Genomic DNA, 50,819 nt, shown 5'->3' with positions numbered 1-50,819 from the left:
AGAATCTTGTAGGGCTATCGCCAAGCGGTAAGGCAGCGGCTTTTGATGCCGCCATTCCCTGGTTCGAATCCAGGTAGCCCTGCCATATTTTGTTTTTAGTCTCGCCAGACTGAAAACCGCTGAACTTACTCCTTGTTTGATAAGTTGAGCACTATAATTCGCGGAAGTGGCGGAATTGGTAGACGCACCAGATTTAGGTTCTGGCGCCGCAAGGTGTGAGAGTTCAAGTCTCTCCTTCCGCACCATCATTCGATAGCATCGCTATCACCTGCAGGTCTATCGCCAAGCGGTAAGGCAGCGGCTTTTGATGCCGCCATTCCCTGGTTCGAATCCAGGTAGACCTGCCATTATTTCTTGTGATGAGTTTTCTCATTACAAGCGTCTAGAAAGACCTTCTAGGCACAATTAAGTATGCGGAAGTGGCGGAATTGGTAGACGCACCTGATTTAGGTTCTGGCGCCGAAAGGTGTGAGAGTTCAAGTATCACCTTCCGCACCATACTTAATTCAGGTTTGGCTACGTAGCTCAGCTGGTTAGAGCACATCACTCATAATGATGGGGTCACAGGTTCGAATCCCGTCGTAGCCACCATTACAATTCATAGCTGATTTTTACCCATAGTTCGGTTATGATATAAACAAAGCGGAAGTGGCGGAATTGGTAGACGCACCAGATTTAGGTTCTGGCGCCGCAAGGTGTGAGAGTTCAAGTCTCTCCTTCCGCACCATTATTTGATAGCATCGCTATCACCCTGCAGGTCTATCGCCAAGTGGTAAGGCAGCGGCTTTTGATGCCGCCATTCCCTGGTTCGAATCCAGGTAGACCTGCCATATTAAAACCCAGCCTTTGGCTGGGTTTTCTCGTTTCAGCCCAGTTGCCTTTTTCGCATCTCTTCTGCACAAAAAATCCAGCCCTTGGGCTGGATTTAACATTAAGTCATGACTTTTTAGATGCTAGAAATCACTTTCTTAGCCTAAAAGCCCCAACGCTGAGTTGGGCGCTTGCTTTGCCTGAGCAAGTACAGAGCTTGACGCTTGAGACAAGATCTGAGACTTAGTCAATGCGGTGGTTTCTTTGGCGAAGTCCGTATCTTTGATGCGGCTCTTCGACGCGTTAACATTCTCATTGATGTTGTCTAAGTTATTGATCGCGTGATTGAATCGGTTTTGGAATGCACCCAATTCCGCTCGGTGACTATCAACAAACTTAAGCGCAGCATCGACGATGGCAACAGACTCTTGAGCGCCACCGACGGTGCGAACGTCAATGGTATCAACGGTGACCGCTTTAGCTGGGCCAATGCTCAGTTCACCGGCTAGACTGCCTCCAAAGGTCGCCGTGCCTTCTACTGTGTTGTTATCGGTGAACAACTGAAGTTGACCATCTTCGTTAACCGACGCTTTCACCATGTCCGTTTGACCGTTGATGTAAGTGGCCAGCTGCTCAATATCATCCCCCTCTTTTGCGGTGATGGTGATGTCTTGCACGCCGCCAAACTTATCCGTGACGTTGATGGTCAAGTCATTGGCCCCCGCTTGCACTGCCCAGTCTTTATCTTGACCGTTGGCTGCAACGTAGCTGTTACCGCCCATCAGAGCATTGTCGCTGCGCATGTTGTTCATCGTCAACATAACCGCTTCACCATTGTCCGCACCGATCTGGAACGATTTGGTGGCGAACGTACCGTTAAGTAGCTTGTTGCCACCAAACGAGGTGGTCTCAGCGATACGATTCAATTCATCGTTCAACGCGGTGATCTCTTCTTGAATCGCCACACGCTCAGACTTAGAGTTCGAGCCGTTCGCCGATTGTAGCGAGAGGTCACGCATACGTTGCAGGATATTGGTGGTTTCATTCATCGCGCCTTCCGCTGTTTGCGCCATCGAAATGCCGTCGTTCGCATTTCGTACCGCGACGTCTAGGCCACGACTTTGGACATTCAAACGGTTCGAGATTTGCAGACCTGCTGCATCATCTTTCGCACTATTGATTTTGAAACCAGACGACAATTTTTCCATTGATGCTTGCTGCGCTGATGTTGCTGAGTTCAAGTAGCGCTGAGCTGTCATTGCCGAAACGTTGGTATTTACATTAACCGCCATAATGGTGTCTCCTATTGATTTCCGTAGAGCGGAGGTCCAAAGGTTTCCGACGTCTCGGTAAACCAATTAGTTCTCTCAAAGTATCCTTATAGCGACGCCAACTTGATTATCTTTAGAGCATTTTGATAAATCCTCCTCGTTGCATAGCAAAAATCGATAGAATTTGAGCAAGCTCAGAGTTCGAGAAAATATCATTAAAGTTTTGTGACTATTGACCGATCGGGTGCACTTAAGACATCAGTGCGAAAGAAATGAGATTGATTGAAGAAAGAGAAATCTGGAGATAAAAGAAAAGCCCCTTTTCCTTTGAGAGAACCGGGGCTATAGAGGTCACCAGTGCCTTTGGAGATCGAGAGAAATGATTCCGGGCTGGTAACCAAGACACAGGTAAAGCGGTTAAGCAGAGCAGGTTTGAGAGAGAACTCTGCTTATCCAATCACCCATGTTTGCCTGAATGCCTTCAAAAGCCCCACGTCTGGGTCTGCGCTAATGAAGATATTCGCAACTACTGCAATAGTGACATCGCAGAGTTTGGCAACTGTTTTGCTTGAGCGAGAATCGATGTCCCCGCCTGCTGCAGAATTTGCGCTTTGGTCATTGCCGTCGTCTCTTTGGCAAAATCCGTATCGCGGATTCGGCTGTTCGACGCTTCAACGTTTTCTTGGATGTTGGCCAAGTTATTAATACTGTGGCTGAGTCGGTTCTGCTTCGCACCCAGATCGGCACGCTGAGAATCTACGTAGCGTAACGCCGCATCCAAGATACCGACCGCGTTTTGTGCGCCACCCACAGTATTCACATCAATACTCTGTACTGTGGTCTGAACACCAGGACCACCGTTGAGGCCTATCTCGGTCGCTAAGCCACCAGAGATATTCATATTGCCTTCCAAGTTAGGCTCAGCGGCAAAGATTTGCAGTCTGCCATCTTGATCGACCGAAGCTTTCAGTTTGTCGGTTTGACCGTTGATGTACGTCGCTAGCTCTTCGATGTCATCCCCTTCTTTCGCGAGGATATCGAGCGTTACCGCTTCGCCATCTTTAGTGGTGAATTCAAATTTTAGATCTCGTGCGGTGGCAGGTACGCCCCAGTCTTTGTCTTTACCCTTCTCGGCATCCGAGATGAACGACTGGCCTCCCATACGGAAATCATCGGCACGAATGCTGGTCAATCCCATGATAATCGCTTCACCCGAGCTGGCACCGATCTGGAATGACGCTTCACCAAATGATCCGTTGAGCAACTTACGACCACCAAAAGAGGTGGTTTCTGCAATACGGTTAAGCTCATCTTGCAGCGCAGACACTTCTTCGTTCAGGGCTTGACGCTCTGAAGCGGAGTTGGTGCCGTTCGCAGATTGTAGTGATAGATCACGCATACGTTGCAGAATCGAGGTCGACTCGTTCATCGCCCCCTCTGCGGTTTGTGCAATCGAGATACCGTCGTTGGCGTTACGCATCGCGACATCTAAACCACGAGACTGAGCGGTCAGACGGTTTGAGATTTGCAGACCCGCTGCATCGTCTTTCGCACTGTTGATTTTTTGACCTGAAGATAGACGTTCCATCGACGTATTCAAATCGCCAGTCGCTTTATTCAGGTAACGCTGAGCGGTCATTGCTGACACGTTAGTGTTGACTGTAATGGTCATAGTTTGCTCTCCTAGTGAGTCGCAAGTTCTTGCGAAGCGGCCAGCTTAATCTCATTTGGAAGCACTGACCGTGTATGACTTGCTAAGCAGGCGGTAGCCGGCTTAAAATTTTTACTCTGATTTTACTAATTCAAGTTGTATGCCAACTTAACAAAAAATAGCCAAATCAATTTATTTAAATTAACTATCAATATGTTAGATACATCATTGCTATCGAACTGCGCTTAGTCACTCTGTACTTGCTAGTGAGCGGCACTCGATGATTGCCGCTCGGTGGCAAGGTTTGCCGATACACGAACTATTAGGTTTTGCTCGGCGCTTAAGGCGTAGCACATAAGGCATGGAGCGAACCCATCGGTTATCCTCATCTTGTGTCAGACAACCTAATCACCAAGAGTGTTAAGCATCGACTTAGGCGATAAAGATCCATTTAGAGATAGTTAAACAGGGTTAAGTCTTTTGTTTTTCCGAACGCTTGCTGCGATGCCTGCAACGCACGCGTGTTTTCGTTAAATTCGATGATCGCTTCCGAGTAATCCAAATCTTCAAAGTTGCTTTTCGATTTGGCGAGCGTCATCTTAAAATCTTCATGCTGCTCTTCTTGAATATCGAGCGTGCTCAACCTTGCCCCCACATCCGTGCGCGCTTTATTGAGATGAATAAACGCCGAATGGAATTCTTGAGTCATTCGATGCAAACGTGCGGTATTGGACGTATCTGACACAGACCCTTGTGACAAGGCCATTGCTTCTTGAAAGGTATCGAAAATGCTGTAGCTTTTGCGCGGTTCAAGCGTGATTTCATCGCCCTTCTCGATTTGGCCTTTGACCTGAATCGTCAACTCCTCGTACTTGATCCCTTTCGCCGGATCAAAGGTATCAGCCTGAACCACACTGCCGTCGCGCTCGAGTTGATAGCCATATTTACCACCCGGCATATCAACAAACGTGACCTTATAGCTAGAGTCATCATCAGGATTAAAGTTGGTCGCGCGCTCAAGCAGCAACTCAGAGGTATCACCCAGGTTGTAGTCCGGAGCATAATCACCAAAGGGGTTATCTATTTCCATAAACAGCTTGCTACCTGGATCGTTGATCGGCATTTCAAGCGTGTTGGAGATTTTCATCTTGCGTTGGTAGTCATCCCCTGCGTACACCACAGCGCCATCTTTATCTCGAAAGAAGGGTTGGTTTTTCGGCTTAGTCCCGGCAAAAATGTAGTTGCCTGATTCATCTTGTACATTCACCAAGTTAAGGAAGTTATTGCTGATTTCCTCAAGCTCTCGACGCTTCGCGATGCGGTCTTCAGGGGACAACGCACCGTTGATCATTTCCATCACGGTTCGCTTTGCTTCATCGGCGTACTCTTCTGCGTTAGAAATAATCACTTCGTGATGCTCAAGGCGATTACGCGTCAGCACGATGGCATCGGTGTATTGGCGCAATTGCTCTTTCTGCTGACCGATATTCTGGATGTAGTGCGTGGCCAAGGGATCATCACTGGCGCGCATCAACTTCTTACCTGAAGCGAGCTGCGCTTGGTTATGATGGACTTTTGCTTCTTGACGACGCAGATCGTTTTGCACCGACTGATAATTATGGAAGCTGGAAATACGGTTGATCATTTACGCCCCCTATCGCAATGCCAAAATCGTGTTAAAGGTGTCGTTTGCAGCTTGCATGATGCGTGAAGAAGCCATGTACGCTTGCTGAAACTTCATCATGTTGGCGGCTTCCTCATCCAAGTTCACTCCGGAGATAGACGCCACACGTTCTTGTGCCGCCTCTTTCTCTAATCTTGAAACATCGGTTAAGCGTGACGCGGTCGACATCTGTAACCCGACGTTGGTGTTGAGGTTGTGATAGATATCGAGAATGGTCGACTCACCATCATTGAGCTTTTTCTCGGTTTGGATGTTTTGCATTTTGAGCAAGTTGCCGTTGTCCCCCTCGGAAGGGACAAGGTTTGCCGTAAATTTATCGTTCGGCAATGCCCCATCGGTCAGTTCAAAAATCGTACCTTGAACCTCGACAGGACCAAACGGTGGGTAATCTTGGGGCGGCAAGAGAATTTTGCCTTTTGTGTCCGTGACGGCAAACTGCTTCCCATCCGGCGATACCACCACTTCAAACTCGCGTAAATCCCCTACTTCTTCGATATTGAATTTCGCTTTACCTTGCGCGAATGTGGTCGAAGCTTCATAACTCTGCGCGGCGATCGCGGTCGGATCATTGGTGGCCATTTTCATTTGCGCAGCGCCACTGCGGGTCGGACGAATCAACACGCGTTCGCCCTGTGCTAAATCTTGATTGATTTCAATACGTAAGCCATCAATTTGCAGTGCATTACCTACTTGAGGTACGGAAAACTGCTCACCGGATGGGCGAGTAATGATGTAATCACCGTCGTGATACTGGAGCGAATACTCGCCACCTTCAAGCCGAGTGGTATCTTCAATATACACGGCTAAGTCCGCATTAGAATTTGAGGCTGTCACCACACGTGACTTGGCTATGATGTCTGAATTGACATCAGTAAAAATCAGACCACCAATTTCCCCCCTAAGATCGAGACCTTGAGATTGCAATCTATTCACTTCATAAGAAAACGACGTAGCGAGTTTGCCAAGCTCATCCATAAGCTGGGGGATCTTATCATCACGCATAGTGAGCATAGCGCCCATTTTGCCATCAATATCTTTAGTGGTAATCGCTTTGATGCCTTTACCCTCAATCATGGCTAAGCGGCGCTGATGAACATCTGGGTAACCATCGATCATGGTTAAGCGACTCGCTTCCGTTCCTGACACTAAGGTATGCCCGTTACCGATATGGATGTTGAACCCTTCCGCATTCTTGCGCGGAGTCACGGTCACTTTGGTGTACTCAGACAGCTCAGCCACCAGCTTTTCGTGTTGGTCCATCAAATCGTTGTGCGGCCCAGGTGTTCTCATCATCAAACGATGTAAATCACGTATTTCAAGCGCCAGTTGATTCATTCGCTCGACACCAAGATCGAGTTTTTTGTTGGTCACATCCGACTGACGGCGAATGGTCTCATGGAAATCATTGAGGTTTTGGGTGATCAAATTGGCTTTTTCGAGCACCACTTTACGTGCCCCGACATCGTTGGGGCTGTCGGCAAGCGACTTCACCGAATCAAACCACTCATTGAGATTTTCTGGGATTTTTTTCGAGGCAACTGAGGAGAGCATGTTCGACAGCATTTCTAAGTTCGCTTCATCGTCGACTTTGTGCGCGTAATTGGTGGTCGAGACATTGAGTTCATTAACGGCAAATTGATCCCACGAGCGGCGAACTTTTTCCACATGCACGCCCATACCGTAGGTTTCCCCGCCATATTGACGCGGCATGTTTGTGCCTTGTATCACCGACTGACGGCTATAACCCTCGGTATTCACGTTCGAGATGTTGTGCCCTGTGGTGTTCAATTGTCTCTGAGCCGTCAGTACGCTTTGCGAACCAAGATTCAGAAGATCAGACGCCATATTGCCCCCAAGAAACCTTTATTTATCAGTGTTTACTGATTGCCTATGGACTTAAAAAGCAATATGTGTGCCAGGGTTAGTTTTCGAGAGTGTATGGGATAAGATTGATTGGATTAGGGGTGGTGGGTGGTGGGTGGTGGGTGGTGGGTGGTGATAGGGTCTGCTGAGAGACCCTATCGGTCAAGCCATTACATGCTATCAATACGTCGTTTGACACTCAGCACTTTATCCGCGTAATCGGGGTCTGTGGCATAACCGGCATCATGAATGCCGCGAATAAACGCCTCATCATCGCCATTGTGCTTGAGCGCTGTGGTATAGCGAGGGTTTTGATTGAGGAAGCGCACATAGTCGTTAAAACTCTCTTCAAAGTTAGCGTAAGAACGAAATGCTGCTCGCTCTTGTACTGGCACCCCCTGATGATATTCAAGAGTTTGAGTGGACATCTTATTGCCTGCCCAGCTGCGGTCCGCTTTGATATTGAAGAGGTTGTTACTGCTACCACGCGAATTGTTGATGACTTTTTGGCCCCAGCCGGTTTCGAGCGCCGCTTGGGCAAGTAGCAATGATGAGTCCACGCCGAGTGCCTGAGCGGCCTTTTCCGCATAAGGCGACATCGACGCTACAAACGATTCTGGAGAGTCGAATGTGCTCGCTTGTTCCTCTCCAATAGCACGCATTTCAGTAGGCGCATTGGCACGCTCTTCACGAATACGAGAGACTTTGTCCATCATGGCTTCAAAATCAGGGTTGCGGTTGTTCGCGGTTTCATTATCCACTTGGCCTGTGGAAAGCTGCGCCACAATCATGTCGGCTAGGCCGAGTGAGCCAGAGGCACTCAATTCACTCGCCATCTGATCATCCATCATCTGACGATAGAACTGTTGATTCTGGCTGTCCATCAAGCCGGATTCAAAGGTTGAATTGGCATCACGCATCGATTTGAACAGCATAGAGGTAAAAATCGCTTCAAACTGTTTGGCGGCGGCGTTGAGCGCTTCTTGCTCTGCCCCTTCCTCACCATTGACCGCTTTACGGCGCAGTGAGTCTAGGTTGGCGATATCATGAATAAAACCGATGTCATTTCCGTTATTGATCATATCGCCCCCGTTAAATGATGATCAGCTGACCTTCAATCGCGCCCGCTTGTTTCAGCGCTTGCAAGATTGCCATCAGATCAGACGGTGCCGCGCCGACTTCATTCACCGCACGAACCAGATCGTCTAGAGTTAATCCAGGCTCAAACTTAAACATCTTGCCTTGTTCTTCGGTGACTTCGATATCGCTGTCGGGGACAACAACCGTCTCACCACCACCAAACGCATTCGGTTGACTCACGTTAAGACTTTCTTTGATTGCCACTGTCATGCCACCATGAGTCACGGCCGCCGGCTTCAAGCGCACGTGCTGGCCGACAACGATAGTTCCTGTACGTGAGTTAACAATGATCTTCGCTGCACCATCGGCGGGGTTAAATTCGAGGTTTTCAATGGCTGATAAGAAGGCCACACGCTGAGTGACATCGCGAGGCGCACGCACTTTCACCGATGTGGCATCCACCGCTGAGGCCATCTGAGGACCCAGGAAGTTGTTAACGGCATCCGCCATACGCTGAGCAGTAGTGAAATCAGATTCAAGCAAGTTAAATGTGATGTAATCACCACGACTAAACGGCGATGGGATTTCTCTCTCAACGATGGCTCCGCTGGAAATCATACCTGCTGTCGGGTTGTTGCCGACAATTTTAGAGCCATCGGCGCCAGTCGCACTAAAACCACTCACCACTAAATTGCCTTGCGCCACCGCATACACTTGCCCATCTAGACCTTTGAGCATGGTCTGCATCAGTGTACCGCCACGCAAGCTTTTCGCCGAGCCTATTGAGGAAACGGTGACATCAACCGTCTGACCTTGCTTAGAAAAAGGCGGCAACTCAGCCGTCACAATCACAGCGGCAACGTTTTTGGTCTTTGGCTTAGTGCCGGGTGGCAATTGAATGCCAAAGTTTTGCAGCATGGCGTTAAAGCTTTGATCGGTAAAGGGGGTCGATTCTCCTGTGCCCGGCAAACCTGTGACCAATCCGTAACCGACAAGTTGGTTACTACGAACACCGGCAATTTGAGCCACGTCTTTAATACGCGCGGCCTGAGCTTGTGTCACAACAAGCAGCGAGCTAATTAGGAAGACAAACAACGTTTTCATGGAGACACCTTTTTCTCTAACGCAATGCCAAAACATCGACATCAAACGGGATTAAAGAGCGACATTAAAAAATCGTGCCAAGAATCCAGGTTCTTGCATATCTTGTTGCGTTCCCGTACCAGAGTACTGGATTCGGGCATTTGAAATGCGCGTTGACGCGATGGTATTGTCGTAGTCGATGTCATCCGGACGGATGGTGCCGCTTAAGCGGATGTATTCGTCCCCCGTGTTGAGGGTCAACCACTTTTCACCGCGAATCACCAAATTGCCGTTCGCCAGAACTTCAATCACTTCGACCGAAATCGAGCCTGAAATGCTGTTACTTTGGTTCGCCGCCGCGCTGCCACTGAACGAATTATCATTGCTTAAGTTATATGAAAAATTGTAGTCACCAATGGTCAACTGCTGACCACCCACTTCCAGCGGATCCATCGACGCATCATTATTTTTTGACAGATCAGCGTCTGAGCTTTTCGCCGCTTTGGTACTTTCATCCAAAGTGACGGTGATGATGTCACCGATGCCTCTCGGTTTAGAGTCGTCGTACAAACTGACGGTCATTTTACCGGTATTAAACAACGAACCGGTTGCCGCCGCGTAGTGCTCCGGCTCATGCTTAGGATGAATGGGGGCCCAAGCAGGATCGCCAGCGACAGGGTCGGTGCGTCCTCGCAGAGTATCAACAATCCCAGAGCTATCATCGGAAGATTTATCTCCTTCTACAGCATCAACGGTAGTTGTACCTTGAACCACATCCGGTGTCTCGATGGGCATATCCAGCATGGTACAGCCTGAGAGCAGTGCTATCAGTGTTACACTAATGACTCGCATCATCACAATCCCCTTACTCATTCAGTTATAGCTGTTGGTTTACGAAGCTCATCATCTTATCGACGGCAGAGATAACTTTTGAGTTCATTTCATACACGCGCTGCGCTTCAATCATGTTGACTAGCTCTTCCGTCACGTTCACGTTTGAGGTCTCTAGCATCGATTGACGCACTTCACCAAACCCGTCAAAACCCGGTACGCCTTCTTGAGGGTCACCACTGGCACCGGTTGGCAAGTAGAGGTTTTGACCAATAGGCTCAAGACCACCAGGGTTGATAAAATCAACCGTAGTAATTTGCCCCAGGACTTGGTTATCTTGCTGACCTCTCACGCGTACAGAGACTTCCCCATCCGTACCAACGGTAATGCTGATGGCGTCGTCTGGAATCGTAATTTCAGGCTCTAAGGAATACCCCGCACCAGACGTAACAATCACACCTTCACTGTTGACGGTGAACTGACCATTGCGCGTGTAACCGATGTTGCCATCCGGCATCAATATTTGGAAAAAACCGTCGCCTTCGATCATCATGTCGAGGCTGTTGTTGGTCGTTTGCGTATTCCCTTGGGTATGCACTTTCTGCGTTGCCACGACCTTAGAGCCCGCGCCGAGCATTAAGCCACTTGGCAATTCGGTATTTTGCGAAGATTGGCCACCCGGCTGGTTGATATTTTGATAGAACAAATCTTCAAACACAGGACGGCTTTTCTTAAAACCCACCGTCGAGGCGTTAGCCAAGTTGTTGGAAATGGTCGAAATATTGGTTTGCTGAGCATCTAAGCCCGTCTTACTTACCCATAATGCCGGTTGCATAATTCTCTCCTAGAAACTGTCTTAGCTCATACGAAGCAGAGAATCAGACGCTTTGTCCATGTCTTCTGCTGTGCTCATCATCTTGACCTGCATTTCGAATTGTCGTTGAAGATCAATCAAGCTGGTCATCTCACCGATGGCATTCACGTTGCTGCCCTCTAACGCGCCTTTGAGCAGTTTTACGCCGGCATCCGCCTCGTAAGCTGCATTGGGATCTTTAGCGCGGAAGAGGCCATTGACATCTTTGTACAGTGATTGGTTGTCGTTGCGTGTCAGTTTGATGCGATCAACGATTTCGATCGCATCCGCTGGGGCGCCTTGTGGCACAACAGAAATCGTCCCATCAGTACCGATTTCCACTTTGCTCAACGGAATCGGTAGGGTGATCGGTGCGCCTGTCTCGCCCAAAACCAAGTTGCCATTACCATTGGTAAGCAAGCCATTGACGTCAATGTTGAGGTTACCGTTTCGAGTCAGGCCTTCTTTGCCCGTCTTGTCCATAACGGCAATCCAACCTTGACCTTCAATAGTGACATCGAGATCTCGCCCAGTGGTAATCACACTGCCTTGCTGAAAATTATGGCCTGGTCGCTCTGTCATGCTAAATACGCGGCTTGGCAAACCGTCGCCGTATGCTTGCATTGAGCGGGCTTGCGCCAAATCAGCACGGAACCCCGTGGTACTGACGTTTGCCAAGTTATTCGCTCTTAGCTGCATCGCTTGCATATTTTGCTTTGCTCCGCTCATAGCGAGAAACAGTGCACGATCCATAATTTGCTCCAACAATCACAATTTAGATCATTTAAAGCAATTGGCGTGCCAATAAAAATAAGCAAATATTATCAATCAGTTGCAAAGAGAAATGGCAATATAGAATAAGATTGGAGCGGCAATTGCCGCTAGAGGCAACAATAGCAAACCAACGATTGCCGTTAGTTTGCTATTCAGAAGATTGCGTGTGATTCGATTAACGAATCTGAAGGATATTTTGTTGAGTTTGGTTGTGCACTTCAAGTGAACGTGAGTTCGCTTGGAAGTTGCGCTGGGCTGAAATCAGATCCACCAGCTCTTGAGTCATATCAATATTGGACTGTTCAAGCACACCACTATTGATTGTACCAAATGAGCCTTTGTTCGATTCACCCCACACTTTGGCGCCAGAGTTTTGAGTGGCATCCCATTGAGTTCCCCCCTTCTTATCTAGGCCTTGTTCATTGGCTACTCGAACCAACGCCACACGTCCCAAGGTGATATTCTCACCGTTAGAGTATGTGCCAAGGACACTACCGTTTTCATCAAAGTCAACCTTCGTCAAGAAGCCAGTAGTTGCGCCATCTTCGTCAAACTTGGTCAATTCAAATGGAGCCGCAAACTGAGTGGCACTATCAAGGCCAAACGACAATGTTTGGTTGATATCTGCACCGTTCAAGTCAATCGGGTTAGTACCCGCCCCCAAAGGCTCGGAGACGATATTCTGCCCATTGTTTAAACTGGCTAGCGTACCATCATTATTGAAACGCATAGTGTGACCGACATGCCCCGTAGGACTCGTTGCATCACCACCAACGATGTTCAGTGGCTTCTCACCAGCACTGTCCGTCACCGTGTAGTATGTCTGCCACGTATTCGCCTGATTTTGATCTTTTAGGTAGTAGGTCGTCAGTTTGTACGACTGGCCCATCGAATCATAAATCGTCGAGGACGTTGAGCGGTTGTACGTCTCCGGGATCGGAATAATCAAACAAGGTTGGGTCCTTCAAATCCCCACCCGCAGGTAAGTTCACCCCTACTTCAATGTTTGCTGTTTGCTTTGGCTTACCAAACTCTTTTGGAATGTTAAGTGGCGAAGGCTCATAAGAGAGAACATCACCGGTATCTGGATTGACTTGGTAACCGAGTAAGAACTCGTCATTAGCGGTCACCATGTAGTTGTTTTTATCCAAATGAAACGCGCCGTTACGAGTCAGTTCATTGGATGTTGGGGTTAATCTGTCTTTTGCGACGGCAAAGAACCCCGTACCAGATACACGCAAATCCATCGGGTTATTGGTATAAATACTGGAACCTTCATGGAACTGCTGAGCAACCTGTGCTGCCTGCACACCTTGCCCTGGCGTTGTTTTCGCATGGGTAAAGAGTGAATTTGAGTACACATCGCCAAACTCTGCACGCGACTCTTTAAAGCCGAACGTGTTTGCGTTCGCAATGTTGTTACTGGTAGTGTTCAGATCTAACTGAGCTGCGGATAACCCGCTAAGTGCAACATATGACATTCCAAAATCTCCTATCTAGCTAGCGTCGTTTATCACTAACACGTTACGCTTTGCCAACTTCTAGTACTTCAGCAAGTCGAACTGGCGACTCGAAGCCAGCCAGATTGAGTAGTACGTTACCATCGCCTTTACCTAAGAGAACACTATTGACGTTTGCATAGGTTGATACCTCAAACTCTTTCGATTCTCCATCCAGCAAACCCGCGGCTCTCACCTTGTATTTGCCAGCCGGCAATGGATTACCGTTTTGATCCTTGCCGTCCCATTCGACTCGGTTGTCGCCCGCAGGCTTAGCACCGGCATCGAAGGTTCGAACAAGCTGGCCCATTTGGTCTTCAATACGCACCATCATATTGTCTACGGATTGCGGAAGTTTGACCATCGCAGCCATGCTGCCAGTGTCCTTCTTCACACCCGAAGCGCCTGGGACTAATACATCACGTCCTACTAATGATGAGGCTTGAAGCGCTTGGTTCGACGTCATAGAGGTATTGAGCGTTTCGAACTGAGTGTTCATTTTGCCAATCCCGTCTACCGTCGCAAATGACGCCATTTGCGCAATCATCTGGTCATTACTGACCGGCTTAAACGGATCTTGCTGAGCAAGCTGCTTAGTGAGTAGTGATAAGAAGTCTTCTTGTTTAAGATCTTGCTTACCTGTGGTCTCATTAGGCTTATTCTTGTCTTGAAGCTGTTTAAGCTGGTCGATATAGGACAAGCCGTTTTGACCAACATTATTTATGCCATCGGCCATACGTTACCTCCTATCCTTATTGACCCATCTGCAGCGTACGCAGCAGCATTTGTTTGCTTGCATCTGCCACTTGAACATTCGTTTGGTATGAACGAGAAGCAGAAATCATGTTGGCCATTTCTTCCATCACATTGACGTTAGGTTTGTAAATATACCCTTCATCATTGGCAAGTGGGTGGTCAGGGTTGTACTCCGCGGTGAGCGGTTTATCACTTTCAACGATGCCCATTACCTTCACTGGCACCATATGGTCGCGGCCATACTTTGCCTTACTTAACTCAGCACCAAATACTGCATGGCGAGCCTTATAGGTATCTTTCGCAGAGCTTGAGATACTGTCCGCGTTCGCCAAGTTGCTCGAGGTGGTATTTAGACGAACAGATTCAGCGCTCATCGCAGAACCAGTGACATTGAAAACGTTAAATAAGCTCATCTATTAATCCCCTTTGATTGCCTTGGTTAAGTTCTTGAACTTACTGCCTAGGAAGTCCAGTGACGCTTGGTGTCTAATTTGGTTTTGCATAAACAAGTTACGCTCTAAATCCACATCCACCGTGTTGCCGTCACCCGTGTCAGGTTGGGTTGGAAGACGATACATGACTTCCCCTGTCACCTGAGTAGAGGCAGGAATATGCCGACCATCCGTACGGCTAAGACTAATGCTTGCCCCCGACGTTGCCGCCTGTAATGCCTTTTGAAAGTCCATCCCTTTCGATTTATACCCAGGCGTATTGGCTTGCGCGATGTTGGTGGAAATCACCTCAGCATTACGCTCACGTACACCCACCGTATGTTGGTGGATACCTAGTGCATTGTCGAAAGAAATAGCCATGTTGACCTCTACTCAAAGAACTGACCGATACTATTAAATGATTTAGCAATTAGCGTACCAACTTTTAGGATTGCCATTATTTAGCCATTTAATCGAGTGTACGAGACACTCACGTTTTGTTTAGCAATTACCGAGCCAATTTCTGGTCAGTTAGGAACCCGTCTTTGTCGATGTCATCATTGCTACACATAGGCATTGTAGCTGCGGATAGGTATTCACAGTATGGCAGAAAAAAAATCCCAGCCACAAGGCTGGGATTTGAGTGAGAGTGAGAGTGAGAAGACTACTTGAGCTTGTAAATAATGCCTGGGTTGCAACGTACCATCTCAAAACGGTCGGTCAGCCCAGTGAGTGACTCCGATGCCCCAAGCAACAAATAACCACCGGGGTTAAGACTGTTGGCCATCTGGTTGAGCACTTTCGATTTCATATCCGGCGAAAAATAGATCAACACGTTACGACAAAATATAATGTCAAATTTACCCAGTAACGCATAGCTTTCCATTAAGTTCTGTGGTCGAAAGTTCACCAAACGCTTCACGTTGTCTTTCACTTTCATTCGGCCATCTCCGGCATCTTCAAAGAAAGTACGACGACGCTCGGGTGATAGACCTCGCCCTAGGGCAAGGTTGTCATAGATACCCGCTCGACACATATCCAACATGCTAGATGAAATATCCGTTGCCGTAATGGCCACACTCGGTAGCAAGCCTGGTTTGCGTTGCTGCGTCTCTAACACTGTCATTGCCATAGAGTAGGGTTCTTGACCCGACGAGCTAGCCGCTGACCATATTTTGATTGGGCGCTTATTCGCGGCCACTTCGGGCAGAAGCTTGTCGGCCAATACTGTAAATGGGTAACCATCACGAAACCATAAGGTTTCGTTGGTTGTCATCGCATCTACAGCGGCAACACGCAGCTCACGGTTTCTCCCAGTGACGACATCTCTCAACAGGTCAGATAAAGAGGCCAACTTAAACTTGGTCACCAACGGACTCAAGCGGCTCCGAACGAGGTACTGCTTGCTATCGCCAAGCACAATGCCACATTGCGCTTCGAGGAAACGGCTGAAATCACGATATTCTTGATCGCTTATTGTTATGGCTGTCATTCAGTTCTCTTTAGTTAGTCAGCGCAGATTTCACTGCATTACCTAGCTCATCAGGATTGAATTTCGCAATAAATGAGTTGGCGCCTACCCGCTCAACCATCGCTTGGTTAAAGACACCACTGAGTGATGAGTGAAGGATAACGTACAAATTTTTCAAATCGGCATTGCGGCGAATTTCGGCCGTTAATGTGTATCCATCCATCTCTGGCATTTCGATGTCTGAGATCACCAAGGAAATCTGGTCATAAATACTACCTTCCGCGGCCATTTCCACCAGCTTTTCGTACGCTTCTTTCCCATCTTTAACCGCAATGACCTCAAAGCCTATTGAAGTAATCGCTCTTTCTACCTGCTTACGTGCCACAGTGGAGTCGTCGGCAATGAGAATTCGGCGAACGATCTGTTTTTCTGTCTCTGCTTGGGCGATTTCCTCACCGATGGATGCATCCATGGTTTCATCAACCGGCGCGATTTCTGCAAGGATTTTCTCTACATCGAGAATTTCTACCAACTCGTTATCGATGTTGGTGACCGCGGTGAGGTAGTTTGCTTTACCTGCGCCATCTGGCGGCGGCAAGATCGCTTCCCAATGCATGTTGATGATGCGCTCTACAGAGGTAACCAAAAACGCTTGAATAGAGCGGTTGAACTCGGCAATGACAACGAAAGCTTTTTCTACATCGGTGGTCGGACGTCCACCGATGGCTAAACTTAAATCAATGACAGAAACCGTGTGGCCACGAATGTGGGCGACCCCTTTCACCAAACGGTGCAGATTTGGCATAGAAGTAAGCTTAGGACATTGGAGCACCTCTTTTACTTTAAATACGTTTATTCCATAACGCTGACGCCCCATCAGGCGGAAGGTAAGGAGTTCCAATCGGTTTTGACCGACGAGTTGCGTACGCTGATTCACAGAATCAAGAATACCGGTCATAAGCTCATCTCCATCTAAAACTTTCGTGTCAAAAAATGATAGTCTACTACAAGCTAAGAAATTCTAGGAAACAGAATGAAGAACCTAAAATCACAGTTTTGTTCAATTTCCACTAGTTGTTCTTTCACTAAGTGTAGAGCTTTATTTAAAAGAGTTTATACGTCTATCGGTGTTTTGTGTATTTTCTTTAGCTTTTCAGTCAATTCCGCTACCGAAGCTCAGATATTTGCCATACAAAATGCCGCTCAAGAGTACATATTAGCCAATGTTGAATGGCCGACAGGTGGTACTTTGGAGGCAGACGCCGCCTCCATCGATAGTCGTATTTTTGCCACAGATTGCCCCGAGCCGTTCTTGGCATCCTCTAGCTCCACCAACCCGATGGCCAGTAATATTACCGTCCAAGTCGAGTGTGAAGCGGATAACTGGCGGGTCTATGTGCCTGTTCGCCTGACGAGAACCGGTCCACAAGTCACTCTACTGAGCCCTATTTCCCGTGGGCAAATCATTGCACCGCACGACATTACAATCAGCATGGTCGATTTGCAACGCTTCAGACGGCAAGGTTTTTCCTCGCTAGATGCGGTCATAGGAGCCAAAGCAAAAAAAAACATGAACGCGGGTGACGTAGTCGAAAACCGTGATATTTGCGTGGTGTGCCGCAATGAAACCGTCACCATTCGCGCCGTACAGTCTGGTATGACCATCACCACCAAAGGCGTGGCTTTGACAGATGGATCTCATGGTGAGCAGATAAGAGTGAAAAATAGTAAATCCAACCGTATAATTGAGGGTAGAGTAACAGGCATTTCAGAAGTCACGGTTATTTTTTAACTTTGGTTGAAAAAGCACTAAAGTTATTCGCCCTGTAGTCGATAGTGACAGTACAGGTCATCCTCTAATTAAAAGGCTCAAACATGGCAGGTATTGATAACATTCGTGCAGGGCAGACGTTAACCACGTCCACTCGTAGCCCCTCGCGTAGTGAAACGAACGCAACATCCAGCACAAGTGACTCTTCGAGCAAGTCGGGTGTGGCGCAAGACTCGGTGTCCCTCAGCACACAAGGAAAAGCGGTGGGCGAGATGCATAACCAAATGGCAAGTCAACCCAGCTTTGATAAAGCAAAAGTGGCGGCAATCAAAGAAGCGATTGCAAACGGCTCTTATTCCGTGGATCCGGAAAAGCTGGCTGACAACATGATGAAATTCGAAAGAGAGCTTGGTGGTTTTTAACCACTGAATTCGGAACTGAAGAAACAATATCACCATGGCAGCGTTAAAAGGGCTTGTAGAATTCCAATTGCAAAGCGCAACCGAATTGTCGGCACTGTTAGAGCAAGAAAAAGTGGCGATAGCCAGTCGCGTCTCTAAAGATATCGAACAGGTTGCGAAAGCGAAGGTTGATCTTATCTCTAAGCTTCAACAAACCGATCAACGCATTCAGAAACACCCCGATGTTGAGACGCTGACGAGCGATCCAGAGTTGAGCCCTCTGGTCGACAAGATCCGCAGCATCATCTCTGATTGCCAGCAGGCCAATGCCGTTAACGGTGAAGCATTGCAACGTGCTCAATTGAGCTTCAATAAACTCAACAATCTCATGAAACAGTCCCAGGGCAAGCTTGGTATGACGTACACTGCCGAAGGGCAAACCAGTAACGTCACCACCCTTGGCACTAATATTAAAGCCTAAAGTTGCTAGGATGATATAAAAACGGCGCTCATAAGAGCGCCGTTTTTATATCGGAAATCAGAGAAAAAATGGGGCTAGAACAACGTTTGCTGGCGTTTTTCTGGAACTTGCTGCACTTCCCCGTAGTCTCGCAACTGATTCATTTTTTTGACATCAAGTCGAAGCTCCGTGACGTAACTGTCACCGACTTTATAACTACGGACTACTTCAGCACCACGAATGACCCCATCTACGGCTCCCGATGTCAGCTCTGTCCCTAAGCGTTGATCTTTCAAATCTGCTCTGGCACTCACTCTCAAACCATACACCTGTTCGGCGAGCTCTCGATAGGCATCGATCTTAGAGGCTCTCATCGCCCGAACTTGCTTCTCTTCTTCATTGTTGCCTTTTTGCTCACTAATGCTTGCGTAACCAACAGCCGTGAGCCAATCTTCAGGCCGCATGTTTTGAATCGGCTGACAGCCCATCATAATGAGAGCAACTATCAGTAGCATCGCTTTTTTCATCATGTCTCCCTACTAAGGTCGCAAAATAACAGTGTATGGCTGAGTCATCGTTGGATCAGAACGAATCAACACTCCATCTTGAGTCCGGATACTATTCAATGTATCCAAATCGCGACCAATTCGGTCAGCCGGTAAGAAACCCTGAGCGGTGGCGACAACAACTCTAGACTGCATCCCCACAACTCGCGCATTCACGATCACCCCCCCTTCTTGGCGAAGCATCGTGCCCGTTAACACATACTGGATATCTTGCTCCTGAGCAAGATCCTTCCAATCGCGGCTAAACGCAAAATCACCCGAATGTGTGACCTGAATCGATCCCGTAGTTTTGAAATCAACAACTTTAAAACCGCGGCGTTGAAACTGATGGATGAACCCCTCTGACACTGAATTTCCAAGCCAGTTCGTCGCATCCATGTTTTGCAAGTCGACAAAAGAGGTCACGGCGATGGGCGTTCGTGCTGATACACTCGTGTTTGAAATCATCAAGTCTTCTGTCATGCTCTCAACAAAGAAGTCAAGAGTATGACGCGGACTTTCCATCAACATAAATTGTGAACCACGGTAAGCTTCTTTACCGTTGTATATTGGGGCGTAAGCACAAGCCGTCAGCATGACGACTGGTACAAGCAATAACCATTTTTTCATTCTCTTATCTCCGATAACCCTAGGCATTCTTCGTTCCGACCGTTTTTAATTGAAAAAGTGGAACGCTCTTTGCTTTTCTAATTGTGCAATCATTTAGAATCACAATGCCTAAATCAGCTAAGATTAACTAAGCAAAAAACGAACCAAGTTGGTAATCGAACATGAAAAAAACACTTCTGACCGTTATCTCTGGCTTGTATCTTAGCCTCTTCTCCTCGATCGCGAATGCAGGCTGGTATGAGGTCACCGGCGTCGCTACCGTGGTGTCATCAGAAGAGGTGGCAAGAATACATGCGTTAGAAGATGCGCTTTATAAAGCAGTCAGCTTTTCTGGCGCTGACATCGGCAGCATTAGTAACTTGCGTCCCTTCTTGGAGACATCGCAAAAAGAGTATCAATTTACTAACAGTGAAGTGCGTTACATCTTGATTGAGGAGCAGAGAGTACGCAGTGGCACCATGTACTTACGTGCGCGTATTGACATCTATCCATCGGCAACAGGTTGCCACGTGAGTCAATACAAGAAGACCCTCTTAGTCGGCAATATCGATTTAGCTTCCCCCCAGCAAGCTGTCATGGGGCAAATCTATAGTGTCGGGGACGACTTCGCCCAAGTCATCAACCGCCAACTCGACAATGAATCGGCAAGTTTTGTATCGGTAGGCACCACAGATTTTGAAATCAACAAAGATTACCCAGAAAGATTAAAAATGATCGCGCAAGATACTGGCGCGCAGTACATCATTGGCGGCGTTATCAACGACTTGACAGCGACCATTGAACAAAAATTGCTGCAAGACGACATCATTAACCGACAGTTCTCACTCGAGATGACGGTGTACGACGGCAAAACGGGTAATGAGGTTTACCACCGCAACTATCGTGAAGTGGCAAAATGGCCGTTCCCTAAAACCAGCCAAGTGGACACTAAGAGCGCACGTTTTTGGGCGTCGACCTACGGCAGTATGATGTTGCGCGTAAGCCGAAACATCATGTTGGATCTTGAATCTGAAATCTCTTGTAAAATCACCTTACCTGAAGTGGTCGCCAAGTGGGGCAACACCATCACCATGGATCTCGGTCGTGTGCATGGCGTCGTCGAAGGCGACAAGTTGCAGCTATGGCATACAGGTTCTTTCATCGACCAACGTGGGTTACCACGCAATAAAGTCACAGAAACGGACATCACACTGACGGTATCTCGTGTGTATGAAAACGAAGCAGAGCTTACCATTGACCAACCCGAGCTACTGGGCAGCATTCAAATTGGCGATGTAATGCACAAACTGCTCTAGCGATGTTCAAAAGTAAATCAGATCATAGTGTTACCCCTTAACAACAGCATAATTTGGGGTATCATACCCCTGAGCTCCCGTGGCACAGCTGGATAGCGCGGCCCCCTCCTAAGGGGCAGGTCACAGGTTCGAATCCTGTCGGGAGCGCCAATATTCAAGAGCGAGTATCCACTCGCTCTTTTCTTTCATTGTGAGCCTCTGCGCAATTACTTTTACTCTCTATTTTCCCTTGCGGCGAATCTCTTCTAAACTAGTAATTAACAAAGTTGTAGATAACCGCACAATGACAAAAAGCAACCTCATTACCAATACAGGTCATCGTTTTATTTCAAAAGCGAAAACCGCCTACAAAATTCATATCCATACGCCGGATGATAAGGTGTTGCACCGTTCGGTTGGTTATGTTCGTATCGGTGAAAAAAAAGGCCTGCAAAAAGCGATTCGCCTGAGAAATGAGCTGGGTAGCGAAATGTGGGGCAAATTCTGGCGTCGCATCCTCAAAGACCCCTATCTGATCACGCGCCTCCCCCACTCACTGGAACCTAAAATTATTTATAAACCTCGACCAACAAAACACGATCCGGAGGCGAGAGACGAATGCTATATCGCCGCATGGAGAAACTACGATGACAATGGCCGTTTAATCTATAAAAGTGTCGTCTGTTCTATCAAAAAGCATGGTCGCTTGGGTGCCTACACCAAAACCAAAAAAGCCCTATTGGAAGCCAATAAGGATAATCTTGAAATACTTGAGTTCATGGGCCGCTTAACGAGTATCGCTCTCAAATAATCAAACTACGTTCTCAAGCCATAACGTAAAAAGCCTTGGCAGATGCCAAGGCTTTACTATCAACATAGTGATCAACTTACTCTTCGTATTCAAACTCAGGAACGTTGATTTCGACGCGACGGTTCTTTTGACGACCTTCGCTAGTCTCATTTGACGCGATAGGGCTAGATTCACCTTTGCCCTCTGCAGTGATGCGCGAAGCATCGATGCCTTCATTTTCAAGTAAGCCCGCGATCGCTTGGGCACGCTTCTCTGACAACGTCTGGTTGTACGCCGCTGAACCTGTGGAGTCCGTGTGACCTGTAATGGTAACGGTAGATTGCGGATACTGCTTCATCATGGCAACAAGTTTGTCGAGCATCGCGACACTTTCTGACTTTAGCTCAGCGCTGTTCACTTCGAAGATACCGGCATCAACCAATTGCGCAGTGAACTTCTTGGTTGCTGGCTCAGCGACCACTTCTTTCACTGGCTCTGCTGCCATCACCTCGGCGACGGGCTCTTCCGTTGTCATCGGCTGCTCACTCGCACCGAAACGGTAAACGAAATTCATCGTAGCAGAGTTCACGGCTGCACGAGCTGAGTTGTTATTTACGTCAGTCAAGCGCTGATATTCAATACGCACACCAGTGGACTTGTTCGCATTGAGCTCAACACCCACAGCCCCTAAGAATGACGCATCATTCTCACTTCCATAATCGACATAGGCACCGCCGACTTTACCGTAGAGTGAAATCACATCGGTCAGAGGTACACTGAGTTTTGGCGCAAGGGTAAACGCGCTGGCGGACTCGTCAGCAATACCATCAGCGGTGTATTTACCGAGATAGTCATAACCGGCTTCTAGGCCAAGCCAGTCCACAAATTGGTAACCTGCAAACACACCACCTGTGATAGCATCATCATCACAATCTGCGGTCATATCACACGCATCATTTAACCAAGATTTACCGACTTTACCCCCTAAGTACACATCAGCGAATGAAGGCGCTGAAGAGAAAGCGAGAGCACTTGCTACAACCACTGCTACTGTTTTTATTTTCATTTATTTTCTCCTTAATGCGCGGTCCGTTGACCACCACTTCCATTGGAAGACACCCTTTCAGAATATGTGAAGAATGACCAAATGTCTTGTCTCAAAGGTTAAAATATCGTGAAAAATTATATTGATAAGTCAGTGATTAGTTAAACAAAGAAACCCAAAACTAGTGAACACACCATAGATGTAAAAAAGCCGCAGAGATTAACCACTGCGGCTAGTGTCTTGATCTACTTAACGCGCGATTTACGCGTTCGCTTCACGCTCAGCAATAAAAGCAAGTGCCAATTCAATACGAGCGACAACGCGTTCTTTACCGATAAGCGCCATCACGGCATCCACTGATGGTGATTGACCACCGCCAGTCACAGCGACGCGCAGCGGCATACCAATTTTACCCATGCCGATCTCAAGCTCTTCACACACAGTCGCAATGATCGCTTGCTTGATGTTGTCGGTTGTCCACTCTGTCAGGGCTTTGGCTTTCTCTAGAGCAAGTTGCAGAGGTTCTTTGGCAACGCCACGAAGGTGCTTCTTCGCCGCCCCGGCTTCAAACTCCGAAAAATCTTCGTAGAAGTATCGAATTTGCTCAGCCAGTTCCACTAATGTGTGACAACGCTCGCCGACCAGTTGAATCACATCTGTGATCGCAGGGCCATTTGAGATATCAAGTTTTTGGTTATCCAAATGCCATTGAAGATGCGTTGCAACGTACGCTGGATCGGAGGTTTTGATGTAGTGGTTGTTCAACCAAAGTAACTTGTCTGTGTTAAACGCAGAAGCAGACTTAGAAATCGCCTTCAAGGAGAAATGTTCAATCATCTCTTCGCGTGAGAAGATCTCTTGGTCGCCATGAGACCACCCCAAACGCACTAGGTAGTTGTTGAGTGCATTCGGCAGATAACCTTCATCACGGTATTGCATCACAGAGACCGCACCGTGGCGTTTTGACAGCTTCGCACCGTCATCACCCAGAATCATGGCACAGTGGGCAAACGTTGGCACGGGTGCACCTAGCGCTTTGTAAATATTGATTTGACGAGGCGTGTTGTTGATGTGGTCTTCACCGCGAACAACGTGAGTGATGCCCATGTCCCAATCGTCGACAACAACCACAAAGTTGTAGGTTGGCGCGCCATCCGTACGACGGATAATCAGATCATCCAACTGATCGTTACCAATTTCGATGCGGCCGCGAATTTGGTCGTCAAACACTACGCTGCCTTCTTTCGGGTTGCGGAAACGAATCACACACGGATCACCCTCTTTTGCTGCCGCGTTGGCAGCGATAATTTTCGGGTGGTTGGCGTCGTAGCGCGGCATCTGCTTTGCTTCTTCTTGTTCTGCGCGAATTTCGTCAAGCAGCTCTTTCGGTGCGTAACATTTGTACGCTTTGTCTTCAGCCAGCAGTTTGTCGACCATTTCATTGTAACGATCAAAACGCTTGGATTGGTAGTACGGGCCCTCGTCCCACTCAAGTCCCATCCATTGCATACCTTCAAGAATCGCATCGACAGCTTCTTGTGAATTACGCTCAAGGTCGGTGTCTTCAATACGAAGTACAAATTCACCGCCTTGGCTTTTTGCGTAGAGCCAAGAATAAAGAGCAGTACGAGCGCCACCCACATGGAGGTAGCCTGTCGGGCTTGGAGCAAAACGAGTTTTAACCGTCATGTAAAATACCTTGATTGTCTGAATGACTGCGCCGCCTTCCGTTTGCGAGGAGTGTGACGCCAAAATTGCGCGTTATTTTACCACCGATATGTAAATCTACAATCCGTGGTTAATGTGTTTTACTGCCCAGGAGAGAAACTCTTGGCGTTCTGAGGCTGGAAGCGTGAGAAAATCATGTTGCAACCGCGATGTGCGTCTCGATTCCTCCTTATCCGTCAAACTCGGCGTCGCTTCTAGAACAACGTCGGATGGCGCTGGAGACGTAGCAGCTGTCGCAGTTGATTTTAATGTTGAGGTGCGTAGCTGCGCTTTACCATCACCAAGTTCGTTGTAGCTTGCTAACATTTCATCGTAATTTTTGGTCAGAGAAAAACTTTGGTCGTAGATTTCATCGGATTGATACGGCAAAGGCTGGCCATTGACGTGTAGATGGACACTCGGTGCCCGTTTATACCGCTCTACCCCTCTTTGATCGCGGATAACAAAGGGTTCTGCAATAGTCACCGCTTGATCGTGCGCCTCAAATGTGACCACTAGAGGTAAGCCATTAAACTTCTGTTTACCTCCGTTGGTGTCAATCATCCCACTGACTCGCACTAACAGTTGATTGGTGCCGTTGGGCAGTTGCCATTCACCCGGTTTAACATGAACGATGGTATCGGTTGAGTTGAGCGCTAATACCTCCACTCGCCCCTCGGTCGTCAATTGCACGCTGGCCCACAGTGACTGACAGATAAACAAACTAAGCAGCGTTAATGATCTCATCACGATCTTTCCTCTATTTTTATAATGGCAAACACATAGCAGTGGCAAAAGTACAAAAACGACAAAAGGCGGACAGAGCCCGCCTTGCCTTTCTTGCTCTAAATTAGAATACCCATTCGGTACCGATACGAATCATCAAATCGTCATCAAACGCTGCGTCGTCTTGTTGTGTTAAACGAACGAAGGTGTAGACAGAGTTAAATGAGTAACCGAATTCACCACTGATAGAGGTAGAATCCAGATCCTTATCTTTTCGGCCATCTTGCTTACCGGTTTGATCCGCGTAGCCGACACGAATATTGGCATTGCCAAAGTAGTAGTTCGCTTGAATGGAGTAAGCGTCGATTTCACGCTCTTTGTAGCCGTAGCCGCCACCATTGTTGGTCGAGTCGTAAGAGCCAGATTTGTACGCCCCCAAGAGGTTGAAGTTGTCGAGTGGACGAAGCTCAAAACCGACAAAGTACGCATCAGTGTCACCAATTGATGCTGCAATTCCTGGTTTCCATGAAGGCTGACCATTTGGATCTGGGTTGTTCGTATCCCAAATGCCAGATTCGCCACCTTCAAACGTCGTTCCTTCTGCGGTTTCAAACGCCGCATGCAGGGTCAACATATCCATTGGCGTCACAGAGATAGAACCACCAAAGAAGTTCGAATCTTCGTGATTTTCGCTACCGTTACCACCAGCTAAACTAAATTTCACCATCTCACCGATCACTGGCGAATCGTAGCGGAACATTTGGCTCTTACGGTCAAAATGGTAACGCTCACCGCTTCGCCATGCGCGGTCAAATGTGCGGCCTAAGTTCGATGCTGAGTATGGCCAGTCCACCAATTCATACATAGGTGTCAACATACGACCAAAACGCACGGAGCCCCAATCATCGCCGCGTAGGCCAACGAAGGTATCACGGTTGCCGAGCTTAGCGCCGTCATCCAGAACCCAACCCGATTCCACTTGAGCAAATGCCGTGACGCTGTCCGTCATCACTTTCGCAGCGCGAAAACCAACACGCGTTTCATTCTCTAGTGCCCAGCCTGCATCCGGCCCTGCATCATTCGATGCGCCGTAATCCACCGCTGAAATGGAGACCACACCATACACTTCAACATTGGCATCATTTGGGTCACCTAACATGTAAGCGTGTGCAGCGCCCGCAGTCAGAGTCGCCGCAGCAACCGCTGCGCTAAGAAACGTTTTTTTAAAGTGAGACATAAGATTAACCCCTATATAGTCATTTTTTGAATTTTTCTCTTGCCTCACCACCGCGCTGATGAATTCACAGTGGTGAGGACTCTTTATGGACGGGCTCATCTTGGCAAACTTTTTTCGCCTCAAAAAACAAACCAAATTATTTTTCGACTCACTTCAAATTTGTCATTGAGAGAATATCTAAATCAACGATATTTCAATGGGTTAATAAAAACCTAAAGCGATAAAAACGGCAATTTTGAGCTTTTTCTCCCTGCAAAGCGGTGAGATTGTTAACGCCGTCAAAGCCTATTTGCGTTTATTTAGCTCACTTTATATTTATAGTAAAAAAAGGGTGAACACGATCTCACTTGATGCAAGTCACTGATTTTGTTTGATACGTTGATTTCAACGAATTTGACGTCATTCGGGCTCCAATGCTTGACCTTTCCCCTGAGGGAAGGTTTATGCTTATCGAACTCACATCGAATGACAGTGAAAGGCCGTCGCTATGTACAGATTTGATATTCCATTACAAGGTTTGAGTTGCATGGGCTGCGCACGCAAAGTAGAGCGAGCGCTGATAGAGCATCATGCGCTCACCGTCCTCGACGTATCGAAAAAACACATTGAAGTCGAAAGTCACGTCCCGTATGGCGAACTGGCGAAAACGGTGGCATCTTTAGGCTATCAATCAGGAACAAGCTATGCGTTTTCACTCTCAGGGCTAAACTGTGGCCGATGCGTCGCCAAGCTGCGAACGGCGCTCGAATCCCATCCATCTATCGGTGATGTCGATATCTCCACCACCAAGCTCACCGTGACCGGTCTACTCACAGCAGACGAGATCACCGCCCTAGTGCAAGAGATGGGTTACGACGCAGTGCCGATTGAAGACTCCCCGCTCATATTGGAAGACACAGTTAGTGAAGACCCTATCAGTGAAGAGCCTATCAAGGAGAGTGGCGATGAACCGCAGAGCACCTCGCAAAGAGATAGTAATGAGCACCGCCTCTATTTCGCTATTTCAGGGATGACGTGCGCCAGTTGCGTCAGCTCAGTGGAAAAAGCCTTACTCTCCGTCGAGGGCGTGAACAGAGTCAGCGTTAACCTAGCCGAGCAAACCGCCTCAGTATCCAGCAAACGAGAAAGCGCACAGATACTGGCTGATCTTGTAGAAGCGAGCCAGAGCGCAGGTTATCAAGCCACACATATCGCCGATCCTAACACCCAGCAGGACGAGCAAGCGGCAAATTTGGCAAAGCAGCAAGCGCAGCACAAGCGTAGCGCACTGGCCGGTTTAATCGTCGGAGCGCCGCTCATGCTATGGGGTGTTCTCGGTGGCAGTATGATGATCCAAAACCGCGGCGACCAATGGGCGTGGGGCGTTGTTGGCTTGATCTGTTTTGCGCTACTGGCGAGTGCAGGAAGAGGATTTTTTGTTAACGCTATCGCGGCACTGCGCCATAAACGAGCGACCATGGACACCTTAGTCGCTCTGGGCACTGGCGCTGCCTGGCTCTTTTCGATGCTTGTGGTTGTCATGCCACAGTGGTTCCCTGTTGCCTCAAGACACGTCTACTTTGAAGCCAGTGCCATGATTATCGGCCTGATTTCGCTCGGCCACTATATTGAAGCGAAAGCGAAAGCCAAGACTACCCAATCGCTTAAAGCACTGATCAATTTGCAAAGTAACGACGCGCTGTTGGTCGACGAGCAAGGTGAACGAACCATCCCTATCGACCAGATCACCCAAGGTATGATGCTGCGCGTCATGCCTGGGGCTCAGTTCGCGGTCGATGGCGTTGTCACTGACGGGGAGTCCTATGTCGATGAGTCAATGCTTACCGGTGAGCCGATCCCAGTCTTCAAACGCAGCGGTGACACCGTACATGCCGGTACCTTGAACCAAGATGGTAGCTTGCTGTATCAAGCCACCAGCGTAGGCAGTCAAACCATGCTGGCAAAAATCATCAAATTAGTCAGAGACGCGCAAAGCAGTAAACCCCAGATTGCCAAACTGGCCGATCAGATTTCATCCGTTTTTGTGCCTATCGTCGTCGCGATTGCTCTGATTGCGGCCGCGGTCTGGTTCTTTGTTGGCCCTGAGCCCAAAGCCAGCTATATGCTGGTCACGGCGACCACAGTATTAATTATCGCCTGTCCATGTGCGCTCGGCCTTGCGACGCCACTGTCTGTGACGGTTGGGATTGGCAAAGCGGCGGAGCTAGGGATCTTAATTAAAGATGCGGATGTGTTGCAGTCGGCCAGTCGCATCGATACGGTCGTCTTTGATAAAACGGGCACCTTGACGCAAGGTAAACCTGAAGTGCAGTTTCACGCCCGCTACCATATCGATGACGAGACGCTTTTAGGTCTCAGCGCGGGTATCGAACGTCACTCGGAACACCCATTGGCAAAAGCGATCGTGCACTACGCCCAAGCATCACACATCACACCGCTGCCTATCACACACTTCACTAACCTACGCGGACAAGGGGTGACCGGACACTATCAAAAGCAATCTCTAAGTGCTGTCTCTCTCAACTATGCCAAGGCACAAGGCTGGGATCTTAGCCTCGCCGACGCAGACATTAAACGGGCGGCTGACCAGGCTTACACGCCAATCATTATTGCTTTGGATGAGCAGGTTGTCGGTGTGATGGCGATCGCCGATGGCATTAAACCTGATTCCGCGCGAACGATAACCACTTTAAAAAATATGGGGATTACCCCTGTGCTGCTGACTGGAGACAACGCCCATGTCGCCAACGCCATCGCAAAGCAGCTCGGTATTGATGACGTCATCGCCGAAGTGCTGCCAGATCAAAAAGCGCAGCATATTGAGTCACTGAAAGTGCGCGGTCAACGTGTCGCCATGGTCGGTGATGGCGTCAACGATGCACCCGCGCTCGCCTTAGCAGACATCGGTATTGCAATGGGCAGTGGCAGTGATGTGGCAATTGAAAGCGCGCAAATGACGTTACTCAACGCCTCGCCGATGGCGGTGGTGCAGGCCATCGAGCTCTCTAAAGCCACTCTCAAAAACATGAAACAGAACTTATTTGGTGCTTTCATCTATAACTCACTGGGCATTCCCGTCGCCGCTGGCGTGTTATACCCACTCTTTGGTTTCTTGCTCAGCCCCGTCATTGCTGGCGCAGCGATGGCTTTATCGTCGATTACTGTTGTCAGCAACGCCAATCGACTTCGACTTTTTAAAACCTCAACTCAGCTTGGAGATCGCTCATGAACAGATTGCTGAAAACTTCAATGTTGACCGCCCTACTCACTATAGCGCCGCAGGTACTGGCGGCCGATGTGGTCAACCATAAATCGCCGTACTGTGGCTGTTGTAGTGAGTGGACCAAACACATGGAGCAGGCAGGGTTCACCGTCAAAGAAGTACTGCATGACAACATGAACCCAATTAAAGAACAGCTCGGTATTACCTCGCAGCTTGCCTCTTGCCATACCGCAGAAATCGACGGTTATGTATTTGAAGGCCACATCCCCGCCAGTGACATTCAAGCGTTTCTCGCCAACCCTCCCAAAGGGGCAAAAGGATTAGCGGTGCCAGGCATGCCGATGGGCTCACCCGGTATGGAATATGGAGAGAAAAGCGACGCCTATTCAGTGTATGCGTTCAATGAGCAAGGGCAGGTATTTGAATACCGTCATTATGAAGCGAAAGAGTAAAAAGTGAGTCAGTCACGATCAAGGCAGCTGACACGAGATACAAAAAAGCCAGCCAAGACCATATCAGGCTCTTGGCTGGCTTAACATCGCCTCTCATCATTCTCCTTGAACTAAGGCTGCCATCATCTCGATATGCAGCTCATCATCATTGAGGCAAGGAATAAAATTAAACTGCTCTCCCCCATGCTCTTCATACAACTCTCGACACTGCTCGGAAATTTCCTCTAAGGTTTCCAAACAATCGGCAGAAAAGGCGGGGGTCATAATATCGAGCTTTTTGATGCCAGCGCTCGGTAACTGTTCAATGGTTTTGTCCGTATAGGGCTGAAGCCACTCTTCTCGACCAAAGCGCGACTGGAACGTGGTGCCAATTTGTTCACTGGTTAATCCCAGCGCCTTACCCAAAAGCTCAGTGGTTCGCAAACAGTGCTGTGGATAGATGTCACCGTTATCAGCGTAGCGTTTAGGGATGCCATGATACGAACAGAGCAAGTAATCCCCACGCCCATGTTGGCGCCAAGAGGCTTCAACACTGGCCGCCAGCGCTTTGATATACAGAGGATGATCGTGATAGTCGCGCAGCATTCGATAATTGGGTAACACGGGCATCGTTTTAAAGGCTTTCGCTAAGCCATCGTTGACCGCGCCAGTGGTGGTGCCGGAATACTGAGGGTAAAGAGGCAGCACAATGATCTCTTCGACGCCTTGTACAAGCAGTGCCTCAACGCCAGATTGCAGACTAGGATTGCCATAAGTCATGCCAAGCTCCACTGGCATCGATAAAAAATCAGCCAGACGCGCCGCTTGGCGCTTAGAGTACACCATCAACGGCGACCCGTCTTCCATCCAAACGCTTTGATATAACTTGGCGACTTTGGGCGAGCGAATGGGCAATATCACACCATGTAAAATAGGGCACCACAGCCAGCGGCTCATGTCGACGACGCGATGATCATGAAGGAACTGACTTAGAAAGCGCTTCACGGCTGGTGCGGTAGGTTCATCGGGTGTGCCCAAGTTGACCAATAGCACACCTTGTTGTTTTTTATTCTGCATAGAGTCCGCCGATCCTGTGTTGAATCCAGTCTTAATTGTCTGAAAGATACGTTGCCTAGCCGCGTTAAGTTCAAGAGAAATATAAAAAAAGCGACCTGATTAGGTCGCTTCACTATAACAAATTTCACAAAAGTGATGATAATAGGTATTGCCTATTATGCTAATGCCTTCTCGATATCAGCGCTCACTTCCGCCACTTGCTTAGTACCATCGAATTTCAAGTACTTAGTGTTACCTGCTGCCGCTTCTTTCCCGTAGTATTCGATCAGTGGCGCAGTTTGATCGTGGTAGACACCTAAGCGAGCGCGAACGGTCTCTTCTTTGTCGTCATCACGAACCACAAGGTCTTCACCCGTCACGTCATCTTTACCTTCCACTTTTGGTGGGTTGTACACAACGTGGTAAGTACGGCCTGACGCTAGGTGAGCACGACGGCCCGCCATACGCTCAACAATCACATCGTCAGCGACATCAAACTCAATCACGTAATCAACATCAACACCCATCTCTTTCAGGCCATCCGCTTGAGGGATAGTGCGAGGGAAGCCGTCTAGAAGGAAGCCTTTCTCACAGTCGTCTTGAGCGATACGCTCTTTGATAAGACCCAGGATGATTTCATCCGATACTAGTTGACCAGCATCAATCACAGCTTTCGCTTGCTTACCAAGCTCTGTCCCTGCTTTGATCGCAGCACGCAGCATGTCACCAGTAGAGATTTGTGGAATACCGTACTTCTCCATGATGAATTGAGCCTGTGTGCCTTTACCTGCACCTGGAGCACCTAGAAGAATGATGCGCATGTTAAATCCTCTTAAGATAATAATGGTTTATACCGAAGCTCACAGCGGCTTGCCACTTGGAGCCAGATCATCGGTAAGTTTCGGTATAACGGTTGTCATAATCAGCCGTTGCGTCTTGCAAGGCACAATGGACAACGTCCTCATACAAACACGGTTTACAATAGATACTGTCATAATAAACAGTAAAACAGGCGTGCACATTACACGCCTGTTTGATCGGTTTCAAGTTGGCATTCTATCATACAATTTAGGCGCAACGCGCCTATTACGACTAAAGAATGCTTAAACACTCACATTCGCCTGCAACATCATGAGTTTTTATGCATTTTGAGTGCAAGGTTCTCACAACTTCCTGCAGATTCGAACCAATAGACGTAAAAAGCCCGTAAGATACGGGCTTTTGCACGACGTTATGCCATTATCCTTTAGTCAAAAGGGTATTGATGGCGCCAAGGAACTGAGACGGGTCCGCCATCGAACCACGCTCTGCCAGCATGGCTTGACCAAGCAGTACCTCGACCCAACGGCCAAAGGCTTCCTCATCGGCCTCATCCGCCATACGCTTAACCAGCGCGTGCTCTGGGTTAAGTTCAAAGATGTACTTCACTTCTGGCGCGGCTTGACCTGCGGCTTCCAGCAGTTTGGCCATCTGTGTCCCCATTTCGAAATCATCGGTAACAACGACCGCTGGCGTCGATGCGAGTTTAAAGGTGGTGCGAACCTCTTTCACGCGATCGCCTAAGTAAGCCTTAGTGCGCTCGACAACCGACTTAAACTCTTCCTCGGTCTCTTTTTGTTTCTCTTTCTCCGCTTCGTCTTCGAACTGGCTAAGATCGAGACCCGCTTTCGTAATGGACTGGAACTGCTTACCATCGAACTCAGTTAAGTAGTTCATCAGCCACTCGTCGATGCGGTCATACATCAAGATAACTTCAATGCCCTTGGCCTTAAACTGCTCAAGGTGAGGGCTGTTTTTTGCCGCCGCGTAGCTGTCTGCGGTGAGGTAGTAAATCTTATCTTGGCCCTCTTTCATACGCTCAACGTAAGAAGCGAGGTCAACCGTTTGCTCTGCCGAGTCCACTTCCGTAGACGCAAAACGCAGCAAACCGGCTACTTTCTCTTTGTTCGCCATGTCCTCAGCTGGGCCCTCTTTGAGCACCAAGCCAAACTCTTTCCAGAATGACTGATATTTCTCGCTGTCATTCTTAGCCATGCGTTCAAGCATGGTCAAAACACGTTTGGTACACGCATTACGTAGGGATTGGGTCACCTTGTTGTCTTGAAGAATTTCACGTGACACATTGAGTGGTAAATCGTTGGAATCGATCAAGCCGCGTACAAAGCGCAGGTATGACGGCATGAACTGCTCTGCATCATCCATGATAAACACACGCTGCACATACAGCTTAAGACCCGATTTGTGGTCACGGTTCATCATATCCCATGGTGCTTTTGATGGAATGTAAAGCAAACTGGTGTAGTCGTTTTTACCTTCCACTCGGTTGTGGCTCCATACTAGCGGATCGGCAAAATCGTGCGATACGTGCTTGTAAAACTCTTGGTACTCTTCCTCTGAGATGTCCGACTTATTGCGAGTCCATAGTGCTTGCGCTTTGTTGATCTGCTCCCACTTCTTCTCGTCGGTCTCTTTGCCTTCGTCATCACGAACGGCCGTTTGGATTGAGACTGGAATACCGATGTGATCGGAGTATTTGCTGATCACATCACGCAAACGCCATTCGTTTAGGAACTCTTTACCCTCTTCACGCATATGAAGAATGATATCGGTACCACGCTGTTCTTTGACGATGTCTTCGATGGTGTACTCACCTTCACCTGCTGAGTGCCATTGCACCGCCTGTTCGGCAGCCAGGCCAGCTGCGCGAGTGCGTACCGTCACGGCATCTGCGACGATAAAGGCGGAGTAGAAACCCACACCAAATTGACCGATTAATTGCGAATCTTTGCTTTGCTCTTCCGACAGCTTAGAGAAAAACTCTGCAGTGCCCGATTTGGCAATGGTACCTAGGTGTTCAATCACGTCATCACGACTCATACCGATGCCGTTATCGGAAATGGTCAGCGTGTTTGCCTCTTGATCAAAAGAGAGCTTTACACCCAATTCGGCGTCACCTTGATATAAACCGGGATTGGACAAGGCTTGGAAACGCAGTTTATCCGATGCGTCTGAAGCATTAGAAATTAACTCACGAAGAAAGATCTCTTTGTTTGAGTAGAGAGAATGGATCATCAGGTGAAGCAGTTGTTTGACTTCAGACTGAAAACCACGAGTTTCTTTGTTATTCGTTGCTGTTTCGCTCATGATAACTCCACATTTGGTGCTTTTTATTCCAAGGCCACCTGCCTGTTCGCAGGAATATTGGCGCTAAATCTGACAGTTAAGATGAGGGTGGAGGGTGTAAATTCAAGGTCAAAAAACATAAAAACAGTGTTTTTTTGGTTTTATTTTGATTATTCTTGCACATCTAAAAATGAATAAATCATAAAGAGACGCCAAGATTTGCACTGTTTTGTTCAATCAGCACTGCTTGGTGGCGAATGGATGCGTATTACGTTACTTGAACCTTTTTATAGAAATGGCCAACCTCAATGAGCAACATAGGTACTAAGTTCAACCTCGCGAACCGCTTCACGTTTGACCCAAACACCAACTCTCTAACCGATAAAGAGAGTGACAACGAGGTGATTCGTCTGGGCAGCAATGAAAGTCGCATTCTCCTTTTATTGGCAGAAAAACCCAATGAAGTTGTTTCCCGCAACGAGCTGCACGATTTCGTCTGGCGAGAGCAAGGGTTTGAAGTTGACGACTCTAGCCTTACTCAAGCCATTTCTACGCTAAGAAAGCTATTGCAAGACTCCACCAAGTCGCCTCAATACGTTAAAACAGTGCCTAAACGCGGCTACCAGTTGATCTGTCCGGTTGAAAGAGCGTTGCCTCAAGTCACCAGTGACGATCTCGACGAGATGGACGACAGCCAAGATACTAACGTTTCAGGGTTCGACACTAACGAGAATGTAACAGCGTCATTGTCCCAGACCGTTGACACCACTGCCGGCACGGTGGACACCAAGAAACCTAAAACCAACAACAAGCCCTTGATGATGGTATTGCTTGTCATTACCGTCATGCTGCCTATCCTTGCTATCCTGCTAGCAAAACCGGCGCAAACGCAGTTCCGTGAGCTGACAGTAGTCGATAGCACACCGGTGAGAACGCCGCTGAACCACCCAGATTTAAGCGTGTGGATGCCCTCTATCGAGCAGTGCGTCAAACGCTACAACGAAACACGCCAAGGGGATTTAGCGCCTGTAGAGGTGATCGCTACGGGTGGCCAAAACAATCAGTTAGTCTTGAACTACATTCACTCTCTTCAACAATCAGGTGAAAACATCACCTTGCGCATTGTTGCCGAGCAAGACGATCTCTCTCGAGTATGCCAGTAGGAGTTACCCATGAATCATAGAATCGCCGCTGGCCTCGCCATTATCTCTGCTGCGTTAAGTAGTTGGCTCTACTGGGGCAGTGATATCAAAATTGAGAAAATCCTCACCTCAAGTGAATGGCAATCGAAAATGGTCACCCTAATTGACCAAATGCGCCATGAACAAGATATCGGTCCTTTGCGTAAAGTGGACGTGGTTTCAAACGTTAAATATTTACCTAATAACACTTACATCCGCGTCTCTACCGTCCGCCTTTTTCCAGATACCGACTCACTAGAAAGCATCATCAATATCTCGGAAAGCGGTAAGTGGGACATCAGTGATAATTACTTGCTGATCACTCCAAGTGAGTTCAAAGATGTCTCGTCTGCGCAAACGCGCGACTTTTCCGAGCAGCAGTTAGAGCTTATCACACAGATCTTCAGGATGGATGCTCAGCAAAGCCGCCGCATAGATATTGTCAATGAGAAGACCTTGCTTCTGACCAGCCTCAGCCACGGCTCGACGGTGCTGTTCACCAATTAATACCTCTAGGGAGCTTCGGCTCCCTTCTTTGTGGAGAACATATGCTAAAAGCACACATTGATATTTACTACTGTCGCCAATGTAATTGGATGCTGCGTGCCACTTGGCTCAGCCAGGAGCTACTGCACACCTTTAGTGAAGAGATCGATACGCTGTCGTTACACCCAGACACCGGTGGCCGATTTGAAATTCACTGCAATGGCGTGATGGTGTGGGAAAGAAAGCGCGATAGTGGCTTCCCAGAAGCAAAAGTGTTGAAACAACGAGTGCGCGACATCATTGATCCACAAAGAGATTTGGGCCACAGTGATACCAAGTAGCCCAAAGGTGTACTAGCCTTATTCTCAAATATTCCGTGTTTACAGCTGACAGCTCACGATGCACTCATCGTCAAAAGTGACGGTTTTCAGCTCGCCATCGTCATAAAGTCCGTAGCTAGGCGCAAAGCCGTTACGAGGGAAGGTCACCGAACCTGGGTTAAACACAAAGTGTTCACCATCTCGCTGCGCCACTGGGATGTGAGTATGACCATGAACCAGCACATCATTGGAGCTTAGAGCTGGACGCTTGTCCGCGTTGTAAAGATGACCGTGGGTTAAAAACAGTCGAGTGCCCGACTCCAAGACCAGCCAGGCGTAATCGGCCATAATAGGGAAATCGAGCAACATCTGATCCACTTCACTGTCGCAGTTGCCACGCACGGCAATGATCTGCGCGGCAAACTCATTGAGCCGACTGGCAACCTCGGCCGGGTTGTAACCCTCGGGGATCGGGTTTCTTGGTCCGTGATTCAGTATGTCCCCAAGCAGCACCAAAGTCTTAGCACCCGATGCTGAAAAGGCTGATAACAGTGCTTCGGCTGCAGGAAGGCTGCCGTGTATGTCTGACGCGATAAAAATTGTCACCTAATGCGTACCCTTAACGTAAATAAGGCTATTGTACGCACTGAGCTACACATCGTCATCATTGATCATGCCGTTAATCACAATGTTGTTGTAACTGACCATCCCAATAATCTGGCCATGTTCGATCACAGGGGCACGGCTGATACCAAAACGCTCAAAGAGGCGCGCGCAATATTTCACATTCATATCAGGGCTGACGGAGAGTGCAGGCTTGGTCATGATTTCATAGATGTTCGTCCGCTCTGCCGAGCGATTCTGCGCCAACACTTTTTTCGCGATGTCGTTCATCAGCACAATGCCGTACTCATCCCCTTCATGCCGCTTATCAACCACCAGCGCTTTGACTTGGTGTTGGCGCGCAAGCTGGATTCCCTCTTTGACGGTCGTCAAACCATCAATGATGACATAAGTATTGGCCATCACATGCCGCACTTGCACTCGATCATGACTGTTCATAACTCATCCTCCACCACTTTGGTCAATGTTTCTACTTGGTGGGCGACCCCCACCGCATCTTCAATATCAATTTGAATCGCGATGCCTTGCCCAGAGGTTTGATCAAACTCTCCAACCTCGTTGATCGTCTCCAGTATGTGTCTCGATAGGTGCTCCTCGACCACAAACAACAGCACATCCTTTTGCACATCGAGCGTCAAACCAAAAAAGGTTTTCTTCTGTTTTAATCCTTCGCCACGGGCATTATTAATGACCGTGGCCCCCGTAGCGCCCGCAGTGCGCGCCGCATCAAGCACCACATCGGTTTTGCTGTCTTCGACAAACGCAATAATGAGTTTAAAGCGCATTAGTTTCATCCTCCTGATTGGCGCGTTTATTCAGCCAATCTGTCACTTGTGCATAGCCCATGACTGAAATAATGGGGAATAAGCTGGCAAAGGCGATAAGACCAAAGCCATCGATCATTGGATTTCGGCCCGGTACGGTAGAAGCAAGCCCTAGACCAAGCGCGGCCACCAAAGGTACGGTGACCGTTGAGGTCGTTACGCCGCCAGAGTCGTAAGCCAATGGGATAATCAGCTTAGGGGCGTAAAAGGTTTGAATCACCACCACAATGTAACCAACGATGATGTAGTAGTGGATAGGATCGCCAACCACAATTCGGTAGCTGCCAAGCGAGATACCAAACGCAACCCCAAGCGCCACCGCGATACGCAACCCATTGACACTGATACTGCCCGCCGAGACTTGATTGGCTTTAATGGCAACGGCGATCAGTGACGGCTCTGCAATAGTGGTACTAAAGCCGATAAAAAAGGCAAACAAGTAGACCCAATAGTAGTCAAACCACTCTAGTGGTGCGGTTAGGTTGTCTCGAAACTGATCGATAAAGCTGGGCGCCGTTAATTGAGTGGCCATCGTCTCGCCAAGCGGAAACAACGCAAGCTCCAAACCAATAAGAAACAGAGATAAGCCGAGAATGACATAGACAAAACCGAGCAATACCTTAGCAAGGTTGGTGACCGGGCGTCGTAACACGGCAAACTGGAATCCGAAAATAATGGTCGCAATCGGCACCACATCGGTGATGGTACCAAGCAGAGTATGAAAAAAGTGTTGCCATTCCATCATGCCACCACCATGCCGTATACCATGACGAACATCATCGGCAGCAATGAGGCAAACGCAATCAAGCCAAACCCATCGATCATGGGGTTACGTCCTTTGATCGCGCTTGCAAGCCCAACCCCTAGTGCCGTGACGAGAGGAACCGTAATGGTGGAGGTCGTAACACCGCCGGAGTCGTAAGCGACGCCAATGATGCTCTCCGGCGCAAACATCGTCAGTACCACTACACCAATGTAGCCACCAATGATCAGATACTGAATGGGCCAACCTTTTAAAATTCTCAGCACACCTAACATGATCGCAAAGCCCACCGAGAGGGCGACAGTGTACCGTAAGCCATTGGCGTAACCATCCATCGCCTCCGGCCTGTCGGCAATCATCCCTCCTTGCGCCGCCACTTCTGCGGCTTCTGAAGCAACAGCCGTCAGAGCAGGCTCAGCAACGGTGGTCCCAAACCCTAAACAGAACGAAAACAGCAGCAACCAAAAGACACTCCCTTTGCGCGCGAACGCTTGCGCCATGGATTCACCGACGGGAAACAGCCCCATCTCTAAGCCAAAAATAAAAAAACTCAGCCCAAGTACCACCAACACGAGTCCAAATACGATTGAAGGGAGGTTGGGAAGTGGCTCTTGCAAAACGACCAATTGGAAAAAAGCAATCACAGCGATGATGGGCAGTAAGTCACGTAAGCTGCCCATTAAAGAACGAAATAGTGCCCTTATTGCTTCCATACTCTCTCCGCTGCGATGAAATCCACACTATTTATCATGGCAAAGGAATTCATCCTTAAGTGTGATAAATCTGGCATCTCTCCCGATAGAACGCACGAATGTTTCATTTTGTGAGTTGGCGAGTGAGCCAATAAGCAAAGATGCGGTCAAACCGAGTGAAGAGCGATCTATTCATGCTTGAGATCGCTATAATGATTCCAGAAATCAAAAAGAAGGGACAGCAATGAAAATTTTGCTCACCGGAGGAACCGGGTTTATTGGCAGAGAGCTGCTTAAGCAGTTGACCACTCATGAAGTGACAGTATTGACCCGATCTCCCTCGCGCGCTCGGCAAGTCCTCGCCCACCTAAAACAAGGCAATCTCTCCTTCATCGACAGTTTGGACGACTTTCATGATCTCAATCCCTTCGACGCCGTCATCAATTTAGCCGGAGAGCCCATTGCCGACAAACGCTGGACTGACACCCAAAAATCCTTAATTTGTGAGAGTCGCTGGCAACTGACAGAGCAGTTAGTCGCCTTGATTCACGCAAGCACCGCGCCGCCCTCGGTATTTCTCAGTGGCTCTGCGGTGGGATACTACGGTGACCAACAAGCGCATCCGTTTGACGAAAGTCTGCAAGTGCAAAGCAATGACGATTTCGCTCATCAAGTCTGTGCACGTTGGGAACAGATCGCTCTGCGCGCACAATCTCAGCACACGCGAGTGTGTTTGATGAGAACAGGTATTGTACTTGGTCCTGATGGTGGGGCACTGCAGAAAATGCTGCCCCCCTATCGCCTCGGATTAGGCGGCCCAATAGGTACTGGCAAGCAGTATATGCCTTGGATACACCTGATGGATATGGTGCGTGCCATTGTCTACTTGTTGGATACCGAACATGCCCAAGGCGTGTTCAACTTCACTGCGCCTCACCCTGTCACCAATACTCTGTTTAGTCAGACGCTGGCTCGTTGCCTGCGACGGCCGCATGTGCTTTGTACACCGGCATGGGTAATGAAACTGGTGATGGGCGAGAGTGCGACCTTACTGTTTGATAGCATCCGCGCGAAACCCAAAAAGCTCACCGAACTGGGCTTCACTTTCCAATATTCACGACTTGAGCCCGCCCTCAAACACCTTTTGCAGCCCGTTGGGCGCTAACAACGGATCATAAATACGACAAACATGACTCAACACATTTTGATTACAGGCTGCTCGAGCGGCATAGGCTATACGGTTGCCCACGCCCTTCATCAGCGAGGATACCAAGTCATCGCGTCTTGTCGTCAAGCACAAGACGTCGAGCGATTGAAACAGGAAGGGTTGCTGTCGGTGCAACTTGATCTCTCTGATCCACAAAGTATCGAAACAGGCTTTCATGAAGCCTTAGCATTAAGCAACGGCCGACTTGATGCTCTGTTCAATAATGGGGCCTACGGTCAACCTGGGGCATTGGAAGATCTCCCGACAGAAGCCCTGCGCGCCCAGTTTGAAAGCAATTTTTTTGGCTGGCATCATCTTGTTTCTTTGGCTCTGCCGATAATGAGATCGCAAGGCGCTGGGCGAATCGTACAAAACAGCTCGGTACTTGGCTTTGCGGCGATGAAATATCGCGGCGCGTACAACGCCTCCAAGTTTGCTCTTGAGGGGTGGACAGACACACTCAGACTCGAGCTGGCCGACACCAACATTCACATCAGCCTCATCGAACCAGGTCCCATAGAGACGCAATTTCGCGCCAACGCCTTGGTGGCATTTCAACGCTGGATCAAGGTGGAAGAGAGCGCGCATCGTGCGCACTATGAGCAACAATTAGCAAGACTTGGCAACGATACTTCAAGCAACCGCTTTGTTCTTCCCGCCTCTGCCTGTATTGCGCCTGTGGTTCATGCTTTGGAGTCCGAAAAACCCAAAATCCGCTACAGAATTACCACGCCAACGCGAGTGCTTTGGTGGCTAAAACGTCTACTATCGAGCCGAGCCTTGGATCGACTATTGAGCAAGGCTGCATAAAAAATCGTCTGTATGTAATTTAATCGTAATATTGAGACAGTAAGATTTAAATCGTTGCCTTCGCGCCACTGACGAACTCCCATCGTTTTGGGTTTGGCCACATAAAAATCCATTATTACAGCGTTACATTCGGATAAGACTATGTCATTAAACCAGTTGAACTGGCTGAGTGTCGGTGTTGCGCTAACGTTACTGATGTTTTTGTAACACCTTCGCTTGCAACTTGTAAAAAAGGTAGGATAACCCTTCGGTTTCCTACCTTTTTTGCTGTGTTACCGCTTTGAATTCAGCTTGTGCGTTAGCTGGTCAAGTCATCGAAAAACTTCTTCACACCATTGAAAAAGCCTTCTGATTTAGGCTTGTGCTTGGTCGCTGCTTCGCCACCGCAAGACTCTTCAAACTCTTTGAGTAGCTCTTTTTGACGGGCACTGAGGTTCACTGGCGTCTCTACCACAAGCTTGACAATCAAATCGCCAATACCACCACCACGAACACCTTTTACGCCTTTGCCGCGCATACGGAACATACGACCAGTTTGTGTCTCCGTTGGCACTTTAAGGCTCACTCGGCCGTCCAATGTTGGGACTTCCACCTCACCACCGAGCGCTGCCATAGCAAAGCTCACAGGCACTTCACAGTAGAGGTTATTACCATCACGCTCAAAGATGTGGTGTTCTTTCACGTGTACTTGTACATACAAGTCGCCCGCTGGTGCGCCCATCTCTCCCGCTTCACCTTCACCTGAAAGACGAATGCGATCGCCAGTATCCACACCGGCTGGGATCTTAACGTTAAGGGTTTTGCTTTTCTGTTTACGACCTTGACCATGACACACATTACATGGGTCTTTAATGATCTTGCCTTTACCGTGACAGGTCGGACAGGTTTGTTGAACCGCAAAGAAACCTTGGCGCATCTGAACTTGGCCATGACCATGACAAGTACCACATGTTTCAGGTGATGTGCCTTTCTTCGCGCCGCTTCCTTCACAGCTGTCACAATGGACTAACGTAGGAACTTCAATTTCTTTCGACACACCACGTACGGCTTCTTCAAGCGTCAATTCCATGTTGTAGCGTAAATCAGCGCCACGCTGAGCGCGAGCTTGACCGCCGCCACGACGACCGCCACCAAAGATGTCACCAAACACGTCGCCAAAGATGTCACCGAAATCGGCACTACCGCCACCGAAGCCGCCGCCTCCCATACCGCCTTGTTCAAAGGCTGCATGGCCGTACTGGTCATAAGCGGCTTTCTTCTGTGGATCGAGCAGAACTTCGTACGCTTCTTTTACTTCTTTAAACTTATCTGCAGCGCTGTCATCACCCTGATTACGGTCTGGGTGGAATTTCATCGCTAGGCGTTTGTACGCCTTTTTGATATCACGCTCTGATGCATCGCGGCTTACGCCTAATACTTCGTAAAAATCACGTTTTGACATGTTTCTCGTCACCAAATTTATTACTGCAAACGGTCAACACCGCTTGGTGTTATATCTACCTAACTAATGGCTCTGGATTTTAGCGATCCCACACCAAAAAGACACTTTTAGTTAGATGGACATAATGTACAAACATACGGGCGTAAGAGTCTCCTCAAACGCCCGCATCATAGTTAAGTTAAGTCCGAATCAAGAATTACTTCTTGTCGTCTTTGACTTCTTCGAACTCTGCGTCAACCACATCGTCTTGAGCGTCGCTGCTTGCTTGCTCGCCACCTTGTGCTTGCGCTTGAGCTTGCTGCTGAGCGATTTCCATCAGTTTCTGAGCCGCAGTCATCAGTGCTTGAACTTTCGCGTCGATCGCTTCTTTGTCTTCGCCTTTACGTGCTGTTTCTAGCTCAGAAATCGCGGCTTCAATCTTCTCTTTCTCGTCAGCTGGAAGCGCATCACCCGCTTCTTCTACTTGCTTACGAGTACCGTGAATCATTTGGTCCGCTTGGTTACGTGCAGTCGCTAGCTCTTCGAACTTCTTGTCCGCTTCTTTGTTCGCTTCTGCTTCTTGAACCATTTTCTCGATGTCTTCATCGCTTAGACCACCAGACGCTTGGATAGTGATCTTCTGCTCTTTGCCAGTCTGCTTGTCTTTCGCTGATACGTGTAGAATACCGTCCGCATCAAGGTCGAAAGTCACTTCGATTTGTGGCATGCCACGTGGCGCAGGCTGAATGCCTTCTAGGTTAAATTGACCTAGAGACTTGTTGTACATCGCTTGCTTACGCTCACCTTGAAGAACGTGGATGGTTACCGCGTTCTGGTTGTCTTCCGCTGTTGAGAAAACTTGGTTCGCTTTGGTTGGGATAGTGGTGTTCTTCTCAACCAACTTAGTCATTACGCCGCCCATTGTCTCAATACCTAGAGACAGAGGTGTAACGTCAAGTAGCAGTACGTCTTTCACGTCACCCGCAAGTACGCCACCTTGAACTGCAGCACCCATAGCTACGGCTTCGTCAGGGTTTACGTCTTTACGCGCTTCTTTACCGAAGAACTCTGCAACTTTCTTCTGAACCATAGGCATACGAGTCTGACCACCGACTAGAATAACGTCAGTGATTTCATTCACTGAAAGATCCGCATCCGCTAGTGCGACTTTTAGTGGCTCAAGTGAACGTTGAACAAGGTCTTCAACTAGAGATTCTAGTTTCGCACGCGTCACTTTCACATTCATGTGCTTAGGACCCGTCGCATCCGCTGTCACGTATGGTAGGTTTACGTCAGTTTGAGAAGTCGAAGAAAGCTCGATCTTCGCTTTTTCTGCCGCTTCTTTCACACGCTGCATCGCTAGAGGATCTTTCTTAAGATCGATGCCTTGCTCTTTCTTGAACTCTTCAACGAGGTAGTTGATAAGGCGGTTATCAAAGTCTTCACCACCTAGGTGAGTATCACCGTTGGTTGCAAGAACTTCGAACGTTTTCTCACCTTCAACTTCATCGATTTCGATGATAGAGATATCGAACGTACCACCACCTAAGTCATAAACCGCGATAGTGCGATCGCCGCCTTTCTTGTCTAGACCGTATGCCAACGCAGCCGCTGTCGGTTCGTTGATGATACGTTTTACTTCTAGACCTGCGATGCGACCTGCATCTTTGGTTGCTTGACGCTGAGCATCGTTAAAGTAAGCCGGTACAGTGATGACCGCACCTGTCACTTCTTCACCTAGGAAGTCTTCCGCTGTTTTCTTCATTTTCTTCAGAACTTCAGCAGAAACTTGAGGTGCTGCCATTTTTTGGCCTTTCACTTCAACCCAAGCGTCACCGTTATCAGCCTTAACAATCTTGTATGGCATGATTTCGATGTCGCGCTGAACTTCTTCGTCTTCAAAACGACGACCGATCAAACGCTTGATTGCAAATAGCGTGTTTTCAGGGTTAGTAACTGCTTGACGTTTCGCAGGCTGACCAACCAATGTCTCGCCGTCTGTGTAAGCAATTACCGATGCAGTAGTACGTTCACCTTCTGCGTTTTCAATCACGCGTGGTTTGTCGCCGTCTAATACAGCAACACAAGAGTTAGTAGTACCTAAGTCAATACCAATGATTTTACCCATCAGGCTATCTCCGAATAAATTCTATTTTCGTTGTGCTATATCCCCTATGTGGGGATGGAGAATCGGGTTTCAACCCTTGCTCACAAACAAAAATAATCATGTTTGCTTCTCTATGCCCCTTAGATAAGGTCTGGAATTACCTTTTCAAGGGACAAAATGAAAAAAATCGTAATTTTTGTTTAGAAACAACAAAGCGAGGCCGAAGCCTCGCTTTGCTCGCTACTCTATCGCGCATAATGTCGCGATTATTTCGCTACCATTTCGGTTTACTTCGCTACCATCACCATGGCAGGACGAATCACGCGTCCGTTCAACTCATACCCTTTTTGCATCACAAACATCACCGTGTTCGATTCATGATCAGGGCTTTCCTGAATGGACATCGCTTGGTGCTGCTCAGGGTTGAACGCTTCACCTTCTGGGTTGATCTCTTTCAAACCAAACTTAGACACGGTATCGACAAACGTTTTGTGCGTCAGTTCAACACCTTCAAGAATCGGCTTGACTGCTTCATTCTCACCGTCTGCCGCTTGAATCGCACGCTCTAGGTTATCAATCACCGGTAACAGCTCTTCAGCAAACTTATTCAATGCGTATTTACGTGCTTTGTCGATCTCGGTTTCCGTACGGCGACGCATGTTTTCGACTTCTGCTTTCGCACGCAATACACCGTCTTGCTGTTCTTGAATTTTCGCTTCGCTTGTCAGTAGCGCCGCTTCTAGTTGAGCAATCTTCGCGTCTTTTTCATCACCCATCTCTTCAAGCTCAGCTTCCACTTCTTGTGCTGCCGCTTCGGCTTTTTCCGCTTCTTCGATGATTTGATCAAGCTCTTCTTCTTTAATCTTGTTTTCTTCGTTGCTCATGGTCTCTCCAGAATTCAATGTTCTTTGTACTTAACGGCTCAGTTTGCCACCACCAAATACAAAAAATTCGCACAATTAGCTAACTTGCCATTATTATGGGGATGTAGATTGTCGATTCAAGCCTATTTAGCGCGGAAAACTTATGAAAAAACCTTTTGAAGTGATCGCTATCATTGGTAAGCCCAGAGATCAGCAGGCTATCCAAACGCACCGAGAACTGTACACTTGGTTAAAATCAGAAGGTTATCAGGTTCTTATCGATGATCGCCTCAGCGAGATCTTAGATGACCTACCGCAACAAGATTTCGCCAGTTTGATTCGGCTGGGTAACGTCGCAGACTTGGCGATTGTCGTTGGTGGTGACGGCAACATGCTAGGCGCCGCTCGTGTGCTGTCGCGCTTTGACGTGCGCGTCATTGGTGTGAACCGAGGAAATCTCGGCTTTTTGACGGACTTAAATCCCGAAGACTTTCAAGCGGCGCTGAAAACCGTGCTAGCGGGAGACTACATTGAAGAAGAGCGCTTTTTACTTGAAGCGGAAGTCCATCGTCATGGCCAAGTTAAAAGCCACAACGCTGCGCTAAACGAAGCGGTACTTCACCCCGGGCAAATTGCGCACATGATTGAATTCGAGGTTTATATCGATAATAGCTTCGCGTTTTCTCTGCGTGCGGATGGCATCATAGTCTCAACGCCGACCGGCTCTACGGCTTATTCTCTCTCTGGGGGCGGACCAATTCTGTCGCCTAGTCTCAACGCTATCTCGCTTGTCCCTATGTTTCCCCATACCTTGTCGAGTCGACCTTTGGTCGTTGACGGAAAACGGCGTATCAAGCTACTGGTGTCGCCTGATAACCGAGGCACACAGGAAGTCAGTTGTGATGGCCAAGTATCGTTGCCCGTCTCACCGGGGGATGAAATCCATATTTATCAAAGCCCGAACGTCCTGAAACTTATCCACCCAACGGAATACAGCTACTATCATGTGCTGAGAAACAAACTGGGCTGGTCCAGCAAGCTTTTCTAACAAGCGGCCCTAAATAGAGATGAACACTTGAAAGGTTGATGTACACACATCAACCTTTTTTAATCGCCCTCACAAAATTTGTTGCCACCATCTTTACTGTATAAAGAAACAGTATATACTGTTTTCTTATACAGTATTGTTCATTTAAACAGGTACTAAAAATGCTGGCTCATCTAAGTGTGAATAATTTTGCGATTGTAAAATCTCTACAACTTGAACTCTCTAAAGGAATGACAACCATCACAGGTGAAACGGGCGCAGGCAAGTCCATTGCGATCGATGCGCTCGGCTTATGCCTTGGTGGCAGAGCGGAAGCCAGCATGGTTCGCCAAGGTGAAGATAAAACGGAAGTCAGTGCCGCGTTCTCACTAGAAAACAATATTCACGCAACACGATGGCTAGAAGATAACGACCTGCTCGATGGGAGCGACTGCATTTTGCGTCGTATCATTAGCAAAGAAGGCCGCTCACGAGCCTTCATTAATGGTAGCCCAGTCCCTCTCTCTCAGCTCAAGTCGCTCGGACAACTGCTGATCAATATTCATGGCCAACACGCGCATCATCAATTGATGAAACCTGAGCACCAACTCGCCATGCTCGATCAGTACGCTGGGCATATACACTTGCTCAAAAGCACTCGTAATGCTTACCAACTCTGGCGTCAGGCGGACATTCATTTCAAGCAACTTAAAGAAAATAGCGCAGCTAACCTTGCGCAAAAACAGTTGCTTGAATACCAAATTAAAGAGTTAAACGAACTCTCTCTAGGGGAGGAAGAATATGAAGAGCTCGAACAAGAACACAAACGCCTCTCCAACAGCGGAGAGCTCGCCACCACCTGCCAACAAGCCATTGAGCTTATTTACGAAGGTGAAGAAGTTAATGCGCTTGGTATTCTCCAATCAGCCAGTCAGTCCTTGATTCAACTTGCAGAACTCGACGATAAGTTGGCTGCACTGCCTAATATGCTGGCGGAAGCCCTGATTCAGATTGAAGAAGCCAACAATGAGCTTCGCAACTACCTCGACAATATTGACGTTGACCCTGCGCGCATGGCTTATGTAGAAGAGCGATTCTCCAAAGTGATGTCTATCGCACGTAAACACCATGTGATGCCTGAAGCTTTATATCAACATCACCAAGAGTTGTTGGCACAAATCGACGCGCTAGACTGCTCCGATGAAAAACTCGAGCAACTGGAAAATGAGGTGAGCCAGACTTTTGCAACTTTTGTCGAGCACGCAGAAAAACTGAGTAAATCACGTTCACGATACGCCAAAGAGCTCAACAAGCTGATTTCAGCCAGCATGCACGAGTTGAGTATGGAAAAAGCGAAGTTTTGTATCGATGTGGTCAGTGATACGGCGCATCCTTCACCACTTGGCCTCGACCAAGTATGCTGCTTAGTCTCAACGAACCCCGGCCAACCACTTCAACCGATTGCCAAAGTGGCGTCTGGGGGGGAACTTTCACGCATTTCCCTAGCCATTCAAGTCATTACCGCGCAGAAAGTCGACACACCAAGCCTCATTTTTGATGAAGTGGATGTCGGTATCAGTGGGCCAACCGCCGCTGTAGTCGGTAAAATGCTGCGAAAATTAGGCGAATCTACCCAGGTTCTCTGTGTGACTCACTTACCGCAGGTTGCCGGATGTGGTCACCAGCAACTGTTTGTTGCCAAAAACACTAAAGCAGGTAAAACGGAGACACAGATGCGTGTTCTCGATCGCAATCAGCGCATTAGCGAGCTTGCCCGCTTGTTAGGTGGAAGTGAAATTACCGACTCAACCTTAGCCAATGCAAAAGAGCTCCTAGTCGCCGCTTAGGGTGACTCAACAATAGATCGCGCTCAGGTTAGGTAGCCAAAGTTCCCTAGCTCAGGAATTTTGGCTCGAATTTGCAACCTAATTCAAAAATCATGGTCTGAAACAGTTCAAATGCCGATGAGCTTTTTACATTACAAGCAAGCTTGTTTATTATCGGCTCAGTTTTAGAACCCTCTGCAGTAAGAATACTCGTATGCAACTAACTAAGTGGCTTATCGCATTACCACTCGCGATCACAACCCTGACTGGCTGTTCATTATTAGAGAAGCTGGTGTATCGCATTGACATCAACCAGGGCAACTATGTTGAGCAAGAAGCGGTAGAAAAACTTAAATTCGGTATGACCAAAGAGCAAGTACGTTATGTGATGGGCTCACCGATGTTGGTTGAAAATGGCTACCCTGACACTTGGTACTACATTTACCATCACACTAAAGGCCACCATGACTCGATTCAGAAAAACTTAGTGGTCAACTTCAATGGCAATGGTCAATTGGTTGATGTGACTGGCGACTTCACCGCCAGTGACGATTTTTTTGAAAGTATCAATTAATAAAGTGTCTATTCGTTAAGGCGCTATTTGCGCAAAAATGGAAAACGCTGACAAGATGTCAGCGTTTTTTGATTAGGCCTGTTCTTTCCTAAGCGGGTTCTTTTTGCCCCCTGTCACTGGGTCTGCGCTTCCGGCCGCTTTGGCTTGTTCTGCTCGCTTGCGTCGGATCTCTTTCGGGTCCGCTAATAAAGGTCGATAAATTTCGATTCTATCTTTGTCTCGAATGGTCGCATCCAACTTCACATTGCGACTAAACACCCCAACTTTATTTTTTGTTAGGTCAATATCTGGATAGCGTTCCAAAACGCCAGATTGCTTGATGATTTCCTCAACCGTCATCGACTTATTGACCACCAAAGTGTAGACCCGCTGCTCATTGGGTAGCGCATACACCACCTCAACATGGATCATATCAGACTCAATACTCATAGCAGTTATACACCTGTTTCGCTCTTGCGGTAAAAGCATTGACCATATTGCTCGTCAACTCATTGAAGATTTTACCAAAGGCCATCTCAATCATTTTGCTGGAAAACTCAAACTCTAACTTAAGCTCTACTTTACAGGCTCGCTCATCCAACGGTGTAAAATACCAGCCCCCTTTCAAGGTTTTGAATGGGCCATCGACCAAATTCATGATGATCGCCTCGCCAAAGTGCAAGGTGTTTGAGGTGGTAAATGTCTTGCTGATACCCGCTTTAGACACATCGACCGACGCCACCATCGTATCCTGACTCTCTTCAATCACTCGAGAACCGGAACAGCCTGGAAGAAACTCGGGATAACTCGCCACGTCATTGACCAACTCATACATCTGCTCTGCACTAAAAGATACCAGCGCTGAGCGACTGACTTGCTTCATATTGACTCCTTACGACTAAGCTTGGGCATCAAGCTGGCGATAATTTTACTTTTATTTGCACTCAGCGCAAACAAAGGGATTTGCTAAGCACTCAACCCTCTTTATAATGACCGTATTATGGCAAAGAAAAACTCAAAACAAAAAGCGGGTAGCAATACCATCGCGCTCAATAAAAAGGCTCGCCACGAATACTTCATCGAAGATGAGATCGAAGCAGGTCTAGAGCTACAAGGGTGGGAAGTGAAAGCCCTTCGCCAAGGTAAAGCCAATATTTCAGAAAGTTACGTATTTATGCGTAACGGTGAAGCCTTTGTGAGTGGAATGACGATCACTCCTCTAAATCAGGCATCGACACACGTAGTGGCGAACCCGACTCGTGTGCGAAAACTACTTATGAGCCGTCGAGAGCTCGACAACTTAACCGGACGCATCAACCGTGAAGGCATGACGCTTATCGCCTTGTCTCTCTACTGGTCTAAATCTTGGGTCAAAATGAAAATCGGCGTAGCAAAAGGTAAAAAGCTACACGACAAACGTGATGACATCAAAGATCGCGACTGGCAGCGTCAAAAAGCTCGAGTAATGAAAAGCGCGCTGCGCTAATCTTAACCACTTAAACGCATAGTGCTAGACAGGCATCACTAATCTGGTACTATGCACCAACAACCTTGGGGCTGATTCAGGATTCGACGGGAATTTTGCAGTCTAAGGTGCATGCCGAGGTGCGGTAGGCCTCGTTAACAAACCGCAAAAAAAT

Annotated in this window: 49 protein-coding genes, 8 tRNA genes, 1 other RNA gene and 1 pseudogene; 25 read left to right on the top strand and 34 right to left on the bottom strand. The window is 48.1% G+C overall.

The genetic code is table 11. The annotated features are described in order from the left end of the window. The first annotated feature begins 10 nt into the window (after positions 1 to 10). The 7 genes from AC6R0S_RS08955 to AC6R0S_RS08925 all read left to right on the top strand — a co-directional run bounded on the left by AC6R0S_RS08955 (position 11) and on the right by AC6R0S_RS08925 (position 830). Positions 11 to 85, top strand: a tRNA-Gln gene (locus AC6R0S_RS08955). A 75-nt stretch (positions 86 to 160) separates the two neighbouring features. Continuing rightward, positions 161 to 245: transfer RNA gene (locus tag AC6R0S_RS08950), tRNA-Leu, on the top strand. A gap of 27 nt (positions 246 to 272) precedes the next feature. Beyond that, positions 273 to 347, top strand: a tRNA-Gln gene (locus AC6R0S_RS08945). Between the two features lie 66 nt (positions 348 to 413). Next, a tRNA-Leu gene (locus AC6R0S_RS08940) sits at positions 414 to 498 on the top strand. 16 nt (positions 499 to 514) lie between these two features. After that, positions 515 to 591 (top strand) — tRNA-Met (locus AC6R0S_RS08935). 51 nt (positions 592 to 642) lie between these two features. Further along, positions 643 to 727, top strand: a tRNA-Leu gene (locus AC6R0S_RS08930). Between the two features lie 28 nt (positions 728 to 755). After that, a tRNA-Gln gene (locus tag AC6R0S_RS08925) sits at positions 756 to 830 on the top strand. A gap of 138 nt (positions 831 to 968) precedes the next feature. Here the strand turns inward: AC6R0S_RS08925 and AC6R0S_RS08920 are convergent. The 15 genes and pseudogenes from AC6R0S_RS08920 to AC6R0S_RS08850 form a co-directional block, all read right to left on the bottom strand. Then, positions 969 to 2,102 carry a flagellin gene (locus AC6R0S_RS08920; RefSeq protein WP_500631840.1) on the bottom strand — a complete coding sequence of 378 codons (1,134 nt, stop codon included), beginning with the start codon at positions 2,100 to 2,102 and terminating at the stop codon, positions 969 to 971. Between the two features lie 505 nt (positions 2,103 to 2,607). Then, the gene (locus tag AC6R0S_RS08915) at positions 2,608 to 3,753 is read right to left on the bottom strand and encodes a flagellin (RefSeq protein WP_500631839.1); all 1,146 of its coding nucleotides are present in this window, start codon (positions 3,751 to 3,753) and stop codon (positions 2,608 to 2,610) included. A gap of 430 nt (positions 3,754 to 4,183) precedes the next feature. After that, positions 4,184 to 5,377, bottom strand: a complete 1,194-nt coding sequence (flgL, locus tag AC6R0S_RS08910) for a flagellar hook-associated protein FlgL (protein WP_500625733.1) — start codon at positions 5,375 to 5,377, stop codon at positions 4,184 to 4,186. A 9-nt stretch (positions 5,378 to 5,386) separates the two neighbouring features. After that, positions 5,387 to 7,261 (bottom strand): flagellar hook-associated protein FlgK, encoded by a 1,875-nt coding sequence (flgK, locus tag AC6R0S_RS08905; protein ID WP_500637748.1) that lies wholly within the window; start codon positions 7,259 to 7,261, stop codon positions 5,387 to 5,389. A gap of 188 nt (positions 7,262 to 7,449) precedes the next feature. After that, positions 7,450 to 8,361 carry a flagellar assembly peptidoglycan hydrolase FlgJ gene (flgJ, locus tag AC6R0S_RS08900; RefSeq protein ID WP_500637747.1) on the bottom strand — a complete coding sequence of 304 codons (912 nt, stop codon included), beginning with the start codon at positions 8,359 to 8,361 and terminating at the stop codon, positions 7,450 to 7,452. 10 nt (positions 8,362 to 8,371) lie between these two features. After that, a complete protein-coding gene (locus tag AC6R0S_RS08895) occupies positions 8,372 to 9,463 on the bottom strand; it encodes a flagellar basal body P-ring protein FlgI (protein WP_500637746.1) in 1,092 nt (363 codons plus the stop codon). 51 nt (positions 9,464 to 9,514) lie between these two features. Then, complete coding sequence (flgH, locus tag AC6R0S_RS08890; protein ID WP_487903741.1) at positions 9,515 to 10,297, bottom strand: flagellar basal body L-ring protein FlgH; 783 nt, start codon at positions 10,295 to 10,297, stop codon at positions 9,515 to 9,517. A gap of 22 nt (positions 10,298 to 10,319) precedes the next feature. After that, positions 10,320 to 11,108 carry a flagellar basal-body rod protein FlgG gene (gene flgG, locus AC6R0S_RS08885; protein WP_334551189.1) on the bottom strand — a complete coding sequence of 263 codons (789 nt, stop codon included), beginning with the start codon at positions 11,106 to 11,108 and terminating at the stop codon, positions 10,320 to 10,322. A 21-nt stretch (positions 11,109 to 11,129) separates the two neighbouring features. Next, a complete protein-coding gene (gene flgF, locus AC6R0S_RS08880) occupies positions 11,130 to 11,879 on the bottom strand; it encodes a flagellar basal-body rod protein FlgF (RefSeq protein ID WP_334551190.1) in 750 nt (249 codons plus the stop codon). Positions 11,880 to 12,075: 196 nt separating this feature from the next. After that, positions 12,076 to 13,381, bottom strand: a pseudogene (flgE, locus tag AC6R0S_RS08875) (flagellar hook protein FlgE). A gap of 43 nt (positions 13,382 to 13,424) precedes the next feature. Next, complete coding sequence (gene flgD / locus AC6R0S_RS08870) at positions 13,425 to 14,135, bottom strand: flagellar hook assembly protein FlgD (protein WP_334551193.1); 711 nt, start codon at positions 14,133 to 14,135, stop codon at positions 13,425 to 13,427. A 16-nt stretch (positions 14,136 to 14,151) separates the two neighbouring features. Then, a complete protein-coding gene (gene flgC / locus AC6R0S_RS08865) occupies positions 14,152 to 14,568 on the bottom strand; it encodes a flagellar basal body rod protein FlgC (protein ID WP_487903744.1) in 417 nt (138 codons plus the stop codon). 3 nt (positions 14,569 to 14,571) lie between these two features. Continuing rightward, a complete protein-coding gene (flgB, locus tag AC6R0S_RS08860) occupies positions 14,572 to 14,967 on the bottom strand; it encodes a flagellar basal body rod protein FlgB (protein WP_334551195.1) in 396 nt (131 codons plus the stop codon). A gap of 283 nt (positions 14,968 to 15,250) precedes the next feature. Continuing rightward, complete coding sequence (locus AC6R0S_RS08855) at positions 15,251 to 16,078, bottom strand: protein-glutamate O-methyltransferase (protein WP_487903745.1); 828 nt, start codon at positions 16,076 to 16,078, stop codon at positions 15,251 to 15,253. A gap of 10 nt (positions 16,079 to 16,088) precedes the next feature. Then, positions 16,089 to 17,015, bottom strand: a complete 927-nt coding sequence (locus AC6R0S_RS08850; RefSeq protein WP_334551197.1) for a chemotaxis protein CheV — start codon at positions 17,013 to 17,015, stop codon at positions 16,089 to 16,091. A 75-nt stretch (positions 17,016 to 17,090) separates the two neighbouring features. Between AC6R0S_RS08850 and flgA the strand changes: the two genes are divergently transcribed. From flgA to AC6R0S_RS08835, 3 genes are all read left to right on the top strand, one after another. Next, positions 17,091 to 17,849 (top strand): flagellar basal body P-ring formation chaperone FlgA, encoded by a 759-nt coding sequence (flgA, locus tag AC6R0S_RS08845; protein WP_500637745.1) that lies wholly within the window; start codon positions 17,091 to 17,093, stop codon positions 17,847 to 17,849. A gap of 83 nt (positions 17,850 to 17,932) precedes the next feature. Further along, a complete protein-coding gene (flgM, locus tag AC6R0S_RS08840) occupies positions 17,933 to 18,250 on the top strand; it encodes a flagellar biosynthesis anti-sigma factor FlgM (protein ID WP_500637744.1) in 318 nt (105 codons plus the stop codon). Positions 18,251 to 18,284: 34 nt separating this feature from the next. After that, positions 18,285 to 18,710 (top strand): flagella synthesis protein FlgN, encoded by a 426-nt coding sequence (locus AC6R0S_RS08835; protein ID WP_487903749.1) that lies wholly within the window; start codon positions 18,285 to 18,287, stop codon positions 18,708 to 18,710. Between the two features lie 74 nt (positions 18,711 to 18,784). On the opposite strand, the gene flgP is transcribed toward AC6R0S_RS08835, so the two are convergent. Then, a complete protein-coding gene (flgP, locus tag AC6R0S_RS08830; protein ID WP_500637750.1) occupies positions 18,785 to 19,216 on the bottom strand; it encodes a flagellar assembly lipoprotein FlgP in 432 nt (143 codons plus the stop codon). A 12-nt stretch (positions 19,217 to 19,228) separates the two neighbouring features. Further along, positions 19,229 to 19,864, bottom strand: coding sequence for a FlgO family outer membrane protein (locus AC6R0S_RS08825; RefSeq protein ID WP_334551202.1), 636 nt, complete (start codon positions 19,862 to 19,864; stop codon positions 19,229 to 19,231). A gap of 161 nt (positions 19,865 to 20,025) precedes the next feature. Between AC6R0S_RS08825 and AC6R0S_RS08820 the strand changes: the two genes are divergently transcribed. From AC6R0S_RS08820 to AC6R0S_RS08810, 3 genes are all read left to right on the top strand, one after another. Continuing rightward, positions 20,026 to 21,159, top strand: coding sequence for a flagellar assembly protein FlgT (locus AC6R0S_RS08820; RefSeq protein WP_500627885.1), 1,134 nt, complete (start codon positions 20,026 to 20,028; stop codon positions 21,157 to 21,159). A 73-nt stretch (positions 21,160 to 21,232) separates the two neighbouring features. Beyond that, positions 21,233 to 21,309 (top strand) — tRNA-Arg (locus tag AC6R0S_RS08815). A gap of 133 nt (positions 21,310 to 21,442) precedes the next feature. Beyond that, positions 21,443 to 21,949, top strand: coding sequence for a Fe3+-citrate ABC transporter substrate-binding protein (locus tag AC6R0S_RS08810; protein ID WP_334551234.1), 507 nt, complete (start codon positions 21,443 to 21,445; stop codon positions 21,947 to 21,949). Between the two features lie 76 nt (positions 21,950 to 22,025). Here AC6R0S_RS08810 and AC6R0S_RS08805 read toward each other — a convergent pair whose 3' ends face one another. From AC6R0S_RS08805 to AC6R0S_RS08790, 4 genes are all read right to left on the bottom strand, one after another. After that, entirely contained in the window at positions 22,026 to 22,988 is a 963-nt protein-coding gene (locus AC6R0S_RS08805) for an OmpA family protein (protein ID WP_500637749.1), read from the bottom strand. 246 nt (positions 22,989 to 23,234) lie between these two features. Next, the gene (gene gltX, locus AC6R0S_RS08800) at positions 23,235 to 24,662 is read right to left on the bottom strand and encodes a glutamate--tRNA ligase (RefSeq protein WP_500637743.1); all 1,428 of its coding nucleotides are present in this window, start codon (positions 24,660 to 24,662) and stop codon (positions 23,235 to 23,237) included. A gap of 96 nt (positions 24,663 to 24,758) precedes the next feature. Further along, positions 24,759 to 25,427: a DUF2057 family protein gene (locus tag AC6R0S_RS08795; protein ID WP_500637742.1), complete on the bottom strand. Its 669-nt coding sequence runs from the start codon at positions 25,425 to 25,427 to the stop codon at positions 24,759 to 24,761. 103 nt (positions 25,428 to 25,530) lie between these two features. Beyond that, positions 25,531 to 26,643 (bottom strand): porin, encoded by a 1,113-nt coding sequence (locus AC6R0S_RS08790; protein ID WP_500637741.1) that lies wholly within the window; start codon positions 26,641 to 26,643, stop codon positions 25,531 to 25,533. A gap of 487 nt (positions 26,644 to 27,130) precedes the next feature. Here AC6R0S_RS08790 and AC6R0S_RS08785 point away from each other — a divergent pair, with 487 nt between their 5' ends. Together AC6R0S_RS08785 and AC6R0S_RS08780 are read left to right on the top strand one after the other, a co-directional pair. Then, positions 27,131 to 29,872, top strand: coding sequence for a heavy metal translocating P-type ATPase (locus tag AC6R0S_RS08785; RefSeq protein WP_500637740.1), 2,742 nt, complete (start codon positions 27,131 to 27,133; stop codon positions 29,870 to 29,872). After that, the gene (locus AC6R0S_RS08780; protein ID WP_487903513.1) at positions 29,869 to 30,318 is read left to right on the top strand and encodes a DUF411 domain-containing protein; all 450 of its coding nucleotides are present in this window, start codon (positions 29,869 to 29,871) and stop codon (positions 30,316 to 30,318) included. The genes AC6R0S_RS08785 and AC6R0S_RS08780 overlap by 4 nt, the downstream gene beginning before the upstream one ends. 96 nt (positions 30,319 to 30,414) lie before the next feature. On the opposite strand, the gene hemH is transcribed toward AC6R0S_RS08780, so the two are convergent. From hemH to htpG, 3 genes are all read right to left on the bottom strand, one after another. Continuing rightward, positions 30,415 to 31,374 carry a ferrochelatase gene (gene hemH / locus AC6R0S_RS08775; RefSeq protein WP_500626171.1) on the bottom strand — a complete coding sequence of 320 codons (960 nt, stop codon included), beginning with the start codon at positions 31,372 to 31,374 and terminating at the stop codon, positions 30,415 to 30,417. A gap of 155 nt (positions 31,375 to 31,529) precedes the next feature. After that, entirely contained in the window at positions 31,530 to 32,174 is a 645-nt protein-coding gene (gene adk / locus AC6R0S_RS08770) for an adenylate kinase (RefSeq protein ID WP_334551248.1), read from the bottom strand. A gap of 418 nt (positions 32,175 to 32,592) precedes the next feature. Next, a complete protein-coding gene (htpG, locus tag AC6R0S_RS08765; protein WP_500637739.1) occupies positions 32,593 to 34,497 on the bottom strand; it encodes a molecular chaperone HtpG in 1,905 nt (634 codons plus the stop codon). 287 nt (positions 34,498 to 34,784) lie between these two features. Between htpG and AC6R0S_RS08760 the strand changes: the two genes are divergently transcribed. Genes AC6R0S_RS08760 through AC6R0S_RS08750 form a run of 3 tightly spaced genes read left to right on the top strand, consistent with a single transcriptional unit; the run spans position 34,785 to position 36,484 of the window. After that, positions 34,785 to 35,639, top strand: coding sequence for a winged helix-turn-helix domain-containing protein (locus AC6R0S_RS08760; RefSeq protein ID WP_500627875.1), 855 nt, complete (start codon positions 34,785 to 34,787; stop codon positions 35,637 to 35,639). Between the two features lie 9 nt (positions 35,640 to 35,648). Further along, positions 35,649 to 36,164: a regulatory protein ToxS gene (locus AC6R0S_RS08755; protein WP_487903509.1), complete on the top strand. Its 516-nt coding sequence runs from the start codon at positions 35,649 to 35,651 to the stop codon at positions 36,162 to 36,164. Positions 36,165 to 36,205: 41 nt separating this feature from the next. After that, positions 36,206 to 36,484: an Rdx family protein gene (locus tag AC6R0S_RS08750; protein WP_487903508.1), complete on the top strand. Its 279-nt coding sequence runs from the start codon at positions 36,206 to 36,208 to the stop codon at positions 36,482 to 36,484. A 39-nt stretch (positions 36,485 to 36,523) separates the two neighbouring features. Here AC6R0S_RS08750 and yfcE read toward each other — a convergent pair whose 3' ends face one another. The 5 genes from yfcE to AC6R0S_RS08725 are packed head-to-tail and all read right to left on the bottom strand — an operon-like array spanning position 36,524 to position 39,387. Next, complete coding sequence (gene yfcE, locus AC6R0S_RS08745; RefSeq protein WP_500637738.1) at positions 36,524 to 37,069, bottom strand: phosphodiesterase; 546 nt, start codon at positions 37,067 to 37,069, stop codon at positions 36,524 to 36,526. Between the two features lie 45 nt (positions 37,070 to 37,114). Beyond that, positions 37,115 to 37,525 carry a CBS domain-containing protein gene (locus AC6R0S_RS08740; RefSeq protein ID WP_500637737.1) on the bottom strand — a complete coding sequence of 137 codons (411 nt, stop codon included), beginning with the start codon at positions 37,523 to 37,525 and terminating at the stop codon, positions 37,115 to 37,117. Then, a complete protein-coding gene (locus AC6R0S_RS08735; RefSeq protein WP_334551262.1) occupies positions 37,522 to 37,872 on the bottom strand; it encodes a P-II family nitrogen regulator in 351 nt (116 codons plus the stop codon). The genes AC6R0S_RS08740 and AC6R0S_RS08735 overlap by 4 nt, the downstream gene beginning before the upstream one ends. Then, entirely contained in the window at positions 37,862 to 38,656 is a 795-nt protein-coding gene (locus AC6R0S_RS08730) for a DUF1538 domain-containing protein (RefSeq protein ID WP_500637736.1), read from the bottom strand. Before AC6R0S_RS08730 ends, AC6R0S_RS08735 begins: the two co-directional genes overlap by 11 nt. After that, entirely contained in the window at positions 38,653 to 39,387 is a 735-nt protein-coding gene (locus AC6R0S_RS08725) for a DUF1538 family protein (protein WP_500637735.1), read from the bottom strand. The genes AC6R0S_RS08730 and AC6R0S_RS08725 overlap by 4 nt, the downstream gene beginning before the upstream one ends. A 223-nt stretch (positions 39,388 to 39,610) precedes the next feature. Between AC6R0S_RS08725 and AC6R0S_RS08720 the strand changes: the two genes are divergently transcribed. Beyond that, on the top strand, positions 39,611 to 40,531 hold the full coding sequence (locus tag AC6R0S_RS08720) for a TIGR01777 family oxidoreductase (RefSeq protein WP_500637734.1): 921 nt from the start codon (positions 39,611 to 39,613) through the stop codon (positions 40,529 to 40,531). A 24-nt stretch (positions 40,532 to 40,555) separates the two neighbouring features. After that, positions 40,556 to 41,383 (top strand): SDR family oxidoreductase, encoded by an 828-nt coding sequence (locus tag AC6R0S_RS08715; RefSeq protein ID WP_500637733.1) that lies wholly within the window; start codon positions 40,556 to 40,558, stop codon positions 41,381 to 41,383. A 298-nt stretch (positions 41,384 to 41,681) separates the two neighbouring features. On the opposite strand, the gene dnaJ is transcribed toward AC6R0S_RS08715, so the two are convergent. The 3 genes from dnaJ to grpE form a co-directional block, all read right to left on the bottom strand. Beyond that, the gene (gene dnaJ, locus AC6R0S_RS08710) at positions 41,682 to 42,824 is read right to left on the bottom strand and encodes a molecular chaperone DnaJ (protein ID WP_500630476.1); all 1,143 of its coding nucleotides are present in this window, start codon (positions 42,822 to 42,824) and stop codon (positions 41,682 to 41,684) included. A 196-nt stretch (positions 42,825 to 43,020) separates the two neighbouring features. After that, entirely contained in the window at positions 43,021 to 44,931 is a 1,911-nt protein-coding gene (dnaK, locus tag AC6R0S_RS08705) for a molecular chaperone DnaK (protein WP_500626179.1), read from the bottom strand. A gap of 266 nt (positions 44,932 to 45,197) precedes the next feature. Beyond that, positions 45,198 to 45,794 (bottom strand): nucleotide exchange factor GrpE, encoded by a 597-nt coding sequence (gene grpE, locus AC6R0S_RS08700; RefSeq protein WP_334551275.1) that lies wholly within the window; start codon positions 45,792 to 45,794, stop codon positions 45,198 to 45,200. Between the two features lie 142 nt (positions 45,795 to 45,936). On the opposite strand from grpE, the gene nadK reads away from it, so the two are divergent. The 3 genes from nadK (at position 45,937) to bamE (ending at position 49,200) form a co-directional block, all read left to right on the top strand. After that, positions 45,937 to 46,821: an NAD(+) kinase gene (gene nadK, locus AC6R0S_RS08695; protein ID WP_334551276.1), complete on the top strand. Its 885-nt coding sequence runs from the start codon at positions 45,937 to 45,939 to the stop codon at positions 46,819 to 46,821. A 161-nt stretch (positions 46,822 to 46,982) separates the two neighbouring features. Next, positions 46,983 to 48,647, top strand: coding sequence for a DNA repair protein RecN (recN, locus tag AC6R0S_RS08690; RefSeq protein WP_500637732.1), 1,665 nt, complete (start codon positions 46,983 to 46,985; stop codon positions 48,645 to 48,647). Between the two features lie 193 nt (positions 48,648 to 48,840). Next, positions 48,841 to 49,200 carry an outer membrane protein assembly factor BamE gene (bamE, locus tag AC6R0S_RS08685; RefSeq protein WP_334551279.1) on the top strand — a complete coding sequence of 120 codons (360 nt, stop codon included), beginning with the start codon at positions 48,841 to 48,843 and terminating at the stop codon, positions 49,198 to 49,200. 72 nt (positions 49,201 to 49,272) lie between these two features. On the opposite strand, the gene AC6R0S_RS08680 is transcribed toward bamE, so the two are convergent. Continuing rightward, positions 49,273 to 49,629 (bottom strand): RnfH family protein, encoded by a 357-nt coding sequence (locus tag AC6R0S_RS08680; protein ID WP_500637731.1) that lies wholly within the window; start codon positions 49,627 to 49,629, stop codon positions 49,273 to 49,275. Then, entirely contained in the window at positions 49,619 to 50,062 is a 444-nt protein-coding gene (locus tag AC6R0S_RS08675) for an SRPBCC family protein (protein ID WP_500637730.1), read from the bottom strand. The genes AC6R0S_RS08680 and AC6R0S_RS08675 overlap by 11 nt, the downstream gene beginning before the upstream one ends. A 117-nt stretch (positions 50,063 to 50,179) precedes the next feature. Here AC6R0S_RS08675 and smpB point away from each other — a divergent pair, with 117 nt between their 5' ends. Both smpB and ssrA read left to right on the top strand, forming a co-directional pair. Beyond that, the gene (gene smpB, locus AC6R0S_RS08670; RefSeq protein ID WP_334551285.1) at positions 50,180 to 50,665 is read left to right on the top strand and encodes an SsrA-binding protein SmpB; all 486 of its coding nucleotides are present in this window, start codon (positions 50,180 to 50,182) and stop codon (positions 50,663 to 50,665) included. Between the two features lie 67 nt (positions 50,666 to 50,732). Continuing rightward, positions 50,733 to 50,819, top strand: a transfer-messenger RNA (tmRNA) gene (gene ssrA / locus AC6R0S_RS08665); the annotation flags it as partial.

It is taken from the genome of Vibrio sp. R15-SG3-ISO1B (assembly GCF_059833835.1).
This window is presented reverse-complemented; position numbering and strand designations above follow the sequence as displayed.

Bases quoted from the DNA above. Each gene is read 5' to 3' on its own strand.
- AC6R0S_RS08920 (WP_500631840.1), bottom strand. From the start codon at position 2,102: ATGGCGGTTAATGTAAATACCAACGTTTCGGCAATGACAGCTCAGCGC.
- AC6R0S_RS08915 (WP_500631839.1), bottom strand. From the start codon at position 3,753: ATGACCATTACAGTCAACACTAACGTGTCAGCAATGACCGCTCAGCGT.
- flgL (WP_500625733.1), bottom strand. From the start codon at position 5,377: ATGATCAACCGTATTTCCAGCTTCCATAATTATCAGTCGGTGCAAAAC.
- flgK (WP_500637748.1), bottom strand. From the start codon at position 7,261: ATGGCGTCTGATCTTCTGAATCTTGGTTCGCAAAGCGTACTGACGGCT.
- flgJ (WP_500637747.1), bottom strand. From the start codon at position 8,361: ATGATCAATAACGGAAATGACATCGGTTTTATTCATGATATCGCCAAC.
- AC6R0S_RS08895 (WP_500637746.1), bottom strand. From the start codon at position 9,463: ATGAAAACGTTGTTTGTCTTCCTAATTAGCTCGCTGCTTGTTGTGACA.
- flgH (WP_487903741.1), bottom strand. From the start codon at position 10,297: ATGATGCGAGTCATTAGTGTAACACTGATAGCACTGCTCTCAGGCTGT.
- flgG (WP_334551189.1), bottom strand. From the start codon at position 11,108: ATGCAACCGGCATTATGGGTAAGTAAGACGGGCTTAGATGCTCAGCAA.
- flgF (WP_334551190.1), bottom strand. From the start codon at position 11,879: ATGGATCGTGCACTGTTTCTCGCTATGAGCGGAGCAAAGCAAAATATG.
- flgD (WP_334551193.1), bottom strand. From the start codon at position 14,135: ATGGCCGATGGCATAAATAATGTTGGTCAAAACGGCTTGTCCTATATC.
- flgC (WP_487903744.1), bottom strand. From the start codon at position 14,568: ATGAGCTTATTTAACGTTTTCAATGTCACTGGTTCTGCGATGAGCGCT.
- flgB (WP_334551195.1), bottom strand. From the start codon at position 14,967: ATGGCTATTTCTTTCGACAATGCACTAGGTATCCACCAACATACGGTG.
- AC6R0S_RS08855 (WP_487903745.1), bottom strand. From the start codon at position 16,078: ATGACAGCCATAACAATAAGCGATCAAGAATATCGTGATTTCAGCCGT.
- AC6R0S_RS08850 (WP_334551197.1), bottom strand. From the start codon at position 17,015: ATGACCGGTATTCTTGATTCTGTGAATCAGCGTACGCAACTCGTCGGT.
- flgA (WP_500637745.1), top strand. From the start codon at position 17,091: ATGAAGAACCTAAAATCACAGTTTTGTTCAATTTCCACTAGTTGTTCT.
- flgM (WP_500637744.1), top strand. From the start codon at position 17,933: ATGGCAGGTATTGATAACATTCGTGCAGGGCAGACGTTAACCACGTCC.
- AC6R0S_RS08835 (WP_487903749.1), top strand. From the start codon at position 18,285: ATGGCAGCGTTAAAAGGGCTTGTAGAATTCCAATTGCAAAGCGCAACC.
- flgP (WP_500637750.1), bottom strand. From the start codon at position 19,216: ATGAAAAAAGCGATGCTACTGATAGTTGCTCTCATTATGATGGGCTGT.
- AC6R0S_RS08825 (WP_334551202.1), bottom strand. From the start codon at position 19,864: ATGAAAAAATGGTTATTGCTTGTACCAGTCGTCATGCTGACGGCTTGT.
- AC6R0S_RS08820 (WP_500627885.1), top strand. From the start codon at position 20,026: ATGAAAAAAACACTTCTGACCGTTATCTCTGGCTTGTATCTTAGCCTC.
- AC6R0S_RS08810 (WP_334551234.1), top strand. From the start codon at position 21,443: ATGACAAAAAGCAACCTCATTACCAATACAGGTCATCGTTTTATTTCA.
- gltX (WP_500637743.1), bottom strand. From the start codon at position 24,662: ATGACGGTTAAAACTCGTTTTGCTCCAAGCCCGACAGGCTACCTCCAT.
- AC6R0S_RS08795 (WP_500637742.1), bottom strand. From the start codon at position 25,427: ATGAGATCATTAACGCTGCTTAGTTTGTTTATCTGTCAGTCACTGTGG.
- AC6R0S_RS08790 (WP_500637741.1), bottom strand. From the start codon at position 26,643: ATGTCTCACTTTAAAAAAACGTTTCTTAGCGCAGCGGTTGCTGCGGCG.
- AC6R0S_RS08785 (WP_500637740.1), top strand. From the start codon at position 27,131: ATGTACAGATTTGATATTCCATTACAAGGTTTGAGTTGCATGGGCTGC.
- AC6R0S_RS08780 (WP_487903513.1), top strand. From the start codon at position 29,869: ATGAACAGATTGCTGAAAACTTCAATGTTGACCGCCCTACTCACTATA.
- hemH (WP_500626171.1), bottom strand. From the start codon at position 31,374: ATGCAGAATAAAAAACAACAAGGTGTGCTATTGGTCAACTTGGGCACA.
- adk (WP_334551248.1), bottom strand. From the start codon at position 32,174: ATGCGCATCATTCTTCTAGGTGCTCCAGGTGCAGGTAAAGGCACACAG.
- htpG (WP_500637739.1), bottom strand. From the start codon at position 34,497: ATGAGCGAAACAGCAACGAATAACAAAGAAACTCGTGGTTTTCAGTCT.
- AC6R0S_RS08760 (WP_500627875.1), top strand. From the start codon at position 34,785: ATGAGCAACATAGGTACTAAGTTCAACCTCGCGAACCGCTTCACGTTT.
- AC6R0S_RS08755 (WP_487903509.1), top strand. From the start codon at position 35,649: ATGAATCATAGAATCGCCGCTGGCCTCGCCATTATCTCTGCTGCGTTA.
- AC6R0S_RS08750 (WP_487903508.1), top strand. From the start codon at position 36,206: ATGCTAAAAGCACACATTGATATTTACTACTGTCGCCAATGTAATTGG.
- AC6R0S_RS08740 (WP_500637737.1), bottom strand. From the start codon at position 37,525: ATGAACAGTCATGATCGAGTGCAAGTGCGGCATGTGATGGCCAATACT.
- AC6R0S_RS08735 (WP_334551262.1), bottom strand. From the start codon at position 37,872: ATGCGCTTTAAACTCATTATTGCGTTTGTCGAAGACAGCAAAACCGAT.
- AC6R0S_RS08730 (WP_500637736.1), bottom strand. From the start codon at position 38,656: ATGATGGAATGGCAACACTTTTTTCATACTCTGCTTGGTACCATCACC.
- AC6R0S_RS08725 (WP_500637735.1), bottom strand. From the start codon at position 39,387: ATGGAAGCAATAAGGGCACTATTTCGTTCTTTAATGGGCAGCTTACGT.
- AC6R0S_RS08720 (WP_500637734.1), top strand. From the start codon at position 39,611: ATGAAAATTTTGCTCACCGGAGGAACCGGGTTTATTGGCAGAGAGCTG.
- AC6R0S_RS08715 (WP_500637733.1), top strand. From the start codon at position 40,556: ATGACTCAACACATTTTGATTACAGGCTGCTCGAGCGGCATAGGCTAT.
- dnaJ (WP_500630476.1), bottom strand. From the start codon at position 42,824: ATGTCAAAACGTGATTTTTACGAAGTATTAGGCGTAAGCCGCGATGCA.
- dnaK (WP_500626179.1), bottom strand. From the start codon at position 44,931: ATGGGTAAAATCATTGGTATTGACTTAGGTACTACTAACTCTTGTGTT.
- grpE (WP_334551275.1), bottom strand. From the start codon at position 45,794: ATGAGCAACGAAGAAAACAAGATTAAAGAAGAAGAGCTTGATCAAATC.
- nadK (WP_334551276.1), top strand. From the start codon at position 45,937: ATGAAAAAACCTTTTGAAGTGATCGCTATCATTGGTAAGCCCAGAGAT.
- recN (WP_500637732.1), top strand. From the start codon at position 46,983: ATGCTGGCTCATCTAAGTGTGAATAATTTTGCGATTGTAAAATCTCTA.
- bamE (WP_334551279.1), top strand. From the start codon at position 48,841: ATGCAACTAACTAAGTGGCTTATCGCATTACCACTCGCGATCACAACC.
- AC6R0S_RS08680 (WP_500637731.1), bottom strand. From the start codon at position 49,629: ATGAGTATTGAGTCTGATATGATCCATGTTGAGGTGGTGTATGCGCTA.
- AC6R0S_RS08675 (WP_500637730.1), bottom strand. From the start codon at position 50,062: ATGAAGCAAGTCAGTCGCTCAGCGCTGGTATCTTTTAGTGCAGAGCAG.
- smpB (WP_334551285.1), top strand. From the start codon at position 50,180: ATGGCAAAGAAAAACTCAAAACAAAAAGCGGGTAGCAATACCATCGCG.